The 57,671-nt window shown below is 47.5% G+C and carries 46 protein-coding genes (1 of these 46 only partly in view); 26 read left to right on the plus strand and 20 right to left on the minus strand.

From position 1 onward, the window contains the following. Positions 1-165, minus strand: the 5' portion of a protein-coding gene (gene tssA / locus OEZ43_06675; protein ID MDH5545258.1) for a type VI secretion system protein TssA. 999 nt of this gene lie to the left of the window's left edge; the window shows 165 of its 1,164 coding nt (coding positions 1-165); its start codon is at positions 163-165; its stop codon lies beyond the left edge, outside the window. A 370-nt stretch (positions 166-535) separates the two neighbouring features. Between tssA and tagH the strand changes: the two genes are divergently transcribed. From tagH to OEZ43_06750, 15 genes are all read left to right on the plus strand, one after another. Next, complete coding sequence (gene tagH / locus OEZ43_06680; protein MDH5545259.1) at positions 536-2,032, plus strand: type VI secretion system-associated FHA domain protein TagH; 1,497 nt, start codon at positions 536-538, stop codon at positions 2,030-2,032. An 88-nt stretch (positions 2,033-2,120) separates the two neighbouring features. Further along, a complete protein-coding gene (gene tssJ, locus OEZ43_06685) occupies positions 2,121-2,597 on the plus strand; it encodes a type VI secretion system lipoprotein TssJ (protein ID MDH5545260.1) in 477 nt (158 codons plus the stop codon). A 15-nt stretch (positions 2,598-2,612) separates the two neighbouring features. Then, positions 2,613-3,944 carry a type VI secretion system baseplate subunit TssK gene (gene tssK / locus OEZ43_06690; protein MDH5545261.1) on the plus strand — a complete coding sequence of 444 codons (1,332 nt, stop codon included), beginning with the start codon at positions 2,613-2,615 and terminating at the stop codon, positions 3,942-3,944. A 3-nt stretch (positions 3,945-3,947) separates the two neighbouring features. Further along, a complete protein-coding gene (gene icmH / locus OEZ43_06695) occupies positions 3,948-4,829 on the plus strand; it encodes a type IVB secretion system protein IcmH/DotU (protein ID MDH5545262.1) in 882 nt (293 codons plus the stop codon). Further along, a complete protein-coding gene (gene tssM, locus OEZ43_06700) occupies positions 4,826-8,368 on the plus strand; it encodes a type VI secretion system membrane subunit TssM (protein MDH5545263.1) in 3,543 nt (1,180 codons plus the stop codon). Before icmH ends, tssM begins: the two co-directional genes overlap by 4 nt. A gap of 30 nt (positions 8,369-8,398) precedes the next feature. Next, entirely contained in the window at positions 8,399-9,076 is a 678-nt protein-coding gene (gene tagF, locus OEZ43_06705) for a type VI secretion system-associated protein TagF (protein ID MDH5545264.1), read from the plus strand. Between the two features lie 4 nt (positions 9,077-9,080). Then, positions 9,081-9,836 (plus strand): protein phosphatase 2C domain-containing protein, encoded by a 756-nt coding sequence (locus tag OEZ43_06710; protein MDH5545265.1) that lies wholly within the window; start codon positions 9,081-9,083, stop codon positions 9,834-9,836. A 20-nt stretch (positions 9,837-9,856) separates the two neighbouring features. After that, on the plus strand, positions 9,857-10,177 hold the full coding sequence (locus OEZ43_06715; protein MDH5545266.1) for a hypothetical protein: 321 nt from the start codon (positions 9,857-9,859) through the stop codon (positions 10,175-10,177). A gap of 9 nt (positions 10,178-10,186) precedes the next feature. After that, positions 10,187-11,116 (plus strand): caspase family protein, encoded by a 930-nt coding sequence (locus OEZ43_06720; GenBank protein ID MDH5545267.1) that lies wholly within the window; start codon positions 10,187-10,189, stop codon positions 11,114-11,116. Position 11,117: 1 nt separating this feature from the next. Continuing rightward, on the plus strand, positions 11,118-11,801 hold the full coding sequence (locus OEZ43_06725) for a porin family protein (protein ID MDH5545268.1): 684 nt from the start codon (positions 11,118-11,120) through the stop codon (positions 11,799-11,801). 24 nt (positions 11,802-11,825) lie between these two features. After that, on the plus strand, positions 11,826-13,490 hold the full coding sequence (locus OEZ43_06730; GenBank protein MDH5545269.1) for a serine/threonine protein kinase: 1,665 nt from the start codon (positions 11,826-11,828) through the stop codon (positions 13,488-13,490). 75 nt (positions 13,491-13,565) lie between these two features. Beyond that, a complete protein-coding gene (locus OEZ43_06735) occupies positions 13,566-15,593 on the plus strand; it encodes a caspase family protein (GenBank protein MDH5545270.1) in 2,028 nt (675 codons plus the stop codon). 71 nt (positions 15,594-15,664) lie between these two features. Then, positions 15,665-16,981, plus strand: coding sequence for an autotransporter outer membrane beta-barrel domain-containing protein (locus OEZ43_06740; GenBank protein ID MDH5545271.1), 1,317 nt, complete (start codon positions 15,665-15,667; stop codon positions 16,979-16,981). A 1-nt stretch (position 16,982) separates the two neighbouring features. Continuing rightward, on the plus strand, positions 16,983-21,614 hold the full coding sequence (locus OEZ43_06745) for an Ig-like domain-containing protein (GenBank protein ID MDH5545272.1): 4,632 nt from the start codon (positions 16,983-16,985) through the stop codon (positions 21,612-21,614). Between the two features lie 160 nt (positions 21,615-21,774). Continuing rightward, positions 21,775-23,250 carry a carbohydrate porin gene (locus OEZ43_06750; GenBank protein ID MDH5545273.1) on the plus strand — a complete coding sequence of 492 codons (1,476 nt, stop codon included), beginning with the start codon at positions 21,775-21,777 and terminating at the stop codon, positions 23,248-23,250. Positions 23,251-23,361: 111 nt separating this feature from the next. On the opposite strand, the gene OEZ43_06755 is transcribed toward OEZ43_06750, so the two are convergent. Next, entirely contained in the window at positions 23,362-23,619 is a 258-nt protein-coding gene (locus OEZ43_06755) for a DUF2892 domain-containing protein (GenBank protein ID MDH5545274.1), read from the minus strand. 213 nt (positions 23,620-23,832) lie between these two features. Beyond that, positions 23,833-25,134 (minus strand): MATE family efflux transporter, encoded by a 1,302-nt coding sequence (locus tag OEZ43_06760; GenBank protein ID MDH5545275.1) that lies wholly within the window; start codon positions 25,132-25,134, stop codon positions 23,833-23,835. Between the two features lie 97 nt (positions 25,135-25,231). On the opposite strand from OEZ43_06760, the gene OEZ43_06765 reads away from it, so the two are divergent. After that, positions 25,232-26,713 carry a M20 family peptidase gene (locus OEZ43_06765; protein MDH5545276.1) on the plus strand — a complete coding sequence of 494 codons (1,482 nt, stop codon included), beginning with the start codon at positions 25,232-25,234 and terminating at the stop codon, positions 26,711-26,713. A gap of 65 nt (positions 26,714-26,778) precedes the next feature. Here OEZ43_06765 and OEZ43_06770 read toward each other — a convergent pair whose 3' ends face one another. The 5 genes from OEZ43_06770 to OEZ43_06790 form a co-directional block, all read right to left on the minus strand. Then, on the minus strand, positions 26,779-27,984 hold the full coding sequence (locus OEZ43_06770; GenBank protein ID MDH5545277.1) for an MFS transporter: 1,206 nt from the start codon (positions 27,982-27,984) through the stop codon (positions 26,779-26,781). After that, positions 27,977-28,585, minus strand: a complete 609-nt coding sequence (locus tag OEZ43_06775; GenBank protein MDH5545278.1) for a GNAT family N-acetyltransferase — start codon at positions 28,583-28,585, stop codon at positions 27,977-27,979. Before OEZ43_06775 ends, OEZ43_06770 begins: the two co-directional genes overlap by 8 nt. Next, the gene (locus OEZ43_06780; GenBank protein MDH5545279.1) at positions 28,582-29,421 is read right to left on the minus strand and encodes a hypothetical protein; all 840 of its coding nucleotides are present in this window, start codon (positions 29,419-29,421) and stop codon (positions 28,582-28,584) included. The genes OEZ43_06775 and OEZ43_06780 overlap by 4 nt, the downstream gene beginning before the upstream one ends. Before the next feature lie 69 nt (positions 29,422-29,490). Beyond that, on the minus strand, positions 29,491-30,240 hold the full coding sequence (locus tag OEZ43_06785) for an iron-containing redox enzyme family protein (protein MDH5545280.1): 750 nt from the start codon (positions 30,238-30,240) through the stop codon (positions 29,491-29,493). 420 nt (positions 30,241-30,660) lie between these two features. Next, on the minus strand, positions 30,661-31,794 hold the full coding sequence (locus OEZ43_06790; GenBank protein ID MDH5545281.1) for a FecR family protein: 1,134 nt from the start codon (positions 31,792-31,794) through the stop codon (positions 30,661-30,663). Between the two features lie 126 nt (positions 31,795-31,920). Between OEZ43_06790 and OEZ43_06795 the strand changes: the two genes are divergently transcribed. From OEZ43_06795 to OEZ43_06815, 5 genes are all read left to right on the plus strand, one after another. Next, positions 31,921-32,478, plus strand: a complete 558-nt coding sequence (locus OEZ43_06795) for a DUF1415 domain-containing protein (GenBank protein ID MDH5545282.1) — start codon at positions 31,921-31,923, stop codon at positions 32,476-32,478. Then, positions 32,478-32,933 (plus strand): MOSC domain-containing protein, encoded by a 456-nt coding sequence (locus OEZ43_06800; protein ID MDH5545283.1) that lies wholly within the window; start codon positions 32,478-32,480, stop codon positions 32,931-32,933. The genes OEZ43_06795 and OEZ43_06800 overlap by 1 nt, the downstream gene beginning before the upstream one ends. Before the next feature lie 200 nt (positions 32,934-33,133). Beyond that, a complete protein-coding gene (locus OEZ43_06805) occupies positions 33,134-33,439 on the plus strand; it encodes a TRL-like family protein (protein MDH5545284.1) in 306 nt (101 codons plus the stop codon). Between the two features lie 12 nt (positions 33,440-33,451). Next, positions 33,452-33,745 carry a TRL-like family protein gene (locus tag OEZ43_06810; GenBank protein MDH5545285.1) on the plus strand — a complete coding sequence of 98 codons (294 nt, stop codon included), beginning with the start codon at positions 33,452-33,454 and terminating at the stop codon, positions 33,743-33,745. Between the two features lie 15 nt (positions 33,746-33,760). Next, positions 33,761-34,039, plus strand: coding sequence for a TRL-like family protein (locus OEZ43_06815; GenBank protein MDH5545286.1), 279 nt, complete (start codon positions 33,761-33,763; stop codon positions 34,037-34,039). Between the two features lie 45 nt (positions 34,040-34,084). Here the strand turns inward: OEZ43_06815 and OEZ43_06820 are convergent, their stop codons facing one another. From OEZ43_06820 to OEZ43_06840, 5 genes are all read right to left on the minus strand, one after another. Next, complete coding sequence (locus tag OEZ43_06820) at positions 34,085-34,924, minus strand: DUF3014 domain-containing protein (protein ID MDH5545287.1); 840 nt, start codon at positions 34,922-34,924, stop codon at positions 34,085-34,087. A 103-nt stretch (positions 34,925-35,027) separates the two neighbouring features. Further along, positions 35,028-36,692, minus strand: a complete 1,665-nt coding sequence (locus OEZ43_06825) for a cytochrome c (GenBank protein MDH5545288.1) — start codon at positions 36,690-36,692, stop codon at positions 35,028-35,030. 220 nt (positions 36,693-36,912) lie between these two features. Further along, complete coding sequence (locus tag OEZ43_06830) at positions 36,913-38,028, minus strand: response regulator (GenBank protein MDH5545289.1); 1,116 nt, start codon at positions 38,026-38,028, stop codon at positions 36,913-36,915. 80 nt (positions 38,029-38,108) lie between these two features. Next, positions 38,109-41,300 carry a response regulator gene (locus OEZ43_06835; protein ID MDH5545290.1) on the minus strand — a complete coding sequence of 1,064 codons (3,192 nt, stop codon included), beginning with the start codon at positions 41,298-41,300 and terminating at the stop codon, positions 38,109-38,111. Between the two features lie 662 nt (positions 41,301-41,962). Further along, positions 41,963-42,373 (minus strand): response regulator, encoded by a 411-nt coding sequence (locus OEZ43_06840; GenBank protein ID MDH5545291.1) that lies wholly within the window; start codon positions 42,371-42,373, stop codon positions 41,963-41,965. 373 nt (positions 42,374-42,746) lie between these two features. Here OEZ43_06840 and OEZ43_06845 point away from each other — a divergent pair, with 373 nt between their 5' ends. The 4 genes from OEZ43_06845 (at position 42,747) to OEZ43_06860 (ending at position 47,752) form a co-directional block, all read left to right on the plus strand. Beyond that, positions 42,747-43,241, plus strand: coding sequence for a DUF4402 domain-containing protein (locus OEZ43_06845; GenBank protein ID MDH5545292.1), 495 nt, complete (start codon positions 42,747-42,749; stop codon positions 43,239-43,241). A 311-nt stretch (positions 43,242-43,552) separates the two neighbouring features. Further along, on the plus strand, positions 43,553-44,056 hold the full coding sequence (locus OEZ43_06850) for a DUF4402 domain-containing protein (GenBank protein ID MDH5545293.1): 504 nt from the start codon (positions 43,553-43,555) through the stop codon (positions 44,054-44,056). Positions 44,057-44,229: 173 nt separating this feature from the next. Continuing rightward, positions 44,230-45,120, plus strand: a complete 891-nt coding sequence (locus tag OEZ43_06855) for a fimbria/pilus periplasmic chaperone (protein MDH5545294.1) — start codon at positions 44,230-44,232, stop codon at positions 45,118-45,120. Beyond that, positions 45,080-47,752: a hypothetical protein gene (locus OEZ43_06860; GenBank protein MDH5545295.1), complete on the plus strand. Its 2,673-nt coding sequence runs from the start codon at positions 45,080-45,082 to the stop codon at positions 47,750-47,752. The genes OEZ43_06855 and OEZ43_06860 overlap by 41 nt, the downstream gene beginning before the upstream one ends. Before the next feature lie 78 nt (positions 47,753-47,830). Here the strand turns inward: OEZ43_06860 and OEZ43_06865 are convergent, their stop codons facing one another. From OEZ43_06865 to OEZ43_06890, 6 genes are all read right to left on the minus strand, one after another. Beyond that, complete coding sequence (locus tag OEZ43_06865) at positions 47,831-48,517, minus strand: copper resistance protein B (GenBank protein ID MDH5545296.1); 687 nt, start codon at positions 48,515-48,517, stop codon at positions 47,831-47,833. Between the two features lie 11 nt (positions 48,518-48,528). After that, positions 48,529-50,571, minus strand: coding sequence for a copper resistance system multicopper oxidase (locus OEZ43_06870; GenBank protein ID MDH5545297.1), 2,043 nt, complete (start codon positions 50,569-50,571; stop codon positions 48,529-48,531). 83 nt (positions 50,572-50,654) lie between these two features. After that, positions 50,655-50,993: a hypothetical protein gene (locus tag OEZ43_06875; GenBank protein ID MDH5545298.1), complete on the minus strand. Its 339-nt coding sequence runs from the start codon at positions 50,991-50,993 to the stop codon at positions 50,655-50,657. Between the two features lie 158 nt (positions 50,994-51,151). Next, the gene (locus OEZ43_06880; GenBank protein MDH5545299.1) at positions 51,152-51,559 is read right to left on the minus strand and encodes a hypothetical protein; all 408 of its coding nucleotides are present in this window, start codon (positions 51,557-51,559) and stop codon (positions 51,152-51,154) included. Positions 51,560-51,889: 330 nt separating this feature from the next. Continuing rightward, complete coding sequence (locus tag OEZ43_06885; GenBank protein MDH5545300.1) at positions 51,890-52,192, minus strand: Dabb family protein; 303 nt, start codon at positions 52,190-52,192, stop codon at positions 51,890-51,892. Between the two features lie 211 nt (positions 52,193-52,403). Next, on the minus strand, positions 52,404-52,604 hold the full coding sequence (locus OEZ43_06890) for a hypothetical protein (protein MDH5545301.1): 201 nt from the start codon (positions 52,602-52,604) through the stop codon (positions 52,404-52,406). Between the two features lie 553 nt (positions 52,605-53,157). Here OEZ43_06890 and OEZ43_06895 point away from each other — a divergent pair. Next, the gene (locus OEZ43_06895) at positions 53,158-56,373 is read left to right on the plus strand and encodes a DUF1566 domain-containing protein (protein MDH5545302.1); all 3,216 of its coding nucleotides are present in this window, start codon (positions 53,158-53,160) and stop codon (positions 56,371-56,373) included. 161 nt (positions 56,374-56,534) lie between these two features. On the opposite strand, the gene OEZ43_06900 is transcribed toward OEZ43_06895, so the two are convergent. Continuing rightward, positions 56,535-57,416, minus strand: coding sequence for an AraC family transcriptional regulator (locus OEZ43_06900; protein ID MDH5545303.1), 882 nt, complete (start codon positions 57,414-57,416; stop codon positions 56,535-56,537). Between the last annotated feature and the right edge of the window lie 255 nt (positions 57,417-57,671).

Raw genomic sequence — 57,671 nt, forward strand, 5'->3', positions numbered from 1 at the left:
ACCGATGGCGGCCCGCTCATTAGCCCGCGCGGCATTGCGCGCATCTTTTACTTTGTAATAAATGGAATTCGGTGATGGATCAAGACGCAGGTCAACGCCTGTCGGCGCTTCATCGCTGATGGGTGCAGTAAGTGTATCAAGCTCTATTCTGTCTGCTACTGTCATGTTTCAATCCATCGATCATTATTTTGTATATTGCCGGAACAAATCCCCGGTGAATCAGTCGTTGTGCTGCCTATTATGCTCATTGAGCCCGAGCTTGCATGTGAACTATTTCACAAGGACTGAGTGTGCATTCCGCTATAGTGACACTCATCTTTTGACTACATAAGGAAGTTCGAGAAAAGACAGGAAACATGCGTCCCTGTTTGATTGAGCTAATAGAACCCTTACACTTCCTTTTTGAGGATAATAATGCATAATGAGAAAATTGCAAACAAACACAAAATATTAACTTACTACTCTTTTGTAAGAAAATACTTCAAGCATTTGGCCTGATTTGGAATTTATTGTATATGGGCGGCGCAATAAGGACATGAAACTCACTTTAACGGTTAAAAACCCAGAATTATTGTCAAAAAATCAGTCCACTCAATTTTCTTTCTCAGAAAAAGGTGGATCAATCGGACGTAACCCGTTAAATGATTGGATTATTTGCGATGTAAATCGCTTCATTTCTGGCAAGCACGCATTAATTCGCTGCCAAAATGGTGAATTCACCATCACCGACACTAGCACTAACGGCGTATTCATCAATCAAGGCACTCAGGCGTTGGGAAATGGAAACTCCACCATCATCAACAACAACGACCAGATACAACTGGGCGAATTGAATATCGTAGCCCAGGTTGAACACGGCGAAAGACCACAGACGGCCGAAACACCTTTACTTCAACAGACTGACGATCATGACATATTGGCCAATTTATTCGGTGATTTGGGCGCGCCCGATTCACAACAAGTGCTGGAGCCAATCACTTCTGATGCCAATATCGAGGAATTAATTGGTGCGTCGAGCCTGGATGACCTCCATCTGGATGAGGGTGGCGTTATTGATCCACTTGCCATCTTGGACGGCCCAGCGGACGATGACGCTTTTGGCATTCTGAATTCGAAACCTCATGAGAGACAAAGCCATAGCAGTTTTATTGACAATGCAACGCCCCTGGACATGCCGTTTACGCCGCCGAAAACGCTGGATGCGCCAGGTAGTGCCAACAAAGCAGAGGAAGCCGACGAACTGGCCTTATTACTTAAAGAGCTGGAAGCCCCCGCAAGTCCGATGATTCAAGGCCCTGCAGCGCTCGACGAAGAAGACGACATTCTTTCCTTGCTCGGCATAGCGCCGGCAAAACCAGTACAAGCGGCGAAAGTACAGGCTACTCCTCCGGTTCAAAGCCAGGCCCCAAAACCTGTAGTACCCCAAAAGACTGCCGACGCGAGCACAATACAGAGCGCAGATGCCATTCTGAAAGCGGCTGGACTCGAACCGAGCGTCTATACTACCAGCCAAAAACAAGAGATACTTCCGCTGCTCGGAACTATGTTGCGTAGTTGCATGGATGGATTAGTCACGGCTTTAATGGCCCGCAATCAGGTAAAATCCGGACTGCGTATGGAAGTTACCACCATCGCGCCAGTCGAAAACAATCCACTGAAATTTTCGGTCAGTGGTGATGAGGCCTTGCGTAACCTGCTTAGCTCTCGACAGGGCTACCTAGGTCCTAGCGATGCGATTAGAGAAGGTTTTCAGGATTTGCAAATACATCAACTGGCGATGATGGCCGCTACGCAGAAGACTTTGCAGTCATTGGTGCAGCGTTTCAATCCAAACATACTGGAACGGCAGTTTGACCAACACAAGTCTAACGGCATCAAGCTTGGTTCGAAAAAATCTCAGTACTGGGATCAGTACGAGCAGTTCTACCAACAAATGGAAAATGCCATTGGTGATGATTTCATGCATCTTCTGGGAGAAGTCTTTGCTAACGCCTACGAAGAACAAACGCACCGGGCAAAGATGAAGCGTTAGGGTGTAGAATTCACATTTCGCTTCAAACTAAACAAATTCAGAACAACAAATAATAATTGAAATAATACAAGGAGAGGATATAGCGTCCATGGAATTCAAGAGACTTTCGTTTCGCTTTTTTGTTTTCCTGTTACTCATCTCGACCAGCGCTTGCTCTAGCAAGTTACTGGTGCCCTTTGCCACCTGGGCACAAATCGATTTTAAAATTGCTACTGACGTCAATCCCGACAGCGGTGACCGTCCATCGCCGATAGTGGTGAGGTTATACGAGCTGTCAGAAATAGGCGAGTTTCAGGGAAAGGAGTTTTTCGACATCTACGACAATGATGGCGAAGCCCTGAAGGCCACGCTATTGGCGAAAGAGGAATTCAACTTCAGACCGGGCGAGAGTTCTTTTATCGAACGCAAACTGAAGGAAGATACTCAGTACATCGGGATACTTGCCGCCTTCCGTAGCATTGACGACGCCCGTTGGCGAGGTTTTGTCAAACTAAACAAGAATCGCACTAACCGAATGTCGGTCACCCTGAAAGGGGTCAACGCCGATGTTCGACTCACACGTTAAATCTGGAATCGAGTCATGTCATATAAAAACAAGGTTGTCTGGTCCCAAGGATTATTTGTACAACCACAACATTTTCAGCAGCACTCCCGGTATTTCGAAGATCTGATCAATGCCCGCAGCAAAGACAGCGCCCCTTACGACTGGGGTATCAGCGAATTAAAGATTGATGAGGAACTGCTTTCTCAAGGCAAGATTGCCATTAGTCATTGTAGTGGTCGATTTCCCGATGGCACGCCGTTCGTAATCAACGAGGACAGCATACGCCCGAAACTTATTGACGTTCCCGAATGTCAGGACGTTGAAGTTTTTCTCGCCTTGCCTGTACGTCGTTACGGCAGTGTCGAAATCGATTTTGAAAATCGTGATGAAGGTTTAGCAAGAGAAATCACGCAAAACGTCAACATTAGCGATACAACCAGCGGCGCCTCGGCGGTAACTGAAATGCAAACCGCCCAATTAAACATGCGTCTGATGTTGGAACATGAAAAGCGTACGGATTTCACCGTTGTCGGAATTGCGCGCATCACCGAGCGACGTCCTGATGGCCAGATTCTGCTCGATGGCAAATATCTACCGTCGTGTCTTAACATAAATGCCGTTCCGCGTTTACGACGCTACCTGGATGATATATGCTCCCTGGTCAATCATCGTGGCGATGCGCTGGCGAATCGCGTTTCTGATGGCAGAACGAGTACGTCCGAAATCGCTGACTTTCTCTTCCTTCAGGCAGTAAACCGCTACCAGGCACTATTGCAACATTTACAGACGCTACCTGTTTTACATCCGGAACACTTGTACAGCGTGTTTCGCCAAATGAGCGCAGAATTTTCTACATTTACGCGTAATCAACGCCGACCTATGCCGCTTGATGGCTATGAGCATTCCCAAATGGATCAGTGTTTTGAACATCTCATGGGTGACTTGCGTCATTCGCTGAGCGTAATAATCGAGCAAAACGTGGTCCAGCTGGCAGTGCAGAGCCACAGTCGCGGTGTTTTTTCCGCGCCGATTCAGGACCACAGTCTGTTGAAAAACGCGACATTTATTCTGGCCGCCAAAGCATCGGTCGGTGATGACGCAATACGCAAACAATTCCCTGCGCAAATTAAAATAGGACCAGTGGAACGTATTCGTGAACTGGTAAATCTTTCTATTTCCGGTATCGCGATCAAACCCATGCCGGCGGCGCCAAAACAGGTTCCCTATCATACCGGGTACACCTATTTTGAAATGGATCAGTCGAGCCAGCTTTGGCCGCTACTTAGCAGCTCGGGCGGTTTCGCATTCCACGTCAGCGGGGATTTCCCCAATCTTGAACTTGAACTTTGGGCTATCAAGGGAAAATAAGCTATGGACAAGGATGATATCTTCGCCACACTTGATGATAAGACTATTATCACGCCTATGCCGTCCAAGGCGTCAAATTTCGCCAAACCCAGACCCGGTACGCGACCGACGGAAACGCCCATGGCCGCGGACCCCTATCTCGCTGGAAACGCGATCGATACGATTAACGCCATACGCGAAGCTGGCATAAACAGCGTGGTTGCCTGTGCTGCGCCCTTGTTGTCCAGCCTGCATCGGCTGCGCACTACCTTACGCATGGACGATATCAATGCCTTTCGTCGCCGCATCGTCAGCGAAATACAACAGTTTGAACGTAGCGCCGAACAAAAGCTGGTATCAAAACAGAACGTTCTGGTGGCGCGCTACATTTTGTGTGCGGCGTTGGATGAAGCGGTTCTCAATACGCCGTGGGGAAGTAGTGGAACATGGGCGCAACAAACCTTGCTCAACTTTTTCCACAAAGAGGCCTCAGGCGGCGAAAAGTTTTTCATTATCATTGATCGACTATTGCCTGACGCAGCGGCCAATATTGAACTCATAGAATTGGCTGCCGTTTGTCTCGGACTTGGTTATAAAGGCAAATTCCGTATCGATCCAATGGGAGACAGCAAGATAGAAAACTTGCGTAATAATTTGCTCGCGCGCATACAGACCGTGCGCGGCCCATTAGAACAATCGCTCTCACCAAACTGGGCTGGTGAAAACGCCCCTGATCGCAATATGCAACGCCGTGTTCCCATGTGGTTGGTCGGCGCAATCACCGCCGCACTACTGATTACGGTTTACTCGGGTTTTAAATTCAGCCTCAATAGTCTTGCCACGCCAGTCTTGAGTGACCTGGAGCGTATTGGCAAACCGTCTATCGAACAGGAGCGCGGAAAATGAAAGCAGTCATTCAAATTCTGACTAATCGAACCGTTATCTCGGTACTGGCGCTTATCGCCTTTTCCGTCATCATCTGGTTAGGCGGCCCGATGTTGGCTGTCGGCGAAACCAAGATTCTTGACAGCGAGCTGGCACGATTCGCCACTATAGCTGTGTTGATTCTGATATGGGGTATCAACAATCTACGCAAACAGAAAGAAGATGAGAAAAAAACCGAAGGCCTGTTAGCTGGCGGCCTGCTGGACAAACTCACCGGTGGTGGAAAAAAAGGTCTAAGTGACGCGGCGGCGGCCGAACAGGAACAGATCAACAAACGCTTTCGTGAAGCACTGGCGATTCTGCGCAAGGCTAAGCTCAACAAGAAGGCGGGTGGTCTGCGATTGCACGAACTACCCTGGTATATCGTCATAGGTCCTCCTGGCTCAGGAAAGACCACGGCAATTATCAATTCTGGTTTAAAGTTTCCCCTCGCCGACCATCTCGGCACGCAAGCTGTGCGCGGAGTCGGTGGAACGCGGGACTGTGATTGGTGGTTTACGGATGAAGCAGTCCTGATTGACACCGCTGGACGCTATACCACGCAGGATAGCAATCGCGAAGCCGATAGCGCCGGTTGGGACAGTTTTCTGCAACAACTACGCACCTATCGCAAAGCCAAGCCTATAAATGGCGCGATAGTCACTATCAGTTACGCCGATCTGGTCAACAACAATGACCGCGAACGCATAGAACATGCGCAACGTATACGCGAACGTATCAAAGAACTTCGCGAAAAACTGGGGATAGATTTTCCGGTGTATTTCTTTATCACCAAGTGTGATCTCATCTCTGGCTTTAACGAATTTTTTAATCCCTACTCGAAGAAGGAACGCGAACAGGTTTGGGGCGTGACCTTCCCGTTCGAAGGAGACAAGGCAGAACGCAAGGCCTATACCGCGTTTGCGTCAGAATTTGACCAGCTATTGCATCGTATTAACAGTCATGTTCTTAGTCGCATGCAGAACGAAAAAGACATCACCACGCGTTCACGGGTTCTTGCATTTCCTCAGGAGATGTTGGCGCTCAAACCCATTGCCACAGATTTTATTCGCAATGTATTCCAACCCACTCGTCTGGATACTTCAGCCATGCTGCGTGGCATTTATTTCACCAGCGGCACGCAGGAAGGTACGCCAATTGACCGCGTAATGGGTTCACTGGCTTCCACGTTTGGTCTGGATCAGCAATCCGTACCGAGTTTTAGCGGTCAAGGTCGTAGCTATTTTCTACATGACGTCCTCGCCCGCGTCGTCTTTCAGGAAGCGGGACTTGGCGACACCAAGCGATCCTATCAGGTCCAGATGGACTTGCTCGCCAAGGGAGCGTATGCCGCGTCCGCTTTCGTTCTCGTAGGCGCAACGCTGGGCTGGGCATCCAGTTTTTCCGACAGCGAACAACGTGTAGTGGAGGTCAAACAATTCGTTGATCGATACATCGAACAGTATCGCGAAATTAATACGAGTGTATCTCAGCCTGTCGATATCTTACCCGCAGTGAATTCTCTGAGTAATGCGCTCGCATTGCTTGAAGAAGATAGGGAAAAATGGTTTGTACACGGCGGCCTTGATCCCAGTGGCAAGCTGGGCGATGCCCTGGAGCAAGCCTATCACCGCGTGCTCAAAACGTTATATCAGCCGGGTTTGGGGCGTTTTCTCGAACAACAACTGGTGAGCAATACCATTGATTCAGAAGTGCTGTTTGATGTCCTCAAAACTTACTTGATGCTTTCAGATCTGGAAAGACTCGATAGTAAGACAGTCAATGAATGGCTGACCAGTATCTGGCCTTCCTATATGCCTGGCGAACCGGAAAGCCAGCAACGCCTGGCTCTGCATACCAGTAATCTGCTCAAGCACGATTATGAGCCGATGCTGTTAAAGCCCAGTTATGTTGAACGCGCGCGTGAACGTCTAAATCAAGTCCCCCTGTCGGAACGCGTTTATGCACGCCTGAAACAAACCGTCGATGCAGGAAAGTATGATCTCAAAACCGCCGACTGGTGGCGAGTTGGCAATATCAATGTATTTCGTTTTCGTGACCAGGCAGAACCAATCGGCGTGATCCCAGGTTTCTATACACATCAGGGATTCCACAAGATATTTCTGTCTGAAAATGCGGTAGTCTCTCAAAACACCGCCGAGGAAAGTTGGGTACTGGGTGCGCGCGATGATGCCGCGTTGAGTGAATCACAACAGAAAGAATTACGCGACAGCGTGCAAAAACTGTATTTGCGCGATTACGAAGCCACATGGCGTGATCTGATTAACAGTATCGAAGTGGTACGCTTCGAGAGCCTCGATCATGGCGTCGATGTTTTGAATGCGCTGGCATCTCCGGCATCGCCGCTGAAGAGTCTACTTACCGTCGTCGAGACCAACGTAACGCTCACTCGCTTGCCAACAGTGGAGACTAAAGTGGCAGCAGTCGGAAAACTTGTGGACGCAGCACAAAGCGCAGTACAAGCCGCAGCGAAACGCAATCCTAATGCACCGTGGCGCACGGTTGAAGTGAACTTCAAACCGGTAGCCAGCCTGGCAGATGGTGGTGCAGCAGGTGTTCCGCCAATTGATGATACGCTGGTAAAAATTTCCAAAGTGGTGGAAACGCTGCAGAAGGTAAACGCCGCACCAAATCTCAACGAGGCTGGGCACAAGATGGCTGCGCAACGAGTCAGTAGTCGCGGCAACGATGCTATCGGCCGCCTGCGCAAACACGCGCAATCCATGCCATCCCCTGTTCGCAATTGGGTTACCTCACTCTCGTCTGAGAGCTGGCGCATGTTGCTCAATCTGTCCAAGGAACAGATTCGTGAAAACTGGAACAACGATGTATGGCCAGAATATGAGCGCACGGTTTCCCGTCGCTATCCGTTTAGTCAAACATCGGAAACCGATGTTTCACTCGATGACTTCGCGCGTTTCTTCGGCCCCAACGGCACGCTCGATTTCTTCTTCAAGAACAATCTCGAGCCATTTATTGCTACACGTGGAAGAAGTTGGCGCGAAGAACCCATTGAGGATCTGGGCCTGGACGTAAACCGAACACTTATCATCAACCTGCAACGTGCCGCGCAAATACGCGATGCCTTTTTCCGCAAAAGTCCCGATACGCCATCTTTGGAGCTTATCATGACGCCAACCAAACTGGATAATAAGGTGAGCAAAGTCTCACTGGAAGTGGAAGGGACACGAATGAATTACAGCCATGGCCCGACTCGGGCGCAGACGGTGAACTGGCCAGGAAATGCCGCTAGTGGTCGTGCCCGCGTCAATTTTGAAACTACGACTGGACGAGAATATCATCTCGACAAAGAGGGGAGCTGGTCGCTGTTTCGCTTAATGGATGAGGCTGATGTCAAATCAGCTGGACAATATGATAAAGTCAAAGCGACGTTTCGTGCCAAGAATCACTCAGCCGAATACGAAGTACGAACTAAAGGCGTTTCCAATCCATTGGCAACTGACATTTTGCACTCATTCAGCCTGCCTCGCGAAATATAGTGAGTCTTCAAAGACAGGGAAGCTTACATTGTGACAACAACACGGATATGTCCAGGCTATTACGGAAAATTACCTCAACGCGGTGATTTCATTCGCCACGGATTGAGTAACGACTTCGTCACTGCCTGGGACGATTGGCTAAGCAACGGCCTTCGCCATGTCCGGGAGAAGCTTGGTGACAACTGGCTCAGTCATTATTTACACACGCCGGTGTGGCGCTATTACATCGGTCGCAACGTAATCGACGCAAAGGTTCACACCGGCATCTGGTTTCCGAGTATGGATAAAGTCGGTCGCTACTTTCCCTTCACTATCGACTGCGCCCTCAATCATTCATTACCCAACTGGTTCGGCAATGCCGATCACGAAGGATATCTCGCGCAATTGGAAAAAATTGGATTGATTACGCTGGATGAGGCTTGTGAAATTGAAGATATGGAAGAGGCATTGGACAGCTCATGCTGGCCGCTTGAACCAGAACACGCCGCAAAAAAACAAGGTCTCAAATATTGGCAAGGCCCAAAACAACTCTCCAGCGTCAATTTGTGCAAACACCTGATTGACGAGTACGAAAGCAAACAAGGCCAATTCAGCTATTGGTGGTGTGATACTGACGAGGAGCATGCGCAGTTTCTGTTCTGTCACGGTATGCCATCTCATAGTGATTTTGCACAATTCATGCGGCTCGCCGCCAACATACGGCAATAACATCATGGATGAAACTTTATTAAAACCGACATATCAGTGGCGCAGCGCGGCTATCAGCGACGCGGGAAAAGTCCGCAGCCTCAATGAAGACAGTTTAATCGAACGTCCCGACCTTGCCTTGTGGGCAGTCGCCGACGGCATGGGTGGTCATCATGGCGGCGAAGTGGCAAGTCGCATGGTGGTGGAAGGACTTTCGCAAATTCAAAGCCCCTCTAAAAATCTCAATAACTATATCAATGCAGTGGAAGACTCGCTGCAATCGACCAATGCAGTTTTGAGAAAAATGAGTGAAGAAAAGTACTCCTCACGCACCATTGGAAGCACTGTGATCTGTTTAATCGCCGATCACACACATATTGCCTATTTGTGGGCAGGTGACAGCCGTCTTTATCGACTACGCCGAGGACAACTTACACAATTGTCGACGGATCACAGTGAAGTGCAGCGTCTGGTGGATGAAGGTTTAATACGTCCGGAAGATGCTGAGAAACATCCCTCAGCCAATGTGGTAACAAGAGCTGTCGGCGGGCACGACGTACTCGCCTTACAACTTGGGCTTGATACAGTAAAGGACAACGATGTTTTTTTACTTTGCAGTGATGGGTTGTATCGTGACCTCAGTCATGAAGAAATAGAAAATGTGCTTAATCAGCACCAGGGGGTTCAGGATAAATGCGATGCACTTCTTGGTCTCGCGCTAAGTCGACGCGGCGCAGATAACATCAGTCTTATCGTAACACGCGTCGAAAAAAACAATTGATGGTTCGGGGGGGAGTCACAGTGACCAATAGCGTTAATCACCGTCTGAAAGAATTAATGTTGCTGTACGAGGCTGGTGCAATCGACCAGGCACAATATCGTGAGCGCAGAGAAGCACTGGTTCAAGTGTTCATTAAGGACGACGACACGACTGAGCGGGTAGCGCCTGAACATTTCGAGCTGAGTTCCACATATAACGCATCAAATACCGAACATCGTTTTCCATTGGTTACGATTTTGGCATTATTGGCTGCCGCCGCGATTCTCGCCTTTCTGAGTTTTTCTGATAACGATAATAGTCAAGCCTCGGACAAAAGACCGACGACATCGATCTCAAGATAACGGTATACCATGTATTTCTATCGCCATTTGTTAACTCCTGTTTTTTTATTCACCTTGCTGTGCGGCGGAAGTGCTATTGCCACAGCAAGCGAACTCGCCCTCGGCAAATTTCACGCGCTTATTATTGGCAATAATGATTACAAAGATCCGCGAGGAAATTGGGGCAAGTTGATGACCCCAGGAGAAAACGCTGAAAGTCTAGCCGAAACTCTGCGCGAACGATTTGACTTTGAAAACATTGTTCTCCTACGCAATGCCACTCGGAGAGAAATCGACATTGCCTTTGATCAGCTGTCTCGTACTGTGCAACAGCAAGATAGCGTTCTGGTTTACTATGCAGGTCATGGGAAAATTGCGTCAAAAGATCTTGCGTACTGGATACCTATTGATGCAAATGGTCAACGCACGCGTGATTTCATCAGCACACGCGACATCATGGAAAAGTTGATGACGCTATCCGAACGGGCTCGCCATGTCTTACTTATCAGTGAAGCCCCGTTTCATGCGGACGCAGTTCAGGCGACCGATCATAATGGCATGAGTATCAGCATCAATCCTCGTTTTTTCGGAAAACTGTCGGCCACTCGAAGTGTCCAGGCACTGATACGTGTCGACGATAGTTATGTCGATCGTGAATCCGGCAACAGTGGTAAAACGGCGCTCAGCGAAACCATCTTAAACGTAATGAATAACAATCAGGCGCCTGTACTCACGCTTCAGGAATTGATTAATCACCTTTATCGCCAACTATCCAAAACAGACAAACGCTCGCTGCGTTTCGGTGTAATCAACAATAGCGGTGACGAGGGCGGTGAATACCTGTTCACGCGCCGACGAGCCACTACCAACATCCAGCCGAAGAACACTAGCCCGGAGCCGGCTTCCAAACCGGCTGTTTCGCCAAACAAAACCGTGATACTTCCTATGGTGGGATTCTAAGATGCAGAGTTTGCTGAAATATTTGGTCGTTGTTCTATTTATTGGCTTACCCCACATCTGCCAGGCAAACGCGGCGGTTCAATTTTCCGTACATCATCACAACTGGAATAGCGGCGTGCTTCCGACGCAATCAGCCCCAGCCTATGGTCTCGGAGTTGGTTATTTTGGTGATCGGCTGTATACGTCTCTTGCGTTTGCCTATGCCGATCACCGACGCCCCAGTAGCAATTCTTTCATCCCCGGCGAGCATACCCTGCCCTATTCTGAATATGACTTGGCTACTGGCTATCACTTTTTAACCAATGTATCCGCGTACTTAGGCTTGCGTTACCAACGAATTCATTTTGATAACGTGGAAGATAACGCCCTTAGTTTTCGCGAAACTGCCTGGGGACTCGGCGTCGGTATACGCCTGAACCAGAATATTGCGCAAAAATGGTCCTTGTTTGAGCGCCTCGGTATGAGTAATCTGTGGTACGACAACCAGCATAACCAGCACGGCAATTCGAGTTATAGCGGATTCGGGCTGAACGCGGGAATTGGATTACTTTATCGATTTTCCGGGCAATCCAGCATTTCCGCAGATGTTGCCTATAAGATCGAATATCCGGAGCACGACATTGCGGATATGGCAAAACAGCGCTCCTATATAAAGAGCGGCATCAATCTGATCTTTGTCATGTAAGGCTTAAACAGGGAGAAAATAAACATGCGTCCAGTGACGCAACTACTTGATGAGTACAGGGAAAATAAAATTGCATTTCCCGAATTAGTACAAGAGTTACGTACTCAGGACCCCGAGTCGCTGCGCGCCGTGCTGGACGAATATCACGCCCGCAACCCACTGCCGCAACACACTTATATCAATCTACTTCGCTATCTCGAAAGCGCGCCAACCGTGCTTGATAACGAAAAAACACGTGTTGTCGCCAAAGAAACACCTGAGCTAACAAAAGTCGTGGACGCCACCAGAGTTATCACCATTGGAACCCCACGCGACGAATCTATCGTTACCGAGCAAACCACGGTCGCATCCACCACCCCGAGCAAGTTTTCGTTAACAGAATCCGACACCAGCCGCACCCTCGCGGAACGTCTGAAAACCGACACTGCACCCCATGCCTCTCTGGGATTGATCAAGGACCGTTTTGTACTCGAAGAAATCATCGGTCACGGTGGGATGGGCGTGGTTTATAAGGCACGCGATCTACGTAAGGAAGAAGCGGAAGATCGTAACCCCTATGTGGCGCTAAAGATTATGAACGACGATTTTCGTCGCCACCCCGATGCCTTCAAGGCCATGCAGCGGGAAACACAGAAATCCCAGAAGCTGGCGCACCCGAATATTATCGGCGTCTATGACTTCGACAGAGACAATGATGTGGTGTACATGACCATGGAATTGCTGGTGGGTCTGACGCTTAAAGAGGTCATCCGCCGCCACCCTATGGGCATGGAACGGGAAAAGGCGAAACCGATTATCGACGGCATCAGCCAGGCACTGGCCTACGCCCATCGCAATGGTATCGTACACTCCGACCTGAAGCCCGGTAATGTATTTATCACCGAGGACGATAGGGTAAAAGTTCTGGACTTCGGCATTGCCCGCGCCATTCCCAAACATCACCAGGAAGAAAACGAAGATTTTGATGCCGGCACCCTGGGCGCCCTCACCCCGAGTTACGCCAGCCTGGAAATGATAGAGCGTAAGTCCCCGCACCCGAGTGACGACATTTTTGCACTTGGCATCATGAGTTATGAATTGCTGTGTGGCCACCACCCCTTTCAGCGCATGTCTGCTGACAGGGCCTTGATCCAGGGTCTAAAGCCGGCACCATTGCCGATGCTTAAACGCCGTGAATGGCGGGCCCTGGAAAATGCGCTGGCAATTACCCGGGACAAGCGCACGCGCGATGCCGATGCCTTTATCAATAATTTCATAAGCCAGAAATCACTGAAGACGGCGCTGATACTAGGCCTGTTGGTTTTTGCGCTAATCGGCACCACCACTGCCTTTATATTTAAGCCTTCCAGTGACTTGCCCGATCCGATACAGGAACTCAGTATCGAACAGCAGGATAATATTTCTCGCCTGAGTGAAACAGCGGATCTTTATATGAGTATGGGGCAATTGGCAACGCCCCCTGGTGACAGCGCTCTGGATCTCTACAATAAGATTTTGGCCATCGATCCGTTGAATCGTCAGGCAATTGAGGGCAAGCGAACAATCGCAGACGAGTATCTGCAACTGTCCGAGAATGCCTACGTCAATGGCAATCTGGACAATGCCCGCGCCTTCGCCGACACCGGCCTGTTGGCCCTGCCTACACACGAAGGCCTGAAAGATTTCGTCGCAAACAAACTCAACCGGTGAGCTATGAAGTGCTTCACAGGGAATACAGGCATGCTCGAGATATGATAAACGCTGGTGAATGGGAGTATCGGCTCAATGATTAACAACACAAAACTTTTCCTCACCACCACGCTATTGTTGGTGGGCCTGGGGTGTTCCAGTAACGGTGGTGACCGCAAACTTATAGAACAGGCCAATGACATCAATCGACAGAATGTCGATAAAGTATTCATCGTTGACTGCCTGCTTCCTGGTCAGGTACGTCGCATAGGTTCCTCTGTGAACTACATCAGCGCGCGTCGCCCTATCCGAACCTCGGCTATCAATTGTGAAATCCGTGGCGGCGAATACGTCGCGTTTGATCGCGCCGACTATGCTACGGCGCTAAAAATCTGGATGCCGCAAGCGCAACAGGGAGACGCGGAAGCGCAAACCAATGTCGGCGAAATCTATGAAAAGGGATTAGGCATAACGCCTGACTACGAGATGGCTGCTATCTGGTATAAGAAAGCCGCTGAGCAAGGATTTTCTCGCGCCCAAATCAATCTCGGTTACCTCTATGAAAAAGGTCTGGGAGTTCCACAGGATCTCGCTGCCGCCATGAACTGGTATCGCAAGGCGTCCGGGTTACCAGAGGAAATCGAGTATATCTCTTCTGTGGAACTGGCGGCCAAGAACGAAACTATCACCTCGTTGGAAACGCAAGTCGCGGATTTGCAAAAAGAAGCCGATGCGCTGAAACAACAATTGGAAAAGGCACAGCATCGCATCAAGGAAACGCGTGAGATGAGACGCGCCACCGAACTCGAAATCGCCCAGTTAAATGAAAAAATCAAGGCGATGGAATCGCGCGCGGAAGTCACGCTCGAATCCACTTCGCGACAGGACAAGCCCTTTCCTGAAGCCCTGGAAGAACTGCACAAGCAATTGCAGGCGCGCCAAAATCAATTACAACAACAAGGCCTGCTCATTGCTTCGTTGAAAGCAGAAAGCCAACAATACAGACAGAAAATTGTGAGCATACAAGCCGAGCAACAAGTTGCCATGGCTTCGCCAACAATCGAAATCATCGAACCACCGCTTTCCCTAACGCGCGGCATCCCAGGTATTTTGTTGCGTTCACCGGTTGCCCAGAAAGAAATCTTTGGCAAGGTTGAGGCGCCCGCGGGCATCCAGAAAGTGTTGTTTAATAACCAACGCGTTGGCCTTAGCGCAAGCAATACCTTTCGCATCCCGGTAGTTATCAAAGACACCAGCACCATGGTTGAACTGGTGGCAATAGACAAACATAACCGCGAGGCGCGGCTGAATTTTTCCATTATTCGCCCTTCCACTCAGGTCGATACCAAGTTCACCGGCAAGGAAACCGTACTCAAAGCTGGTGATGCGGACATCGGTAAGTTCTACGCCTTGATTATCGGCAACAATAATTATTCCAACCTGCCACAACTGAAAAGTGCGGTGAACGACGCCCAGGCAGTCGACAAAGTGTTGCGCGAAAAATACGGATTCAAAACCCGTTTGCTAACTAATGCTACACGCTACGATATTTTAAAGGCGCTGGACGAAACACGACGCACCCTGGATAAAGACGACAACTTTCTGATTTACTACGCCGGACACGGTGATCTGGATCAATCGTCTGATCGTGGCTACTGGTTACCCATCGACGCCGAACTCGATAGCACCGCCAACTGGATCTCCAATATCGCCGTCACCGATATGTTGAACACCATGCCAGCGAAACACGTTATGGTCATTGCCGACTCCTGTTATTCCGGCACCATGACACGTACTGCTGTGCCACGTATGGAAAGCGACATTGCGCCGAATGTGCAAAAGAAATGGTTAAAACTGATGGCACAGAGTCGTTCACGTACCGCATTAACATCCGGCGGCGTTCAGCCCGTACTCGACAATGGAACCAATAGCGATCACTCGGTGTTTGCCGAGGTTTTACTGGAAACACTAAACAAGAATGACGGTTTGCTTCAGGGTTATTCGCTGTATCGTAGAATCACCCAGGGTGTAAGCGCGCGTACCGGACGTTTTCAAACGCCTGAATATGCGCCTATCAAACACTCCGGACATGAAACAGGACAGTTTTTCTTTGTAGCAGGATAAACAACATACACAACACGGACGGATAATAATAAGACTTCTTCGGGTCCCACCTGAAATTTGGAGATGAGAAATTGAAAATAGTTAAAACAACTGCCGCCGCAGGATTGCTGGCGGCAAGTACACTAACACATGCAGAACCTATACAGCTCGGTTTTGGGGTTGAAGTTGAATCGGGTTCACCGCAAGCTGCGGTTGGACAAACGGTTGCGAATATTGTCAACTCACTTGCTTTACAGGTCGATCCCACTGCCAACAACACAGAACTACTCGATGTTCTCACACTCGTTATAGACAATCCATCAACTGCCGAAGCCGCTCTGCAAGCCTTGTCGCCAAAAATTAACTCCAGTAATACATCATTTATCAAGAAGGCACCCGGATTTGATCATTTGCAGGGGATGGGCAGACGACTGGCAGCGATGCGTCGTGGTGTTAGTTTCGCCTATCGCGATGGCAAAACAAGACGCAGTCGAAACACATCAAGCACGGTTTTGAGTAATAACGGCATAGAAGCCGGAGGCCTGCTAGACAATCGCCTCAGCACTTTCATCACCGGGGATTTTCTATATTCGAGTCAAAATGAAACCGAAACTGAAGCGGGATTCTCCGGCAATATTGGCCGTCTGACCGCAGGAGCGGACTACCGTCTTACAAACAATTTTTTTGCTGGCGGCTACGCCAGCATAATGTACGGCTCACTGGCGCTAGACAATAATGGTGGTGCGTTAACGGCTGACGAAGAACGCATCTCCGTTTTCGCCAGCTATTACCCTGCGCAAAATATTTACTTAAATGTCGCTCTGGGTAGCGCATTGCGTCATTTCGATCTAGAAAGAAAGATTCAGTTTTCCATTGCCGGCTCTGATTATGTTCGTACCGCAAACAGTTCGCCAGACGGAAACAACATGGAGGTTCAGGCTGAGTTGGGATCCGACCTCGACCTCGGTGGTGGTGCATTAATAAATATTCATACGCGTGCGCGATATGGCCAGAGTGTAATCAGTTCATTTACCGAATCCGATGGCGGCGGTTTCAGTCTGAGCGTCGACGAACAACAGGTACAAAATATCAGTGTCGGTGCCGGCGTACAACTAGGCATGACGATCAGTACCAGTTGGTCAGTTCTTTCACCCTATTTACGCGGCAATTATATGCACGAATTTGCCAGTAATGGAGACGAAATAAGAGCAAAATTCGTTTACGACCCAGGCAATAATTACTTTTCCTATAAAGTGCAGGACACCGATGCAGACTATATTGACATCGCGGCAGGCACGACTGTGATTATGGCTGGAGGCATATCCGCATTTGTTCAGGCTTCCACTCTCCTTTTATTCGACAACTATAGTCGCGTTGCCGTCGTCGCCGGTGCCAGAAGTGAGTTTTAGTATGAACCATAAATCCCCCAAGCCGCTTATTCTTTCTATTTTTTTTCTTATATCTCTATTTTCTCTGAGCGCCTGCGATATTAGTAACACCGGTTCCAAACAGGCAGAGATTACTTTTCAACTCGCCCAATTCCAAAAGCTTACGACTACTCCTGCGGTGCATGGGAGAACCTTGTCTGGCCCAATAGATGGAATTAATTCCGTGGAAATTCGCATTACACGGGATGCCGAAACTGAGCAGGAAAAAACTGTCGCCAGCACCCTGCTCAATAACGCTCAGAGGACGATTTCACTGTCGATTCCACCGAGTATCGAGGTTAAAGTTTACGCCGCTGCTTTTGCCGGTCCGAATAAAACGTTCGAGGGTAGCACTTTTGCTGGCCCGTTCTTTCCGGGACAGAAGGCCAGCGTTAACCTGCTAATGAATCCTGTAGAAAACGACAACCAGCCAATACAGGTTGATTTGACGCTCGCCAAAGTCGCCGGCAACAAACCAAGTTTCGGTACTGCCTTCTCGTTCGGTAACAATTATATTTTGTTCCGGTCCGAAGCCGACAATCTCACCGAAAATGATACCAATGGTGTTGGTGATATCTTTTTGAAAAATACAGTGACCGGCGCTATTACAAACCTGCACAGCGACAATGAAGGAAAGGTCGTGGAAGCGGAGACGGGGCCTGAGTCGGCCGATATATCTGCCGACGGCCGTTATGTGGTTTTTGCCACCAGTGCGGCAGGATTAGTCAGCGGCGACAATAACAAACTTACTGATGTGTTTATCAAGGATACACACACCGGCATCAATAAACTGATATCGCGTTACACAAATGGTAATCCATCGGACAAACCCAGCACGCAACCCAGCATCTCAGACGATGGACGTTTTATTGTGTTTACTTCTGCCGCGGCGTTGGCTGGCGAAGATAAACCCGGCGTGTTTTTGTACGACCGTATTGCGCAACAGCTCACCCATCTGATTGAGGATGCTACGCTGGCGGTATTAAGCGGTGATGGTTCTCATGCCGCGTTTAAACAATTGAGCACAGGCAATCTGGTTGTTATGGAGATCAGCAGTGGAAAGCTGACCGCTATCGTTCAAGCGAAAAATCTCGCTGCAAAATATTCCTATATGTTCGACCTTACTGGTAAGCGGCTTGTGTTTGAATCTTCCATTGCAACCGATAAAATCAAGCCGTACCAGATATATTTGTACGACGGTGAAATTCGTCAAATGAGCGTCGACGCTGACGGGGTCTCTTTAAGCGCGAATACGAATAGCAGTCGTTCACCATCGATTAGTGCCGATGGCCGTTATGTGAGTTTTGAATTTAACGGCATAGTCTACGCCAAAGCGGTCTCTGGTGGACTTGCCCCCGTAGCCCAGGGCAAGCAACCCTTCATCAGCCTCGATGGTCGTGAAGTGGGTTTCTCCGATCGGCAAGGTCATTTGTTTGTATTAGCTAACCCACTATTTGAAATCCTCGCCGACGCCCAAAATAGTATTGCGAAACCAACAAATATTCGAATGACCCGCGGTGTACTTGATATTCAACTGGCATGGGATCCCGTAGAAAAAGCACGCTACTATCGTGTCTACTCTTCCGATAAAAAGGAATTTGCAGTTGAAGATAAAAATGTCGCGTTTTTGGAGACGACGGTCAATTCTGCGATCATCGGCGCCTCTGCCTTTACTGGCGATAAGTTGTATGTAAAAGTCACCGGCGTCAGCAGTTTTGGTGAAAGCACCGCTGATGTTTATGAGATTAATCTTCCATTTCTAATACGTCGTATAAACCCGGCTGCAGGCGCAACCGGCGTTGCCTCGCGTCCCACTATCGATGTTGAATTTACTCAGGCTCTAGATCAAAACTCAATTTTAAGTAATTCAATCTATTTATCCCTAAACGGTATTCCAGTCGTCACAAAAAGTAGCTTCCCGGACAACAAAACAGTCCGTCTGCAGCCGGAAGGATCGCTGCTGGAATTTACCACTTACACGCTACACATTGCAGGCGACATCAAAAACATTCTCGGCATCTCACTAAGTAGCGCACACAGTCAGACGTTCACTACGGGGGGATTACCTCCCGGGCTGACGAGTGTGATTCCTGGTTCGGTCAACACCGCAGATAAAATCCAGTTGAGTTTCAACAAAGCTATTGATATTAACTCTCTCAACAATGGCGGTATCGTACTCACCCAGGGCGAACAGGTCATTGCACTGAGTTTTACTACTTCGCAAAACAACGTCATCATCACGCCCAAAGCGCAGCTTGACGCGATGAGTGACTATACACTGACGATAAACAGCACACTTCGCGATACAGAAGGAAAGAATTTCGTGGGTGTGGTGACAGGTAGTTTTTCGACTTCATATCATCAAAGTAAGATTTCCAGCGGATCAGGACATGCTTGTGCAATCCGCAGTGATCGAACTTTGTGGTGTTGGGGGAGAAATTTCCAGGGGCAGTTAGGTGATAATTCTAATACCAATGTCACTTCGCCTGTGCAAGAGGACAGCAAATCAAGCTGGCTAGGCGTGAGTGTCAGTAGTAACCACACCTGCGCGATTCGCAACGATCATACGCTATGGTGTTGGGGTGACAACAGTTACGGTCAAATCGGTCTAAATCCTGAAGGCGTTTTTGAATCGCTCGTCCCGGTACAGGTCGGAGCATCCGAAAACTGGGAAATCGTCAGCACTGGAAGTAAGCACAGTTGTGCAATAAATTCTGACAGTGAACTCCACTGTTGGGGAGACAATTTTAATGGCCAATTAGGAGACACAAGCAATAGCCCGCATTACACGCCCGCAAGCGTAATGGAAATGGATGCTAGTGAGTCGGTAATACCTATGATCGGCTGGATCGATGTCTCTGCCGGTCTCAATCATACCTGCGCTATACGTTTGAATCGTAGTCTTTATTGTTGGGGAAGCAACAACAATAATCAACTCGGCATATCCAACGGAGGGCTTTATTTCGAACCCCAGTTGGTTGATCAATCATCCTGGAGTTCCGTCGTAGTTGGTAGCGACACTAGCTGTGGTACCAAAACCAATCACCAGTTGTTATGTTGGGGTGCGAACTCAAACGGACAGTCTGGTACCGGGGATATGATCACACCTGTTTTAACACCGACACAAGAAATCTCACTGGGCAGCGATTGGGCATATGTCTCAACATCCAACAACCTCCAAACTTGTGCAAACAAGCTCGATGGCAGTGCATGGTGCTGGGGACGCATATATGTAGAGGGAGCAGGCAATGCTACCCAACCTATTCTAACGCCAACGCAGGAACCTACGCTCTCCAGCAACTGGCGTGAAATTGCCGTGGGATACAATTTTGGTTGTGCAAACAACACGCTCGACGATGTATATTGCTGGGGCGAAAACTATTCAGGACAAATCGGCGTAGGTGTTTCTGAAGCTGGGGCCGCTGCACCGATTGAAATCGCGAATTCCATCGCGCCGTTATCTATGGCCTCCACATCAAAAAGCTATACATATTACTCGACGCATACTTGCGTAGTAGCGACTGGCAGACTGTGGTGTTGGGGAGCTAATGGATTTGGTCAAGTAGTTAGTACCGCCGACGAAGTTTCAATCATTGATAAACCCACTGAGCGTATGCCATCGAAAACTGATTGGGTAAAGGTAAGCAATGGTAGTTTGCACACCTGTGCGATCGATAGTAACGGTTTTGTATGGTGCTGGGGAGCTAATTACAGTGGGCAACTGGGCATAGGCACCACTGGGGTCGAATACTCACCTGTGATGATCGAATCAGACATTGTCTTTAATAGCGTCTCCGCAGGAAACAATCACACCTGTGCACTTAGTAACAATGGATTACTGTACTGCTGGGGAGGCAATACGAGTGGACAACTTGGTTTTCTTACCGACCAGGGAGCCGACTCACTCATTCCTGGTGAAGTTAGCGCCGGTGAAGGACTCGCATGGACATCAGTCGAAGCCGGTCTATATCACACATGTGCAATCAAGTCAGACGATACACTGTGGTGTTGGGGAGACAACGATTCACAACAAATAAACGATGGATATACCGGCGTAGATTCAACTCCCCTATACCAATACGAAACGCCAGTTATCATTGAAACCGTTAGCGGAGATAACATCGCCTCCAAATGGCAATCTGTCAGTCCTGGTGAACACCATACCTGCGCGATCGACAATCTAAACCGCCTGTGGTGTTGGGGTAGAAATTACAATGGCGAACTCGGTTTTGACCCATTAAGTGAAACTCCGCAACCGTATTTATTTAGCTCAACCGAAACTTGGGCCAGCATCAGCGCTGGCGCTGACACCAGTTGTGGCATACAGAGTAATAACACCTTATGGTGTTGGGGTTCTGGCGATTTTGGCCAAATTGGAAATAACACGGCTTCCTATCGCCAGACAGAACCCGCACAGGAATATCTGGGACGCGCTGACTGGGAAAGCGTCGATGTGGGAGGTGATTCCGTATGCGCCATGACTCAGACAGGCAGCTTGTATTGCTGGGGCGGCAACGACGACTCGCAGCTAGGCAATACAACAATCTTTCCCAGACCGCAAAAGGTGAAATTCGACTTCCCGGGTTTGATTTTTGTCGAATTTGTCGGTGACTAATACTATAAACAGAACAAATTTCCTTATAAAACAGTGACGTCAAGCAATGAATTGACGTCACTGTCAAGGATACTTAATATAGCGGGACTAAATTCAGGCTGGTTCAGCCAAATACAAGAATATGAAGTCGCCGCCGTATCTTTTACTCTTAGCTTTATCGATGTCTCTGATGTTCTGTATCAGTTCGGCTGTCGTGGCCAATGATACCAAGTCAGATTTCAATTTTGCGCTCGACCCTTTCGAACGTAACGCAGAACAGAAGCGGGTTCAAAGTCGCAAACCAGACCAACATGACAGCGCATTCCCTGTTGCAGAAGAACAAACACCGGCGGCTCCCAAACCTGTCGAAGCTGCGCCAGAACTCAACAATCCTCCAGTACAAGCAGTCAAACCAGAACCGACTGCGACTCCCGCACAAAACCTCGTAGTCACCGCTCCGCCGTCGGATAGTCCACCTTACTTCTATACCTTGTTTGTCGATGTGGACGGCGTGTACAAACTCCAGGGCGGTGCGAGCCAGACAGGGCATGGCATGGCGGAAGAAGGCGTGGAACCGACGGTACCTTCGCCGTCAGCTATCGTCGGCATGGCCCATTTCTACGGCGAATACGATACGGAAAAGGCCGATCTATGGAAGAACGGCACCTTTACGCTGCACGCGATTTTTCCTTTTGGCAAAACCCCGATGAACACCGTCGGTGATTTGCGCAGCGTCAGCAGCGTCGATGCAACCTATCTCAATGCCGACATGGAGATGGTCATGCCCCAACTGCAGTTGCTTGAGGCCTGGTATGAACATCGATTTCCATACAGCCGCTCCAGCATACGATTTGGCGTTGGCTATATGGGTACGGATTTTTACCGATCCAAATATTCCGGTCTGTTTTTAACCAGCGGTGTCAGCAGTATCGGTACCGAAATACTGTGGAACACTATGGCATCGACGCCACCAAACACGACGCTGGGCCTTTGGTACAAAACCGAACCCATGGAAGACTACTATCTACAAGGCGTGATCTTTGATGGCCTCCCAGATCATTCCAACCAGGTTTTTGCTCTGAAACTTTCCAATGATGAAGGGGCATTTTTGGCGATGGAAGGTGGATTAAATCGCGGCAAAGCAAAAGAGCCTGGCTATATGAAACTCGGTCTCGGCGCCTGGTATTTACACCAGAATATGGAAAAAAATGACATGGTAGGATTCTCAGGCGCGGCCATCGCAGGCAAGTTAGGAACAAGCGGCCTGTATTTCGTTGGCGAACACACCTACAACGACCAAATCGGTTTTTTCCTCAAGGCGGGAAAAGCGGCCGGGGACATCAACAAGTACCGTCAGTATTTCACGGGGGGCGTGGTATACAAAGGCTTGTTGGAGTCCCGGCCTGGTGACACAGCTGGAGTAGCAGTTGTCCAGTCGAAACTATCGCAGGCATTTCTCAATGCCAATCAGTTCGACGAAAATGATGAAGCTGTTTACTACTCCCATGAAACAATCTGGGAATTAACGTATAGCACCCAGTACAATAAATGGCTGATGTTGCAACCAGATCTTCAATACGTTATTCAACCTTCTATGCGCACGGCAAACAAAAACGCCTGGGTCGCACTATTGCGCGCGGAAATTACCATCTTCTGAAGGGTGGGTTAGCAACAGACCAACCCACCACTCTCCCATCCGGTTTGTTCTTGTATCTATAGTAATGCTATCTCTATATCTGTTGTTTTGTCGTGTAGTACAACAGCCCTATCAGGCTTGAAAGCCAAGTGAGTTTGAAACGCGAAAGGATTCTGGCTTAAACAAAGCGAGTATCGCATTCATCAAACCATACAAGGGATCCCAGCCCGTTAACGATGTCAGCAAAGTGTAAAGCGAGCCAACGACGACTGCAGTGAAAAGCACGGGTTCTATCGGTGAAACAAAAAAATAGAACAACACACCCGCGCCCAAAACCAATCGTATACTACGTTCAGCCAGCGTTACATTACCTTGCAGTCTTTCTTCCATGAGTATCTCCTTTAATAGTTGGAAATTTGCAAACCATCCTGTTTGCAGTGTGAACAAGAGCAACTCATGTACCATTTGACTTGAACATAAAATAAGCAGTTGTTTTGACGAATAAACCTGGTTTCTTATCCTTTGTTCGAAAAACGTCAGGTGTTCAAAACTGTCGTTGTTTGCACTGAAACAACTCATATGAGGTGGCGCCAGACATGGATTTCAAACTGCCTGTGCTTCAAGTTGCACAATACCTTTACGCCATAAAGCACTCGCAATAAACGCCTGAATCACACTAATGAGTACTTTTATCACCCAAACAAGATAGAACGGATAACCCAGGAGCACGCAAAAATAATAGACGCTGGGAAACAACACCAGCCACTGCAAGGCAATAATCGTAAACACCCATTTCTTTCCCTGCCCGACGATAAACAAACTTTGATTACAGATTAAAACAATCGCATCAATCGCCAATGCCAGACCGGTGATGACTAAAGGAATAACTGCCAGCGACAATGTCTCAGCATCGTCGATAAACATGCCCAGCAACATCTCTGGCATTAACCACATTGGCAGTCCTGCCAACATAAACAGTACGACTGCGAGTTTCACAACCTGATTCATGTTTGCCGCAACATTATCAAAACGATTCTGACGAATCTCGCGCCCGGAAATAGTGACCGCCGCGATTCCGATTCCAATACCGGGCATTACCACAAACAAGGATATATTCGTAACGACGGTAGCCGCGGCTAACTGCGCAGTGCCAATCAAACCGATCATGGCAAATAACACCACCATCCCCATACCAACAGACAGCTGCTGCATGCCATAGGGAATTGCAATAGTTAACAACGGCTTTATTGCCAGCGGTGAACGTTTGAGTGGTCTCGGTAAGCGTGCAAAAAGAAACACGACATAAACCATGCAACCGATGAAGGCGGATATCGCAGACGCAAAGCCCGCGCCCGACACGCCCATAGCCGGCATCCCAAAATTGCCATGGATAAACACATAGTTTAAGGCAATATTGCAGGCGTGCATGACCAGCACGGTAATCAGAAAAATTCTCGCCTGTCCCAATGCGGTCCAGTAACCACGAAACGAAAAACTCATGGCCACAAACGCGATGCCCAGGAATCGCATCTGCAAATAATTTGTCGTTTCGTCGACGACATGTGCATCGCCATCATAAAACGTCAACAACCACGGCATTGCAAAATATAAGAATAAGGTCGCAAAAGGCATGGTGACGACAAGGAAAAGCAGCGCTGAAAACAAGGGTCCGGTATCCATATCAGGCGAACGCTTGACGGTTTCACTTTGCACGGCAGTAGAAAAACCAATCGTCACGGCAAAACACAGATAAAAAATAAATGCTCCCAGTCCAAGTGCAGCGAGCGCATGTTTTCCCAGTGGCCCCACCATATAGGTATCCACCAGACTCATCAGGTTTTGCGACAACATACCGGCAGAAACCGGTAATGCAATGGCGAATATATCTTTGTGAATTTGTTTCATATCTTGTTTATTTTGCGTAAGAACTTCTTCCCGAACCAGGATTAATTGCTGCTATAATTTGCGCCATAAAGAAAAACAAACATTCAGGGGAGTCACCATGCGTTCTGTGCCTATATGGAAAAAATTTCTCAAACTTGTTGCCAGTTTAATCGGTCTGTTGCTGGCTCTCATCATTTTCAACACCTTGCAGTATCCTAGCCGACAACTGGAAACCGCACCGGCAAACACCGAAATTGACAAGATAGGCCAGTTACCACAAATGCTGAGCAAGGTGATACGCTTCGAAACGTATTCCAAACGTGCCCCTGAGCCATACGATGCCCATCCCTTCGATCAATTGCACACTTTTTTGAAGGAAGTGTTTCCACTGGTATATGAAAAACTTCAGGTCGAAGTCATTAATCAACACGGTCTGCTTTTCACATGGAAAGGCAAAAACCCTGATCTCACACCTGTGTTGTTTGTCGCTCATCAAGACGTTGTCAGTGTAGAAGAACCTCAGACCTGGGAACATCCACCTTTCTCCGGCAAGATACACGACGGCTATGTATGGGGACGCGGTGCGCTTGACGACAAGCCCGCCATCATTACACAGATGTACAACATACAGGAACTGCTGAAACAGTCGTGGCAACCCGAACGCACTTTGGTGTTTGCCTACGGACAGGACGAGGAAGTAGGAGGTGAATACGGCGCGACACAACTCGCAGCTGAACTGAAAAAGCGCGGCTACCATTTTGATGCAATTTATGATGAAGGCATGCCGATTACACAAGGCATACTCGCGGGAATCGATTCACCTGTGGCACTGGTTGGTATTGCGGAAAAAGGCTATATGACGCTGACACTAAGCGTAAATGGTGAAGGTGGTCATTCCTCCAGCCCTCCGCCCAATACAGCCGTAGGTGTACTGGCTCACGCGATAGCAAAACTTGAAGACCATCCCATGTCAGCCAGCCTCGACGGCCCTGTCGGACACATGTTTAGTACGCTTGCACCGGAAATGGGTACGGTGAAACATGCCGTCCTCAGCAATCTGTGGTTGCTAGGTGGCGTATTGGAAAAGCAATTGGCAGGCAAACCATCCACCAATGCATTAATACGCACGACTGTCGCTGCAACAATGTTTCAAGGCAGTCAGCAGGCGAACGTATTGCCACAACTGGCAGAGGCAAAAGTCAATTTCCGTCTTATACCGGAAAACTCAATCGAGCAGGTTATCCAGCACGTCAAGGACACGATAAAAGACGAGCGCGTCAATATTGAAATATTTGGCGATGCATCGGAGCCTTCAGCCGTTTCCTCTATCGAGAGCAATGCCTATATGGCGTTGAATCGTTCCATACGTGAGAGCTTCCCCGACGCCATGGTTGCGCCGACGCTTATGATTGGCGCTACCGACTCACGACGCTATAAAGATCTGGCGGACAACATTTATCGCTTCCGACCTTTGTTGCTGAATGCTCAGGATATCAAACGTTTTCATGGGAGTAATGAGCGCATCAGCATTGCCAATCTACGTCAGATGGCGGTGTTTTATCGCCAGTTATTTCAACACATAGGTGGCAAATCGGAATAAACAAAGTCACAAGTGTTAGCTCGCAGGAAACAAGCATGTTCTTGCGAGCGTCTCGCACACGAAACCTACGCTGGCTCAGGGTTCGGTTTGAGAAATAGCAAGGACACCAGCGCAGAGATCAAGGCGATTGACGCGGTAATTAAAATTGTCCACTCATAGTTGCCATACCAGTCGTGGATATTTGCGCCGATTTGTGTACTGAGAAAAGCGCCAATCTGATGCGCTAGCCAGATAAAACCAAAGGCAAACCCCTTAACTTCTTTACCAAACAAATTGAGGGTATACATCGAGGTCCCAACAACCGTGCCGAGATAGCTCAATCCAAACATCGCGGCAAACAACAACACACCAAACATATTCGGGAACAACCACAATACTCCCAGCGACGCGGCACGCAATAAATAGAAACCGGTAATTACATAACTCTTGGGAAGACGGTCACACATCCAGCCCGCGAGAAAACCACCTACTAGTTCAAGAGCGCCTAACACAACCAGCGCCGTACTCACTTGCGCCTTACTTAATCCGATGTCCTGGAAATGCGCTACCATGTGTACGTCGATAAAGGCCATGGTGACCCCGCAACCGGTAAAACCAAACATCAAAACATACAACGGTCGTACACGAAATATCTGGCGCGTGCGCTGGCCAAAAGACGTTTGTTTTGCGACGTCAACAGACGCCGGAGCATCGGCAGGCATGTAGTTTTTGACCATCAAATACAGCGGCCACAAAAAGATAATGCCTAACGCAAAATAAATTTGCTGCCAGTTATACACACCCTGGGTAAACACCCATAGCGGCGACATCACCATAAAGCCAATCGCCGCGCCATTAGTCAGAACCGCGTAAATCAAACCTTGATGTTTCTTGTCGAAGCTTTGGTCGACCAACAAGCCCATAGGAACATACGACATGGCCGTCAGACCAAAGGCCGCAACGACACCATAAAGAAAAACAAATACCCAAAAGTGATTAATCAACGCCGCGGCGACAAATGCAAAACCCGACAACGACAACCCCAGGAGTATGGTTCGCTTGGGTCCTATGCGATCGGAAAGACTGCCGACGATAGGTGAGGCAATACCAAAGGTGAGCATGAATATGGCCGCCGCCATGGCAAAGCCGCCACGGCTTTGCGCAAAGGCGTCGGCCATTTCAACAAAATAGACCTGGTAGCTGGTCTTGATACCCGAAGAGAGAAAAACTACGGCAAAGCCAATCAGTACTATCAGCAATGCATTTTTACGACTTAAAACATCTTTAGACAATCGGCTCAACCCTTAACTTCTCGCACATTACCTCTACCCTTTGATAAAGATAACAGCCAGAAAAGGATTGTCCATTGACTCTTGCGTAATCCGGATAACGGCCTATGGTTTCAAACCCAAGGCTTTCCCACAAACGATGTATACGTGTATCGGCGCGTACATCCAGGGTTAGCACATCTATCCCGACACGCTTACACTCGCGCAAAACTTCGCGCATTCCCTGTGTGATGATTTGTGGCGCCCGTACCCGCGGGTGTACAAACACCCGGGATATCTCGGCCACATGGCGACAATTCGGTAAGTGACTAGGGGTCAAAATAAGCTGACCAACAATAGCCTCTGTTCCTTTGTCGCGCACTAACATTAAACGCTTTTTACCTGCAACCAGCGCATCGGAGAGTTCTCGCATCATTTGCATACCCTCACTCTTAGGAATGGGTTCTGCAAAACCGATAGTCGTTTCTCTCTCGATAATCGTATTGGTTAAAGCCAATAATTCACGTTGCTCAGAAAAGACCAAGCAGTCTGGCCATTCAAAATAGATTTCGCGGCTTCGACTGCTTGGCAGCCGTGTAAACATTTCACTGGTTACAGCACTCACGATGACAAAGCCCTCTTGAGCAAGACCGACGATATGGTGTCATCCACCCCTGCTTTTGCGTGTTCCACTGCATAAAAAGAATCGGGAATCGCATCCGCCACTGTCGGCTCATAAAAGACTTGTCGCGAACCATCTGACGTACGACAAACTACTCTAATATCCTTACTACATGTTTTCGCAATGCTTTCCAAAATCTTGCGTTTCGGTTTGGCAAGCAAGGCAACCACAATGACATCATAAAGCGATGCATTTACTTCCTGGCCTTGTCCATGTATGACATGAATCGCATCGGACATGCCCAGTTTTTCAATGACTACACGTGACTCTTCCACTGCGTTGAGATTGTGTTCAAGACAGTCGATTCTGACGCCAAGGTGATGGTGCATACACAAGGCGGTTACAGGCATCGGGCCACTGCCGATAAACAATACACGCTCTGGTTTGCGATCTCGCAATAGATAAACTTCACGACTGATCAAACGCTCAAAACGCGCATACAGCGGATAGTCGAGATAATGTTTCACAACGCCGAGATCGAGAAAATTCACGAAACGGCGTTCCAGACGTGTTTCCCACTCACAGTACAGATCGTTGAGCATCTGTAAATCATCCTGCGTAAAGTGCAGCATGACGTGTTTTAACAATTCATCCTTATCTTCGCTCTTGAGTAGCGTTCGCTCCAACTCGCGCATATTCAGATGAAACTGTAGAAATTCCTCCTTAGACTGGAGCAGTTTCCCGGTGATAGTACGAATACTATCAACGATTCCCTGTTCTCCCTTTCTTGCGTCATCAGCATATCCCTGTACAACATCCGTTGTCACTTCCACATGCATAACAACTCCCCCTTCCCGCTTTCACGGGCAGTCTTACACGGCTCACAGGTTTAGATATAACAGGTGCAACTAGCCTCGATAGGCTTCCTGTATACCATCATAGAAACGCCAGAAGCGCGCACAAGTTTCGTGTATCGCTTCTAAGGCTTCATCTTTCTTTTTTCTGGAATCACAAATCTCGGACACAAGATCAAGGCCTTCGCGTACATGAAAAATGTCTTCATGTGCGTGTACGGAAAAGAAGGAAAGATCTTCCGGTTTGAATCCATATAATTGTGGCAATAGTTCATGACGGGCTTTACCCGCTTCTTCTTCCAGATTTTGACCTTCACTGGCAATCATTACAGCGGAAGCACCCATATGAAAGGTTTCGGGCTTCTCCACCAGATTCCAGCGGTAGTCAATCAAATCGGTCGTCGTTGCAAGTGCAGGCGCGGAATCACGTTCTTCATCACTAATACCGAGCGCGCGTAAAAAACGCTGCATCAATACTTCGTGATTGGCCGTACGTGACAACATACCGGTTTCTTCTTCATAGAGATTTATCGCGAGACGCTTGCGGTAGTAACCGACTTCGCAATTGTTATACAGCCCGCCTATGTAGCGAGCGAAATTACGTGTCAGGTGATAACCCTGCAATGCGATAAACCGCATAAGTTCAAGATTTTTAACCGGTCTTGCCAGTTCCTGGACTATTGGATGTGAAATGGTTCTGTGACTAAAGAGAGCGTCTTCGAGCTCTTTTCTAAACGCATGATCAATGTATTGATCACGGAGCTCGTTCGTTTTTTGCACGGCTATTTGCAATTGCGCGGCCATTATTTGTCCCCCACGAGAATATTGTTATAGTTTCTCAACCCCCACGTTTACTTCCTGATTATTATTTTTATTTCGCATTTAAAGTACTACCCATTCGTAAAAAACGTCAAGCCATTTAGCCCCCGTTCAGGCAATATTCAGTATTGAATCTTTTTATGGCCCACCAAAAAACTCATCAATAATAGAAAAAGAATCCTCAACTCTCTGTTTTTACATTACTTTAATTTCGAGACAGAGATAGATGACAAAGCCATTAAAAATCATCAGTTACGGAACTTTATTCAACTATCTTAAGAAATACAGATAACCTAATCCTTAAGTAGGGACATTCATTCGCGGCTCCGAAATTCGGTTACAGGGAATCTACTTCAGCCTTTGTACGGTTGTCACAAATTGGATGCCTGGATAGACTTCAAGCTGTCATGACGGACTGGCGGGTTCTCCACCCCCGGTACCACCTTGCGGGATGAGCTCAACAGGCGGTTTAGGCGTGGAAGCAGGTCTAGCATCGGGCGTTTTTTCTTTGGAAGGTTTTCCTTCTTCCTTCTCTGGTGGCGGAGCCAGCATCTTCCCCAGGGCAACCGCATTGCGCGAAACTTCAGCGTCTACACCAGCCTTGCTTGCGGCCTTTTGCGCATCCTGAGGCGAGACTCGGTTGGTGGCGACACTCATCATAAGGATATCGCCTGCCCGATCTGGCACCAGTTTGACCGTGGCTTCCAAAAGTGCGGTTTTGTCAGTGGCGAGGTCGAGCATGGGCTCCAACACAGCAACCGGTGATATTCCTGCCATAACCGCCCCCCTGATCAGCTTCTCGCTAGAGATACCGGCGGCAAGTAAATCGGCTATCGCGTTACCAGCGCCACTTCTCATGGCAATAGCGATAATCTCTTCCTCAGAGTCCATGCTGTTCAGATCTCGCATGTTTTCACTTGCTGCCAACGCTGGATGTAAACGGTCAACCATCTGCATTGCAACTTTGCCCGACGAGGCAAACCCTATCTGTCCACGTATAACGCGAGTCTGACCTGCGCGGTTTTTCAAATCAATACCACCTGACCTGACCATAAGGTACAAACCTGGTTTATCTGAGCAGACATCCGTACAGTAACTGGCAGAAAAGTCCGTTCCGTTGACACCGATATCGCCGGCCGGCGTCTTGGCCTTAAAGCTGCCTTTGTCGCGCTTGCCCATTTTGCCAGTAATCGCGCGAAAGCCGCCCTTGATCAAATCGTATTCGCTCTTATCCTCGGTTACGTTACCCAAATAACGGTACTGGCTGATCACAAAACGGCTATTGGGGCGTATGGAAAGACGCGTTTCATCCTGCATCAAAATCATGACCTGCCCACCGGGGCCAGAGACGATAATGTCTCCACCTTCCACCGCGTCACCCTTACGAACTGAAACCTTCTTGCCCGCTTCGGTGATACGTTCTACATCGCCTAATACCAGCAACACTGTGCCGGCCGCGGCGAAGACCTGGCCTGGCAGCCACATAGCCAGCGACATCAACACAAACAAGATTGTTTTTAGGGAGATAGATCCGCTCATCCGGCCTTGGATTCCATTTATGAGTACTCTCCTTATATTTCGGCTGGAATAGCAAAATTATTAATCCCATTCCAGATTGATGCATCCCCCTGTTGCCCTGGAATTGAATCCAGTATTATCACGTCCATGTCTGAGCACTCCCGTATCGTTGAATGTACCCGAAACTGGGTCGAAGAGACCGTTATTGGCCTCAATCTGTGTCCGTTTGCACGCGTGCCTCAGCAGTCGGGACGTGTTCGCTATGTGGTTAGTGAAGCACGGGACGTCGTCGAACTTATCAGTGATCTTTTACGGGAATTAGTCGCCCTACGCGAAAACAGCGTCGAGACACTGGAAACCACCTTACTCATCCACCCCTGGGTGTTGCAAGATTTTCACGAATACAATGATTTCCTTTACGATGCAGACGAGTTGCTGGAACGCAATGAATTCAGCGGTGAGTTTCAAATCGCCAGTCTCCATCCGCATTACCAGTTTGCCGACACTCACTACGATGACGCCGAAAACTATACCAATCGCTCGCCTTATCCCATGTTGCATTTGTTACGCGAGGACAGCATTACAAAAGCGCTGGAGAGCTATCAGGATCCTCAACGCATACCGGAACGCAATATTCGCCTGATGGAAAAATATGGCGCGGCAGAAATGAAAAAGCGTCTATTACGACTAATGGAAGAAAGTTAGTGCTGCACGAATCCGCATTGATTGGCATAGCGATACGTCCACCGGGAAAAAGAGACATGCTTGAGTTGCAACATGTCCGCATTACCCGTGAAATGGGAGTTGAAGGCGACAAACGAAGTCGTCCAGGAAAACGGCAAGTCACTCTCATGAGTCTTAGTTCGTGGCAGCAAGCCTGTGCAGAATTGGGAGTTGAGCTTCATTGGACGACACGACGGGCAAATCTGCTGGTTGATCAACTGCCACTCCAGGAGCAAGTTGGCGCACACATTCGAATTGGTGATTTAGTACTGGAAGTTACCGGCGAAACCGACCCGTGCAAACGTATGGAAGAGGCTTCTCCTGGCTTGCTTGAGGCACTCAAACCCGATTGGCGAGGGGGCGTCACCTGTCGCGTAATTGAAAGCGGTGACATCAATATCGGACAGACAGTCATCATGTCAAACAACGGTAGTTAATCCTTACTCGCATTATTCAATAATATTTTATCTTTACATTTAACATCCAAAAATCCCGGTCTTTTTCTTGCAACAAATTGGCGTTTTGATTCGCGATACTTATTCGTGGACGAATGACTCAAATCGATACGCATTGAAAGTTGCTCAGTTGTTTCTATACTCAGTTCGGGATTCAGCTCTGGGTTAAATATGGAGGTTATATGAAAAAATCAGTAATACTACTGTTTTCAGCATTGCTTGTGCTTGGTCTTGCAAGCGGCTGTAGTACGCAAATGACACGATACACGCAGACGGTTGATATCAGTTCTACGGACTTCTCGAAGCTCGACGGCATGAAAAAGGGTGAGGCATGTATCTCTAGGGCCTTCATCATGGTCAGCTATGACAACACCATAGAAACCGCAGCCAAGAAAGCTGGTATCACCAAGGTGATGCACGTGGAAAAGAAATACGGAAATCCGTTTTCCCCTTTCTTTCAGAACTGCACCATCGTATATGGTAAATAGGAGAATCAAACGATGAGAAAACTTGTTCTGCTAATCGCAGCAATTGCCCTGGTTTCAGGTTGTGCTATAAAAAGTTCGCATATAACTGTCATCGTTGACGGATCGAAAACAGACTATACCAAGCTGGACAAACTAAAGTCTGGCGAAGCCTGCGCTACCATGGTGCTAGGTATTCCCACATCTATGGACAAGTCAGTTTCTACCGCGGCAAAAAATGGCGGAGTTTCCACTATCAAACATATTGATGAGAAAACGTCCGACCAATTTTTTGTTAGAAAAAGCTGCACTGTCGTATACGGAAGCTAGGAGAAGATGATGACTATGAATGCACTAAGCAAAACACTGTTTCTAGGCGCAATCCTTTCCCTAAGCGGCTGTGCGCTAAAAGTGACCGATTACCGCATGGTATATGACAGCACTGGCGCTGAACTCTCTTCCATGAAGTCAGGCAAGGCCTGTTTGGAAAAAGGCTCATTTACTGGCTGGACTGGTAACGCTTCAATTGCAGAAGCAGCAAAGAACGGCGGAATCAGAACCGTAAAATTAGTGTCACACGAACTAACCAGCAAGACCGATTGCGTGATCGTCCACGGTAATTAGACTCATGTCAGAAACAAAGGGACGCTCGCTACTGGCGTCCCTTTTTTAATGCATGCGTTTTTTGATTTCCTTCTTCAAACGACGTAACAACTCTTTTTCACGCAGCACATTATCATAGCCGGTACGCAGCATCAGACGCTGGCCGGCAGACAATGCCTCTAATTCCGGATCGGCATAAATACAAAGTACCTGCGGGCAGGCGAGTTTCAAGGGTTGATTGATTTCAGGTGCATCGAGTAGATGATCGATTACCTGGATAAATCGTGTATTAAAACTACGATCCGGGTATCCCAGATTCTCATATGCCTGTTGAAATAAAGGGTAGAAATGTACATATACGGTAACCAGCTTATCAAGTGGCACTTCTTCAGCGAAGCGCAACATCGTTTCGTATCGGCGAGCATTGCGCGGCGAAATGATCAAACCTTCCTTGCCGTCCTGAAGTGGCAAGAATTGTCCCAGCGGTGGCTTCATAAACATGGTTTTCTGGGCGAGATGGCTGCGCGTCATATTATCAATACTGGCAACAAATCGATTTACCATATTGTCACGAAAAAATCGTAGTGCGAGGCTACGCTCATCAAGAAATTGTTTCAGAATTTTCAGGATACTTTTGTCGCTATTGGCCAGCGGCGGTACAGGGATGTTTATACTGAATGCAGCACTGCTTTCGGTTTGCACCGGTTTCGATTCGACCGGTGTTGACAACATGCTATCCGTATCATGTTTTTCACCATCGGCCGTTTCTTCGCTCGATTCACTTTCAAACGGCGAAGCAAAATTCGCCAACGTCCCCTCTTTCTGCTGAGTTAAATTCAAATAACTCAGCACCACAATCGCCGCAGCGATCAGCACTATGAGTGGCAGAACTAACTTCTTTTTCATGGTTTATACAAATGCCTTGGGGCAAGTCTTAGAAATAATTGCCTATTTAAGCATTATATATACCGGTAAGTGAAGCCCTGACTTTAAAAGCCGACAAGACCTGTTACGGTAGACTTAGTTGTTGCAGAAAGCGTTGGACGTCAACTGCGTCGTGATTACCCATAAACTGATTATTCGAATCCAGCAATTCGAGCACACCAGGCATAAAGGGGACGTCGGCAGCAGAATTTGGGTCTCTGGGCATGCCAAAACGTATACGATGTAAACTTCGCCATGGTGTATCCCAGGACTGTAATGCGATATCCACTCCGGCGACCGTCCCGGCAACAGGATCGTGACAGCCTTTACAGTCAAAAGGCGTTCCTTGGTAGTTCACCGATATCGTGCCTTCATACACCGACTGCCCATGTGCTGCATCCGCCGGCCTGAATGCATCGCCCGTAGCTGTACCCAAGTCTGGATGCAGGTAACGAGTGGTATCAACAACGCCTTCAACAGCGAAAGCCGCCAGTTCCCACAAATCCGGTTCTGTTAAGTGCGCGCCGAAGTTATGCACGATTTGCACGCTGCCGTCAGGCATCAAGGCTGGGAAACCATCGCGTAACTGTCGAAAGACATACTCGTTATTCCAGTTGCGCATCGACTTGAGAAATACCAGATCGCTATACCAAAACGCGATTTCTCCCTCATAGTCATATCCGTGACAATTTACGCAACGCCAGGCCTCGGCACCCGTCGGCACGACTCCACCAGTCAACACCGGATCGGCAAGATCCCATAGCGGATTGGCAACACCGACATCCGGCGTACCGCTCTCTACCGGCCAGTTATCAAACAATCGCCCGCCGCGAACGTAATTTGGTGCGAGGGCGATTTGCGCAAAGGTTAGAATATCCGCCCCCTGTGCAATACCCATATCGGGATTTCCCAGGGCCTGGATACCCACCATAAATGAACCGGCAACACCAAAACGTATCTTATGCAGAAACTCCCACGGATTTGTTTTGGCAAGAAAGTCGATAGAGCGTAGCAAAGGAAAGTTTCGACCACTGGAACCATGGCAATTAAAACTAGCGCAACCTGCACCATTCAATCCCGGCAATGCCGGGGTGCGGAACAAATACGAGCCGTTCATAACATCACCAGAAGCATTTTTGTCTGCGCTGATAAAATTGGACGGGCTTTTTTGCACTGCAAATTCGTCGCGCATCGTCATGATAAATAGCGTTAGAGAATAGATATCGTGGTCGGCCAGCTCATTGCCAAATGCGTGCTCAGCGAGATTATTGGCTGCGTCCCCATCATGAAGAAATGTCCAGATCTCGGCATCGGTGGTGTATTTGTAGGTCTTGGCGCCGTTAACAACGCCAGGTATCCCGGTGTAAAAAGGATCTGTCGTGCTTGAGAATACGCCTTCGTTACCAAGATAGTCCCAGCCATGGCAGGAGGAGCAACGAAACGTTTCCTGCCCAAGCATAGGATTGGTCGACGGCCACAAGGGGTGTGATGCGTCAAATGGCGGCGCAGTGGGGCCAGCAAACGACGCCTTCCACCAGCTCTCATATAGCAAGCCACCCATAACCATATTGGCATCGGCCAATTGTGCAGGATCGAAAACGGCTGCGGGATCGCCTGGTGGTGTTGCCATGTTCACTCTGGCCAAAACACCGTTATCGTAACCTTTCCCACTATTTCTTTCCGGTAAGGACTCACCACACGCCCATAACAAGCCAAACAGAACGACCAACACCGAACTGTATTTTGTCATCACAGTGCCTATAAACAGGTTAATCTAAAACGAAATCGACGGGAGGACTTCAGACATGTTGTTATGATGAGATGAGTTCTCTCTCCCCACAAATACTCTGTGTTTTGCTGCACGTTGTTTTTATGCAGCTAAGCTTAGCAGAAAAGAAGAATTTCACCACCATTTGGCGCAACGGTGACTCATATTAAACCAAGCTCAGGTACAGCACTGCTGTACCTGTCTATCTATGGAAGGTAGCCGCCGATGTTAACCGATGTACGATCTGCCGAAATTTGTCATCTACCTTGAAGCCCTCTTCAAGGTGGTCTAGTGACTGATCGATTCCCTCCTGGACGAGAGAAATCAGGTTCTTTTCCTGAGCTTCTGATAGCCCCCAGCTTATAAACGTAGATTCCAAACCCAGAAGCATTCCATCCATTATTCGCTGACTTTTTTCCTTGTGGAGAATTTGCTCTGCTTCAATTTCTCGCAAGGCCCGGTTGGACTCGACTATGACACGGGCCAGTATGTCGCTCAATTGTATGGCCTTCATCTTCGACTCCGCCCCTTCCACCAACATCGCCAGATGATCTCGATAACGTCCACGCTTATCATCGTCTTCCGGCATATCCTTGAGTAATAGCGAGACGCTACCATACGTAATGATACAGCGCTGACCTTTTTCTATTATGCGTTTGTCATCTTTAAGACGATACAACAGCTCTGCCTCGAGAGGCGGAACGGTTTCACCACTGGAAAGATTGACCATCCCGCCTTCGGTACGAATCTGTACGGTACACTCCACGGAAAAACCTTTTACTGCTGCAATGATCGTCCGAGCGAGATCCTTAGCCGTTTTACACGAGAAAGAATTGCGCAAGAAATCTATTAACAAGCCCTGCTCGCCCCAGCTAGTCATCGCTGTCATTGCCGTTTGCATCGCATTGGCAGAGTCTTTACTGGTATTCTCAATCAAATCCTTGCTTGAAATGGCGTGCTTAACCTTGTGTAATAACTCCTCAGGTTTGACTGGTTTCACCAGATAGTCACTGCCACCTGCCTCATACCCTGCAATAATCTCCTCGGTACTGTCGTGCGCCGAAACAAATATGACATTGGTATTTTTATGCTCACTATCGTCCTTGAGCTTTTTGCACGTCTCGTAGCCGTTCATCACTGGCATTTCAACGTCCATCAATATTACGTCTGGACGAGGCTCACGCTTTGCCATCTCCACGCCCTTCTGCCCATCAGTAGCAACCAGAATGGCATATTCCTCTTTTAGATTCTCGACCAGTACCTGTATATCCTCGGGCGAATCATCAATGATCAATACTTGTTTCTTCAGTGCACTCATAAATTTTTCCTCCAAAATTCTTTCGCCACGTTGCTGAAACATGCGCCATGCCGAATCTGTTTCGCTGTGTAATACCTGTACTACTTTCCAATTCTGACTACTCGCGCCTCTCCAACTGTTTGCGATTGCTGCTTAAGTGAACCGATGCAGCGCCTGGTTTCATCTATGTCATACTTCATCAATGATGCGTAGATATTTTCCACACCGCTGACCCACTGGCTGCTGGCGACACGCTTTAATAAGGCATCCACGCAGGTTTGCGCCATTCCAATATCGCTATCCAATAGGCCGTGAATTTCATCCAGTGTCCTGTTAAGTTGATCGCCGTCTATACTTTCTGATTTTTCCCGAGATTCCGGTTTCTTTTCCTGGCTAATCGCATCGATCGCAGCAATAACCTCTTTCAGCGCGGCTTTCAAATTGTCCATTTCGCTATAAACCGCTTCGCTGTTTTTTCTGCGACAGGACTGTTCGACGCTCGCCGACACTTGATGCAAGCGATGCGCGCCGATATTGCCACCACTACCTTTCAAACTATGGGCAACTCTAGCGGCGTCTTCCCATGCACCGTTTTCCACTAATTGCATGAGTTTCTCATCGCTACGCGCTTGCTTCTCTTTGAAGCCTTTAACAATGCGCAGATAGGCCTCGTAATTCCCCCGCAGACGACTAACACCGTCTTCAATATCTAAACCCTCTACAACAGGTAACGATGTTACTTCTTGGCTTTGTGATACTTCTTGCGTCTTGGATGTGTTAGTCACGGGCTTCACGTATTTTGAAATCTCCTGTATGACGACCTCTGGTCTGATGGGCTTGGTCACATGTGCATTCATACCCGCCTCCAAACTCCTCTCCGCATCGCCTGAAAGGGCATTTGCAGTCATCGCTAAAATCGGCAGATCTGTATATTCACCACCCAAAGAACGTATCTGTCTGGCTGCCTCAAGCCCATCCATGACTGGCATCTGTATATCCATGAGAACAATCGCATACTTCTTTCTTTGTACCTGTTCGAGTGCCTCTTTTCCGTTATCGCAAATGTCTATATCAAACCCATAGGTGAGTAATAATTCATTAGCCACCTCTTGATTGACGGTATTATCATCAACAAGTAACAAGGGGACTGAGCTGAAATCGGGATCATCCTGGTTCTTTTCGCTATGCGGGCTGTTTATACTCGCTTGCGCATTACCATACGATCCGGTAATCACATTTAGCAAATCCATATGGCGAATTGGCTTGGTCAGCCATTCATATTTGTCTGAAGCCTCATTCATCAAATGCGGATATGTCAGGATCACTAGTTTGGTATTTCGGTTTCTTTGATCGTCTTCAATTTCTTTTGCCAACAGAACACCATTGATTTTCGGCATCAATAAATCGATAAAAATCAGATCAAACGGCGTACCGGCTTTATGCTGTTTATCGATCAAGGAAAGTGCAATATCCCCGTCCTCTGCATCCATTACGCTCCTGATTCCCCTGGCCTCAAGCAAGGACATCAACACTTTCCGATAAGTCTGATTGTCATCTATTATCAATATGCGCCGACTTCTTATTTCCTCTGACAGTATATTTGCGTCTTCTCCGCCGGTAATCACTTCCATCGGAATTTCAAAACTAAAATCTGACCCTGTCCCAGGAGCGCTTACGACTTTTAACTCTCCACTCATGGCCTCGACAAGGCGTTTACATATCACCAGGCCGAGTCCTGTACCGCCATATTTTCGGGTATGAGAACTGTCCGCCTGATTAAAGGCCTGAAACAGTTTTTTCTGTTGCTCTGGTGGAATCCCAATTCCGGTATCTTGCACGCCAAACCACATGTGCCCGTTGAGCATATAGACATAAACCGCGACATGACCATCTTCGGTAAACTTAATCGCATTATTCATCAAATTGGTAATGACTTGTCTCAGACGGGTCGGATCACCACTCACCAACTGCGGCACTTTCGGATCGATAGAGCAAATTAGCTCCATACCCTTTTCATGCGCTGCTTTTGCTAGCAGAGCCGCCGTTTCCTCGACAACAGTGACAGGAGAAAAGGGAATAAATTCAAACTCCAGTTTTCCAGCCTCAAGCTTGGAAAAGTCCAGGATGTCGTTTATAACGGTTAACAACATTTCACTAGAGCCTTGCGCTGTATCGAGATAACGTTGTTGCTTGTCGCTAAGCTCTGTGCGTTCCAGTAGCTGCAACATGCCCAGAATTCCATTCATGGGCGTGCGTATTTCGTGACTCATCGTCGCGAGAAACTGGCTTTTCGCTACTGTCGCCTGCTCCGCTTCCTCTTTGGCTGAGATCAGCGCCTTATTCAGTCGTTCCTGCTCGGTCTGACGCCTGGCAGCGTAAATCAATTCTGCGCACGTTCTTAATATCGGACCGACATTTTCTGCGACACTCTGATCGAACCCACTATCGCGATTGGCGAGACCTATGACACCGAGTATTTCCTCTCCCCTGAGCAAAGGAACCCCAAGAAAATTTTTTATCTCTAAATGTGAGTCCGGAAGTATGAATTTTCTTTCGTCTCCGGCTACGTCATGGCAAATAACGTATTCCTTAGTCTCCAGTATCTCGCCAAACATCATGTCCAAATTATGTATTTCTTTTCCCACGACCCTGGTAAGATCAAAGGCATTGCGTTCTTCCTCTGATTCTCCCTGGCCGACTACCGCGTACAACTTCATGTATGGCTTTTGCGATGAGTCAAAAAGCACCTCGCCGATGAAACCGTAACGACTACCGGTAAGATTAACCATATCGGGTAACAGCCCATTGAATACTGCAGTGGGATTACCGCTACTGATAAACCATGACTGTGCCCGGTTAATCGCTTCGATTTGTTGTTCCTGTACCGAAATTCGCTCTTCTTTATTTAGTGGACGCAAGGATTCTTTTGAAAAATATTTTGATTCTGATCTACTTCTATCAGCCAATTCTTTTGTGGCATGAGTCCTATCCTGCCAAACCACTCCTGCATAAAATACCAGTGCAAGTGAAATACTGAACCCATAAAACAACATACTAACCGACTTCGCATCAGTAGTGACTTTTTCTTCGCCGCTACTAACGACAAGTAAGCGACCTGCGAGTTTGTTGTCAAGAACCAGGAGTTCCTCCAGGGCATATTGATAGATTTCCAGTTTTCTATTCGGCACGCCATCCACGGCATAGAGAATACTATCGCTACTGTCATAAACGACGATTTTTCGCCAATGGTTGTGATGCGCCAACTGTCTATCCAACAACTTTTTCAATTCCACATGATCTTCCATCCTGGTCGCGAGAATCGAAGCAAGAGTCGTAAGGATCGACTTTTCTCCGTTCACAAAGTCATTCTCAATTGAATTGACGTAGGATGGGATAAGGTAAAATTTCGATAGTAAAACGCATACCATGAAAATGGTCATGAGAGATAACGCCAATTTATACCGTTCTTTCATACGTTTTTACTTTGATTATCGGACACAGACATCGGTGATGTTGAAAAATAGTTCACTTGCAAGCTGGCGCAATGTCTAAGTTCTATTCAATAAGATCTAAACATTCAGAGTAGCCGACTAAACCAGATTTTATTTGTCGAAAATATCTCAATATCCGACTCACTACGCGATAACACACGTCACCAAAACAATATTGCTATCGGTAAATATCAAGACGATGCTAACCAGCTACAATCTTTTTTTACATTTTCCGAATGCATCATTCGTCGACTATTCAACATCGCATAACTGGATATGGAGTTATTTTACTGTGGCATATACATGAATGGGAAACTCGTGACAAACTAATACCCGGTGACATCAATGTCTGTCACCATGCACTAGTAACATCACTTATTTCATGAAGAATGGAAACCACTATAATTTAAATGAATGGATCGCCCGTTGTTATAGATATATTTCTACAGGCGACGTAAATACCTCTAAACCGCAATTTTTTTATTCATTCGTTCAAGCACGTTGACGATCTTTTGTTCGAGAACAGCGGCTTGTATTGGCTTGCACACATACTCATCTACGCGATACTGTTGCGCCAATTTAATAAAACCCTGACCACTATTTGACGTCAACATTATAAAGTGTATTGAATACGAGTCTGCGCTACGCCTCGCCACTTTTAGAACGTCTATACCGCACAGCTGTGGCATATCCCAGTCGCATATTACCAAATCGATTGGCGACTGTTTTATCTTTGCCAGTGCTTCAACACCATTCTTAGCCTCTACTATCTGGGTAATCCCGATAGAATTCAGAATGGCCGTTACAATACTTCTCATGGTCTTCATATCATCAGCCACGAGTACTGTCAGATGTTCATAGCGGGACGTATTCATTGTTGTCTATCTCCTTGCATTCATTTTTCTTATCGGCCTGTGAGATACAATAAAAACTGATGTTTTCTCGAAAAGATAACCAGTACCGGGATGCGTCCTATGATTGTGAGTCGCATCACATGCGACAAGTGATGTAGGCACAAATTATTGAACATCGACTTATTTTGCAGATTACCATCTGGGATCTCACATCGTAGGGCTAAAAGAAAGTACATGGAATCTGTACGTCTATGCCATTGGAATCGAACTAAACAATCACAGGCCAACCAGGAATGGAATAGTTCCGAAATACAACTACTTTAGTATTAACCAATATCATAAATTTTTAGATTTTTCTCGACTATACGATATAGGCTGTAGAGGCCAGGCTTTTATGTCTATCAAAGTATTGAATAGAAAATTACTCATCTCCCTGATGCTGTTTGCAGCGGCAGGACCACTCTATGCGGCTGCACCTTGCAACAACTCAAACCGCAAGGTAGTTACACTGCAGGATATTTCTTTTGGCATCGCGGGTTCATTTGCGGTCGGCGGAACAGTTGATGTCTCGCCGACCGGATTTCGCGCCGCGACAGGTGATGTTGTGCTGTTAGGTGGAACGTGGAGCGCGGCAATATTTCAAATACAAGGTTGCGCCAATGATCTAGTGACGATTAGTCTGCCTGTCGCGGCTCAGGCATTACGCGCCGGGGGCGGCGGAAAAATCGATGTCATGAACTTCGTTACCCAACCTACCCATACGACCCCTTATATTCTCGATGCAACTGGCGCCATGCAGTTTAGAGCCGGCGCATCGCTTATTCTGAGGCCATTTCACCCTGCCGGTGTATATACCGGACAAGTTGCCATCGACATCTTGTACAACTAATACAACCGCTAGTAAGTTATTTGAACACAATTATCTACTTCCGGTTTTAGAATTATTCTTTCTTCCTTATTCTTTTGAACTAATTCACACATTTATTCTTTTATTTTTTTCGAACTCCATCACTGTTTCTATGTAACGCATTGTAAAAAAGGGTATCGCGGACGTTACATTGTGTACTTGTTACAGGGAAAGTGTACGACACAAATTCTTGTAATTTTTGGAAGTAAGCGAAGGGAGTTGCTGAACGTGGTCAATCCGTGACCCTGCCGAAAAAGTGTAAATGGCAGGTCCTTTTTAAGGGGTGTTTAGTTATGAAATTAGGCAAACTAGCAATTGCAGTTGGTTTAGCGGTTACCGCTACAATGTCATCTAGCGTAATGGCTGCAACAGCGACTTCAAACGCAACAGCGAATATCGTTACTCCGATCGCCATTACCAATACAGCGGCCTTGGACTTCGGTTCGTTCTCTCACGGTGGCGCTGCTGGTACAGTAGTTGTTGACACCGCTGGTGTGCGTACCTTTACAGGTGCCATCACTTTGATGGGTGTCACTTCAGCTGCTGCGGCTTTCGACGTAGCCGGTACACCAAGCTCACTGTTCTCCATTACCTTGCCTGCCAGTACCATACTGAGCAATGGTGTGGATAACATCACGATAGATACATTCTTGAGTAATCCGGCCGTTGCAGTAGGCGGTGCGCTCGACGCGACTGGTGCTGCGGTAGTTAATGTCGGTGCGACGCTGAATATCGTTGGTACAGAGTCTACTGGCGCATATACAGGTTCATTCGACGTGACTGTTGATTATCAATAAACAAAAGAATATTTCTTAACTAAAGGCGGGTATCTTTACCCGCCTTTTTCTTTACAGGATCTGCACACTTTCTACCCTAAGTGTCTTAAAGGATTAAACCTCTTCTACCGATAACACACTAGTCAGGTTTAACTCCCCGTATAGCAAGCGGAATTCTAAGTCTATTGAGGTTGATGATGTTTGCAAAAAAGCACTCCTTTAGATCGCTGTTCTACCACCAGGTATATGTACTACTTCTATTAATCACGTTTCTCGCATTGGGGAGCGGCCAGGCATTCGCCCAACTTTTGGTCGCGCCTACCCGAGTGGTTTTCGAGGGAAATGAGCGATCGGCTGCAGTCAATCTGGTGAATACCGGCAATGAAGCCGCATCTTACCGTATTCGCTTTGAGCGCAAACGTATGTTATCCGGTGGTGGTATGGAGGCAGTCGAAAAACCTGTTGACGGAGAATTGTTCTCGGACAATTTTGTCCGCTTTGCACCGCGCCAGGTTACCCTCCAACCTGGACAATCTCAGACGGTGCGACTGATGTTGCGACGCCGTCCTAATATGGAAGATGGCGAGTATCGTTCCCATTTGTTGTTTCAAACCATCCCGAACAAAGATGTATCCGGTGGAATCGAAGCCTTCAAACGCGATAGTGGCAACGAATTGAGTATTAGTCTCACTCCAGTATTTGGCGTATCGATACCAGTTATCGTAAGACAAGGCCGCACCAGCGCCGAGGTCGGTCTAACTGAACTCAAAGTGTTAACACCCGACGACAAACAACAGCCTCCAACCTTATCCATGCGTATGGAACGTAAGGGTAATGCGTCGGCATTTGGAGATATTGCCGTGTACTACCGCAAACCTGGGGCGAAAGAGAAAGACAAAGGCATCGTCGTAGGGAGAGTAAACAATGTCGCCGTCTATACTCCCAATGCCTTTCGCAGCGTTGAGTTTCCATTAAACCAGGCACCTGACGTTAAATTGAAAAAAGGTGAGTTACATGCGGTCTTCAGGGAAAAAGAGGATCAGGGTGGAAAAGTACTCGCAGAAGCCCGACTCGGCTTACCTTAAATCGGCACGACTACTCTTATTACTCCTCTGCATGCTGGCATTGAGTCCGCAGCTTTACGCTGCGGAATTAATGCCTACGAAAGCGCCTTGGATCACACCAAACGACGACGACCTGCGTCTGGTTGAAGTGCGCTTTAAACAATACATACTCGCCAAAACAATCATTATTTACGAAAGCACGGGGGGCGCGCTATTACCGATAAGAGAGATAAGCGCGATACTGGATATTGCATTAGAAGTTGATATCGTCCACGGCACCGTGCAGGGCTTTGTATTTGATGAGTCGCGCACCTTCTTTCTAGATGTCAAGAGAAGCCAGGTAACTCTCTCAGGTATAGAGCAGCCATACAACAGAAATCGTGTCGGCTACTACGAAGACGATATTTACGTTGACAGCAAACTTTTAGGACAGTGGCTCGATATCGTCTTTGACGTAGATTTCTTTGCTGGAATGCTATTTGTTCGAACCAGCCAGATTCTCCCTTTCGAAGCCAAGATGGAAAGGGAAGCGAATATAAAAAAAATGAAATCGAGATACCGGAAAAGAGAGTTCGACTACAACGTCTCCCCCCCAGTCTTTAGAGCGTTCGGAATACCCAGTATTGACCAGACGTTGAGACTGAGCCTTACACGGAATCACTCGCAAGCGTTCAACAAGCTCGCCTACTATACCGGTTACTTATCATCTGAAATTTATGGTATGCAAGGCACGGTCTATGTTGACGCCAACAACACCGAAGGTATGGGGGACATGCGCTGGCAACTGCGCCGGGTACATCCGGACAATATTTTGCTAGGCGGACTGCGTGCAAACGAGTTTCGTTACGGGATGGTGAGCACTATTAGCCTACCTATGATCATGTCGCCAGGCAATTACGCTCATGGCTTCTACGTCAGCAACTTTCCCAACGACCGACAACTGGAATTCGACAGACAGACTTTTTCCGGTGATTTGCTTCCTGGCTGGGAAGTCGAACTTTATCAGAACAATACCCTGGTCGGCTATCAGGAAGCGCGTTCTGATGGTCTTTACGAATTCAATGACATTCCACTTTTATTTGGCAACAATTTTTTCAAATTGAAATTTTACGGCCCACAGGGACAAGTTAGAGAAGAAAACAAACAATATTATCTCAGCAATTTACTCACGCGACCGGGTCAACGCTATTACCGCACCATGTATAGTTATGATTCGGCGCTAGACCTGCACCGAGTTGGCTGGAATTATGAGATAGGCATGAACAAGCAGGTATCAACTGTATTCAGGGCAGCGTATCTGCCGGTTAACGATAAAGAGTTAGGTTTCTTCTCTACCGGCGTACGCGCCTTTGCCGGACCATTCTATTTTCAGGCCGATGCAAGCATCAATTCCGAAAAAGGCATTGCGGGTGAAATGGGACTTCAAACACGCTGGCGCGACATAACTCTTAGCTATCGTCACGGTGAGTTCAAAGATTACCAAAGTGACACCAATATCATTTACGCCGATCCCATTCTACGCACTGACCAGGCTAGCCTGAGTCTTGCTATCCCGGCGACGCCATGGACGTATCGCATGCCACTCCTGTTTGAAGGTCAACTCTCTCAACATGCATCCGGGTATTATCGCTACGAACTGCGCAACAAAATCTCTTCCGTTATCGCCGGGGCCTATATTTCACATGATGCAAAACTGACTGCTACCCGTGATGGCATCAGCGAACAATCTGCCCACGTTCTGATGAGTAAACGGATTGGTATTTTCAACTTCAGGACAGAAACAAACTACGAATTGACCGACAAGATACACCCGCGTGATATCTCCGCAGGACTTGACGGCAGCATAATTGGTCGGATTCGTTACATGCTCAACGTCAAGAAAGAATCGCTTAGCGATAACTATTTGTACTCCGCCGGACTCAACGGCATTTTTCAAAAGACTTCCCTGCGACTGGACATGGGATACTCAACAAACGATACCATTAGCGTTAATTTCTCTATGGGGACGGGAGCGGCATTTGATCCACGCACTCGCGGCTGGAAACGCGATGCTTCGCCTGTTGCAGATACCGGCATGTTATCCTTGCGCGTGTTTCTGGACAAAAATAGAAACGGCACTTTTGACGAAGAAGATGATCCTATTAGTGGCGTCGGATTTCACATTAATGGGTATCCCAAATTTGAATTTACTGACGAAAATGGCATAGCCTTTCTTACGCGACTTCCGGTAAGTGAATATGTCTCGATAGGCGTACGTGAGGAGACTATCGCTGATCCACTTTGGATACCTGAGATACCGGGTATCAAAACCGTGATCAATCCTGGTCGAGTGGCAATATATGATTTTCCGGTCAAGATGACCGGAGAAATAGACGGCGTCACATTTATCAGTCGTGGCGGTGTTACTAAGGAGATCGGTGAAGTCATGCTGGAGCTGGTTGACAATACCGGCACCGTGATCCAACAAACCACTAGCGCATACGACGGATTTTATGTGTTTACACGCGTCCCCATGGGACAATACACAATACGTGTTGCTGAAGATCAAATTCAACGACTGAATTTGATTCCTGCGACTGAAGTGCCTGTCGAAATTACTACCGATGAAATATTTAAGAATGCGGTGGACTTTACCCTGAGGTTCAGAGGTTAGTTCTCCAGCCATTTTGGCATTTCAAAAAATACCGGCTGTGCGTACAGCCGGTATATTGAAAACAATAGGCATCGAAGTTTAAAACCAGGTGCGTACGCCCACGAGCATTTGCAAATCGCGACGACTGTGTCCATGTGCGACGGCATGGTCCGCGGTGCCACCAAACAGCAACGAAGCATTCACTCCGATATACGGCGCAAATTCCCGCAATAGCTCATAGCGCAGCCGCAGTCCTAGATTGGCATCTGACAAACCGCCACCGGTCTCCCCGCCTGATTTACTATAGACGTTTGCTTCCAGCTCAGGAACCAGTGCCATACGTCGAGTCAACATAATCTCATACTCGGTATCTACGCGTAGATTGACGCGTGCATCGGTATCGACGAACAAACTGATATCCGATTCAAACATCAATGGCGCAACGCCGTATAAGGATACTGCAAACCAATCCTTTGCTACAGGTTCAAAGTCTCCACGCCAGCCGATCTGGATATCCCAGAACGCTGAAATTGCGCGGCTATACAAAAATTGTATCTCAGCCTCTTCTACTGTTGACTCGGCGTATTCCAATTCACCCTTGATCCATAGCTTGTTGTAATCCTTACCCAGCCACAGATCACCGTCCATTAACAATGGAAAGCCATCGGAAGCTTTGCGCGCCTCCAGCTTGTCCAGTGTCAATTTGTACAAAAATGGATCGGCGCCACCCATACCCATGGCGGAGGAACTCACTGCGATTAACACCAATGCAAATAGTTTTTTCATGACTCGCCCCCTTAGCTCACTACCACGGTACGGAACATACCCGCCATGTGATAAATCAAATGACAGTGAAATGCCCACGCCCCTTCTGCGTCTGCAGTTACGCGATAGCTAATCCGTGATCCCGGCTGAACGATGATAGTGTGCTTGCGCGGCAGGTAATTATTGTCGCCGGTTTCGAGATCACTCCACATACCGTGCAAGTGCATGGGATGGTTCATCATGGTGTCATTGACATAGGTAAAACGGACTCGTTCACCAAGGCGCAGGCGAATTGGTTCTGCGTCTGCACTATCGACCCCGTTAATTGACCACATATAGCGACCCATATTCCCGGTGAGATGCAACTCGATCTCTCTCTCTGGCTCTGCGTCCCTGTGTGTCGGGTTGATATTACGTAGATCTGCGTAGGTTAAAACACGACGACCATTATTGCGCAAACCGATGCCTGGATCATCGAGACGATATTGTGGATTATCTGCACGCATGTCCACGTGTGGACCATACTCGGTCTTGGCGTGTTTGACAGGCTTATTGCTAAAGTCAGACGGCGATGAGCCGATATCGCCCGGCATTTTATCGTGACTACTGTGATCCATGCCGTGCTTGGCATGGGTGACGTTCTGCACGAACTTTTCTATTTTGTTCATGCCATGTTCCGAACGACCCAAGCCATGTGCCATAGCATCACCCATATCGTGTCCCGCATGTTCATCGTGTGATGAGGAATGGGAGTCATGGTTCATGTTATTTCCCATATCACTCATATTGTGCTGAGAGTGATCCATTTCGGCGGGAGCGTCGTGCTGCATAGTGTGACCACTGTGATCCATATTATGGCTACTATGGTCCATTTGTTGTTCACCGTGATTCATATTGTGATCACCGTGCGACATACCACTATGCCCACCGTGGCTCATGCCCATATCGGCGTGAGTCAGATCAGCGATCTTATCCATCGCCGGCACTTCTGCGCGCATATTCATGTCAGGCGTCAGCGTTCCACGCGCATAACCTGAGCGATCGATAGACTGTGCGAAAATGGTATAGGCCTTATTGTCTTGCGGCTCTACGATAACGTCATACGTCTCCGCTACACCGATGCGAAATTCATCGACAGGCACAGGCTGCACGTTTTGTCCATCGGCGGCAACCACTGTCATTTTCATGCCAGGGATACGCACATCGAAAAACGTCATCGCCGATCCATTAATAAAACGCAGGCGTATCTTCTCACCTTTGTTAAACATGCCCACCCAACCATCTGCTGGCGTTACACCGTTCATCAGATACGTATAGGTATATCCAGTTACGTCGGCCAGGTCGCGCTGACTCATACGCATATTGCCCCACATCAGACTATTGCTGATGGCGCTGCCCAAACCTTGCTTACTGACATCGCGAAAGAAATCACCGACAGTGCGTTCCTGAAAATTATAGTAGTGGCTCATTTTTTTGAGCTTGGCATAGACTGCGGTGGGATCTTCATCGGTCCAGTCCGACAGCATCACGACATATTCTCTATCGTATTTAAATGGCTCAGGCTCACGCGGATCAATAATAATCGGCCCGTATAAACCGGTCTGTTCCTGGAAACCCGAGTGGCTGTGATACCAATAGGTGCCAGACTGTTTTACTGGAAACTGATAGGTAAAGGTTTCGCCCGGTGCAATACCATTGAAGTTTGTTGATATTCTGGGCACACCATCCATAGAGGCCGGTAGTATCAAACCATGCCAATGAATCGAAGTCGTTTCACGCAAGGTATTGGTCACCTTGAGCGTTACAGTCTCCCCTTCCTTCCAACGCAACAAGGGCGCTGGTAGTGAACCGTTTACCGTCGTCGCAACACCAGGAGAGCCAGTGAAATTAACCGCCTGTTCACCAATCGTGAGATCAAACGTCGTCCCTTTGAGGACAGGCATCATATGGTGTTGATGACGCATTTCCGCCAACAGGCGATAAGGCGTCATCCCCAGCGCCAGACCCGCGCCACCCAAAGCGAGACCCTGCACAAAACGTCGGCGTGATGAATCAATCGAGAAATTATTCTTCATAAGTCGTTCGTCCAAAATAATTGATAGAACACCCGTCATAGAACGGTTCTTTGACAGATGATAAGGCTAACTACAGATCTGGACTAAACGCGAGGCGGTCGGAAGTGCTCGAAGACAGATAGATAGATAAATTGGTGATGTTCGGGTTGGAAGGCAATCTCAGCGAAATGAGCGTCTGTCTGAGGCAGCAGAAGCAGACCGATAAACGTACAGTCGTCACATGGATTAACAAAGCAGTTCTCGTCCACATGTGAGCTATGATCGCCTGTCATCGCGTGTTCACCATGTCCAGCGGTCTGGTGCATCATGTGGCTTTGTTCCGACTCTGCCGGCATGGTATGCACGGCGCTCGCCACAACCGACTGTAACGGGGCGAAAGCGACGATCAATACCAGCAGATAGGCTAACAAGCTGTTTTTCATATAAAACTGCGATAAAAACCCTGGACAGAAAGATACTACCAGAGACTTGGAACAAAATTAAGCTGAAAAGTTACAAAAAGCTTCGCACTTTTTATGTGTTGATAAAAAACCGGGTCGGCAGTAGTAATTCCCTGCATCGACCCGGTTTATTCATCAGCTTAGTTCGCTGCCCAGGCTGGAAGGTCTCCGAGCTGAACCCAGATGATTTGCAGATTGTTTTTACCAACGTCAAGGCGATGTTGAAGCACGACAGGTCGATTATTCATGTAAGCAGAGCGTAGAGTTTCGACTATTTGTGCATTGGCTTCACTTTCACCATGTAGGCGCACGCCAAAGACTTTACCGGGTTGACTATCCAGAGTTACCAAGACTTCTGCATCCAGAAAATCACCATTTTTCCCGATTTCCAGGTTTTGTTGTTGCGATCGAAACATCGTGATCTTTCCCTTTACTTCCTGCCCATGGCCATGCGGTCCGGCCAAAGTTGGAGGCGTATCAGCAAACGACGCGCCTGATAAAAGTAAAAGAAAAGTAAAAGGGAGTAAAAGCGTAACATATTTCAACATGATCATTTCTCCTTGTCTCGAATGACAAATGTCTAGCGATAGAAATAATTACAAAACTTTTCATGGCCGACACAGTAAGAGTTTCCGATTTGTGAAAAAAAAAACGCCGAAAAATATTCTCACTGTAGTTGTTCTACGATCTCACTTACTCCATGAGAAGCCTGTCCTTACTAAGTTAATGCCCCACATAAATTCTTATTTTCATGGTGCCAGTATCGCGACAAAACATTAACAATCGTTGTCCAGGAGATTACTTTTTATTAACAAATCTTTTTACCGTATAAATTTCTTCTTTAGACTTGTGAGTTATTGCTTACTATTTTCGTAATGCTACATTTCATAATCCACCTCCCGCCTTTCACTTCGGCATTCAAAAACAAAAGGCTTTATTGCCTGATGATCGGCATGATTCTGATAGTCGTCCAGGGCTGGTTGGGATTCAAACTCGGAATACAAAACAACATCACTGGCGGCATCTGACTCGGTGATGTTGATACCTAACTCCATCGTGATCATGCCCGGGATTTTGCCATTGAGAGATTCCAGCTTTTCCTTGATTAATTTCGCATTAGTAGCTTTGTCATTTCCGAAAGCGCTTTCTTTTAGCTTCCACATCACAATGTGCTTAATCATCTCTATTCCTCTACGTTTTTGGTGCACCAAACCAGGCCGACAAAGCATCGGATAAACCCTGTTCGCTCAACATACCGTTAATTTCGCGCCGTGGCTCATCCATGTTCAACAACCGCGTTGTGACATCACAGAGAGTCGCATGACGCGTAGCAACCGGGTGGCGCTCTACATGGTAGGTGTCGAGTCGGTACCATAGACCGAAATCAAAACCTCACGCAACTCCTCCAAATCTGGCTCGCCATAGTGTTCGACGTCCTTTTTCAGTGAGCGCTGTGTTAACGAGTTCACAGGAAAAATGTCGATTAATTGCGTGTGTACCCACGCTGTCCTGCTTTAAACTGAATACGGGCACAGCAGCCAGCATCAAGCCGGTGGGACCGGCACCTGCAATAATGACGTCGGCATCATACATAACGAAGATCTGCTGCAATAGTCGGTGTCAAATTCCACTTGCTTCATACATAAAGAAACATACACATGAGATGCAGCCCTGTTATAAACTCCGAGCATAACAAAGGAAAGAGGGCTTCGCCTGCCACTTAGTTGCACAAAGTCAAATGTTTATTTGACAAAAATAGGCGCAACTTCCTGGCATCGTCAGTCTGGCATCGAACACGAGTTTCGCTCCTAATCCGCCAGAAACTTAGTACGTCACTCAGTTTTATCCTTCTCCTAATATTACGTTCACCCGGCTTTTTCACAATCTCAAATTGGAAAGAATCCGTGGAATTTAAGACAACTCATTTATTAAACACATGATTTGCGAAAAAATCGACAATCTTCGACCTATGAAACATGATACACTGGCGTTGATTCGAATGAGTTTGCAACGGTGATACGAGTTCCTGACCAGCCTTTAAGGAATCTTTTCTAAAAGCTAACGGTGACAACGCGTTCGAAGTTCTAATCCGTTCAAGTGCAGATGCTGCCCGTCTAATTCAGGCGCAGCAACGACAGGAATATCCATGAAACAGACTTCCGGTACTCAATTTTTTCTTTCCAAGTTGCTTATTATGTTGATATTGGCGGTTTATGGGTGTGGCGGCGGCTCACCGAATAGTCAATTTCATATCGGCACGGAAGACTTCAAAGTCGAATTTCCATCCGCGCTCGATGGATATCTGACGGAAGATATGCAATTGATAGCGAGGGTAAAAGTTGACGAAACTTCAACCTTTTCGTTGAGTGTGGATCCAAAAAACAAATTGGTATTTGGCTCTATCCCCGGACTCTCCAACGGTGAACATACGCTAGTAATTGAATATGCGATAAAGATCGATAACGACGAAGTTATTATTGCCCGAAACACGATACGCATTAATATCGGGGATTTCGAAATACTGGTGTTGGATAATCAGGTTTTAGTTTACATTGATAGCGATTCGGACGGAGTAACAAATATTGATGAATTAAAATCTGGAACCTATTTTACTGATGGAAACAAGTATTCGGTTGGCGGAACAGTAATCGGTCTTTCGGGTAGCGGACTGGTTTTACGAAATAATAATCAAGAAAATCTCACTATCGGCGCTAATGGAGATTTTGCATTCCCAACACAATTGGCAAGTGATAGCACATACGCGATAACAGTTCTTTCGCAACCAGGATCGCCTAGTCAGATTTGCAAAGTCGACAATGGCAGCGGCACAGTCAGCAATGCTGACATAAACAACATCGTCGTTTCATGTGTCAGGTCTTACACTGTTGAAGTCGCCGTTAACGGGCTCAGCGGAACTGGACTTGTATTGCAAAATAGCGGGGGAGATAATCTATCGGTGGTCAGTAACGGTACATTTAGCTTTGCGACGAAACTCATTGCGGGCAATACCTATGAGGTTACCATTTTTGCGCAACCTCTTTCACCTAAACAAATCTGCGAAGTTATAAATGGCAGCGGTACTATAAGTCAAACAGACATAACCAATATCAGTATTAATTGCGTTACAGATATTGATCATTCAATTGCTATTAATGTCAAAGGCCTGCATGGTAGCGGATTGGTGTTGCAGAACAACAACACCGATGATTTATCGGTTAACAGTGATGGTCCAGCGATTTTCACTACCCCTGTACGAGATGGCGACACATATCATGTCAGTATACTCACCCAACCAAATACGCCAGACCAGACATGCATGGTGAATAACGCCACTGGCACGGTGAATGGTAATGATGTCAACCTCGACGTATATTGTCATGCATTCAGTGCGACCACATGCGATGGGCCTGTTATCGATGGTGCATGTGCCTTATCGATGGTGAAGGTAGCGGATTTCAGTTCGGTACTCTGCGTAGATAATTTAGCCACCAACAATTGTCCATCAGCATCGGAACTCTATTATGGCCAGGATGGTAATAGTACGATTAATCCTGAGTCGTTCACAAATAACGGCACTGTGATTTCTGAAGCCGTAACTGGCCTCGTCTGGACGCCTACAGCATATGCAGCGGACACTTTAACTCTAGCAATCGATCAATGTAACAGCTTAGCATCATCTAACTTTGGCGACCGGAACGATTGGCGTGTACCAAGTATCCGTGAACTTTCCCGTATCGCGTCAAAAAATGCAAATACTGGTTCCTGGCCCACAGAATTCAATACGCCACAAAATTCTTACTGGTGGAGCACAACCGAAGCAAAAAACCTAGCTGGCTGGCAAATAGGCATGTCGGGAAACTGGCCGTGGACTGTTCTTGAGCAATCAGATGGCACAGGCGGTTTTGCCGGAGCACGGTACGTTTACTGTGTTGGTGGCTCACAAATGGCCGGTACCTGGGGAGTACATCCCGATAGTGTCACGGTTACTCATACGGTTACAAACCTGATGTGGCATCGCGCGTCCAGCTCCAATCTAACTGACTGGGATAACGGACTGCAGTATTGCCAAAATTCCAATGTTGGCGGCTATACGGATTGGCGTGTACCAACCTTACGTGAATACATGTCGGTACTGGATTATGTCAACAATACGGCAATATATATGGCGGATGTATTTACGGATGTGAAGGACGTACCAATGTTAACTTCCACACCGAATCGCATTGGCGTCGGATACATCGAAATTGCCGCCGTAAATGAGCACACTGGCGTGGTATCGCAGTACAATGTTAATTCGCTAAACGGCGGAGTACGATGCGTTCGCGGCCCCATTTTTGAAACGCCTAAATGTGAGCTCAACCCACCGCCCTCTGTTGTTACAGATTTCATAGTTTCCGCAACTCAAGGCGACGATTCATTACCAGATCCGGCATGTCCTGTTTATAAGACCTTAACTGCCGCAGTTTCTAATGCATTACCGAATTCAACGATTTGGGTAGCGCCAGGTGTGTACGATAGCGCAAATGGCGAGGTATTCCCGATTACGCCAACGAACAATATCGTAATTATCGGAGATGCTGCCACTCGCGGCCTAAGCAGCACGCCGACCCTCATTAGTGGAAGCGCACAAGTCGGTACAACTGGTTATTCGGCAGCTTTTTATGACAATATAGGCATTACAATTAAAGGGCTAAATATTGTTGGCGGCTCCGCTATACGCAATTTCGGCATCTTCAGTGAAGACGCAAATAGTATTATCCAACAAAACACTTTTGATGGTTCCTATGGCGGCGTACGACTGTATGGAACAGGAGCTCCCGATGTTTCGGCAAACGACTTCAATACCAGTTCATATGGTACTTACATTACTAAGACAGCCGATGTAGCAATCATCAATAACAATCTTTTTTCCTCCCCAGCACTACCGATAGACAATGTCAGCGGTAACGCAATGATACAAAACAACGAAATTATTGGTAGTGGCCAGGTTGGTATACAGGTTCAAAATGGATCACCTTTTATTGAATGGAATACCTTTACCAATGAGAGCTATACCTATGGCGCGATTACGCCTTCGTCCGACTCAACACCGCAAATTTACCGTAATACATTTAATGTAAATAGTGGTCACGTTATCTTCATAAGGGGCAATGCAGCACCCGAGTTAGGAACTACGCAAGTTGATGGCGGCAATACTTTCCTCGGAACCAGTGGTTTTGCGATTGAGTCTGAATCACCTGCAACAGTTAGTGCGATTGGAAATACCTGGTATTCAAATCCACCCAATTGCGTTTCTGAAATTGTAGTCACAGGCGGTGGCACAGTAATATGGGGTGCAGTCTCAGGGGAATCGTGTCCTTAAAATGGATTCTATATGGTGGTGATGCTGATCTCAGAAATAGAGAAAGCGTCACCACCATGCCATAGGAGACTTTTTCAATCTGCCCTATATCACGCCATGTATTCCGTTGGCTTCTTAGCTAACACTTTTGTCCGACTAACTCAAAATTAGCCACCTGGAAGTCAAGCTAAAGCCAGATAAATATCGGTAACCGCTTCATTCTCTGCCACATCCGGATAAAACTTTACTCGTTGCACAAACAACGGAAAATCTCTCGGCTCCTCGCCACTCTGTGGTAACCACTCCGCGTAGAGAAAGTGTATTGCCTCCCCAAGAGCATCATCTGAACCCACAAATCGTGATCGCGCACAACGCCCTGCAGGTATAATCTTTTCAACCAAGCCTGCGTCATTGCCTGTCAAATCCATATCTGTCTCCACCCCGATATCCAAGCTATAGTCACCAGGTGCGACTTCACAGGGATTGTTGTGGAGGATGTTGAATGTCGCGTTCTTTGACGGAGCCAGATCATTCTGCTTACGCCATTGAATAAACTTTCGAATACTGTCACCAATAGTTTGCGGATCACCGTGGTGTTCCAGTACCGCAAGGCGGGTTCTATTAAAATTGACTATTTCTATACTTTGGCTCATGTCTACCGCTGCCATGTTCTGTCTCCTAATTTCCGCCAGTTGTTGACGTGTGTCATTCCAGGGAGACCACTGCGGATTCTTGCGAAACTGACGGGGAGATTGCCCCGTCCCCTTGCGAAAGGCACGCGAAAAAGATTCCGCGGCCTCAAACCCACTCGCCAGCGCTACCTCAATTATCTGAGTGTCCTCGCGAAAGGCTAGTAGATAACTGGCTTTCTTTAAACGACACAACTGAATATAACGGTAGACTCCGATGCCATACATCTCCGAAAACAGACGATGGAAATGATATTTCGAAATTGCCGCAATTCGACTCATGTCCTCAACGTTTAAGGTTTCGTCCAGATGGCGATCTATATGCTCGAAAACTTTGAGGAAACGAGTATGAAACTTGCTCAGTCTATGGGTCATTTGCGTTCTCTCTGGTACCGGAAAGCATACTGCAGGCAGTTGCCCGTATCCTGACGTATCTTGCTAAATTTGACCATGCTAATCGGATCACTATTCGGTCTGTAGTGCAGGACATCGCCCCCTTGCCCGCTGCCGATCTCTTAGAAAAAGCGCACTTTGGCGCACCAAGAATTGCCGTCATAATTATCCGGGAGCCCTGTTTCCAGCATATCCATATCTTTGGCGCGATAATTGTATTGAGAATTCGATGTCGGA

The sequence above is a fragment of the Gammaproteobacteria bacterium genome (assembly GCA_029881255.1).
Lineage (GTDB): Bacteria > Pseudomonadota > Gammaproteobacteria > S012-40 > S012-40 > JAOUMY01.

What these genes read in the sequence shown, in the direction of transcription:
- OEZ43_06780 (MDH5545279.1), bottom strand. Translation starts at nt 29,421, where the DNA reads ATGCATGTGGAAGTGACAACGGATGTTGTACAGGGATATGCTGATGAC.
- OEZ43_06765 (MDH5545276.1), top strand. Translation starts at nt 25,232, where the DNA reads ATGCGTTCTGTGCCTATATGGAAAAAATTTCTCAAACTTGTTGCCAGT.
- OEZ43_06885 (MDH5545300.1), bottom strand. Translation starts at nt 52,192, where the DNA reads ATGATTAAGCACATTGTGATGTGGAAGCTAAAAGAAAGCGCTTTCGGA.
- OEZ43_06820 (MDH5545287.1), bottom strand. Translation starts at nt 34,924, where the DNA reads ATGAAAAAGAAGTTAGTTCTGCCACTCATAGTGCTGATCGCTGCGGCG.
- OEZ43_06795 (MDH5545282.1), top strand. Translation starts at nt 31,921, where the DNA reads ATGTCTGAGCACTCCCGTATCGTTGAATGTACCCGAAACTGGGTCGAA.
- OEZ43_06850 (MDH5545293.1), top strand. Translation starts at nt 43,553, where the DNA reads ATGAAATTAGGCAAACTAGCAATTGCAGTTGGTTTAGCGGTTACCGCT.
- OEZ43_06830 (MDH5545289.1), bottom strand. Translation starts at nt 38,028, where the DNA reads ATGAGTGCACTGAAGAAACAAGTATTGATCATTGATGATTCGCCCGAG.
- OEZ43_06755 (MDH5545274.1), bottom strand. Translation starts at nt 23,619, where the DNA reads ATGGAAGAAAGACTGCAAGGTAATGTAACGCTGGCTGAACGTAGTATA.
- icmH (MDH5545262.1), top strand. Translation starts at nt 3,948, where the DNA reads ATGGACAAGGATGATATCTTCGCCACACTTGATGATAAGACTATTATC.
- OEZ43_06725 (MDH5545268.1), top strand. Translation starts at nt 11,118, where the DNA reads ATGCAGAGTTTGCTGAAATATTTGGTCGTTGTTCTATTTATTGGCTTA.
- tssM (MDH5545263.1), top strand. Translation starts at nt 4,826, where the DNA reads ATGAAAGCAGTCATTCAAATTCTGACTAATCGAACCGTTATCTCGGTA.
- OEZ43_06730 (MDH5545269.1), top strand. Translation starts at nt 11,826, where the DNA reads ATGCGTCCAGTGACGCAACTACTTGATGAGTACAGGGAAAATAAAATT.
- tssJ (MDH5545260.1), top strand. Translation starts at nt 2,121, where the DNA reads ATGGAATTCAAGAGACTTTCGTTTCGCTTTTTTGTTTTCCTGTTACTC.
- OEZ43_06895 (MDH5545302.1), top strand. Translation starts at nt 53,158, where the DNA reads ATGAAACAGACTTCCGGTACTCAATTTTTTCTTTCCAAGTTGCTTATT.
- OEZ43_06710 (MDH5545265.1), top strand. Translation starts at nt 9,081, where the DNA reads ATGGATGAAACTTTATTAAAACCGACATATCAGTGGCGCAGCGCGGCT.
- OEZ43_06805 (MDH5545284.1), top strand. Translation starts at nt 33,134, where the DNA reads ATGAAAAAATCAGTAATACTACTGTTTTCAGCATTGCTTGTGCTTGGT.
- OEZ43_06785 (MDH5545280.1), bottom strand. Translation starts at nt 30,240, where the DNA reads ATGGCCGCGCAATTGCAAATAGCCGTGCAAAAAACGAACGAGCTCCGT.
- OEZ43_06880 (MDH5545299.1), bottom strand. Translation starts at nt 51,559, where the DNA reads ATGTTGAAATATGTTACGCTTTTACTCCCTTTTACTTTTCTTTTACTT.
- OEZ43_06870 (MDH5545297.1), bottom strand. Translation starts at nt 50,571, where the DNA reads ATGAAGAATAATTTCTCGATTGATTCATCACGCCGACGTTTTGTGCAG.
- OEZ43_06900 (MDH5545303.1), bottom strand. Translation starts at nt 57,416, where the DNA reads ATGACCCATAGACTGAGCAAGTTTCATACTCGTTTCCTCAAAGTTTTC.
- OEZ43_06865 (MDH5545296.1), bottom strand. Translation starts at nt 48,517, where the DNA reads ATGAAAAAACTATTTGCATTGGTGTTAATCGCAGTGAGTTCCTCCGCC.
- OEZ43_06845 (MDH5545292.1), top strand. Translation starts at nt 42,747, where the DNA reads ATGTCTATCAAAGTATTGAATAGAAAATTACTCATCTCCCTGATGCTG.
- OEZ43_06890 (MDH5545301.1), bottom strand. Translation starts at nt 52,604, where the DNA reads ATGTATGATGCCGACGTCATTATTGCAGGTGCCGGTCCCACCGGCTTG.
- OEZ43_06735 (MDH5545270.1), top strand. Translation starts at nt 13,566, where the DNA reads ATGATTAACAACACAAAACTTTTCCTCACCACCACGCTATTGTTGGTG.
- tagH (MDH5545259.1), top strand. Translation starts at nt 536, where the DNA reads ATGAAACTCACTTTAACGGTTAAAAACCCAGAATTATTGTCAAAAAAT.
- OEZ43_06875 (MDH5545298.1), bottom strand. Translation starts at nt 50,993, where the DNA reads ATGAAAAACAGCTTGTTAGCCTATCTGCTGGTATTGATCGTCGCTTTC.
- OEZ43_06815 (MDH5545286.1), top strand. Translation starts at nt 33,761, where the DNA reads ATGAATGCACTAAGCAAAACACTGTTTCTAGGCGCAATCCTTTCCCTA.
- OEZ43_06750 (MDH5545273.1), top strand. Translation starts at nt 21,775, where the DNA reads ATGTCTCTGATGTTCTGTATCAGTTCGGCTGTCGTGGCCAATGATACC.
- OEZ43_06855 (MDH5545294.1), top strand. Translation starts at nt 44,230, where the DNA reads ATGATGTTTGCAAAAAAGCACTCCTTTAGATCGCTGTTCTACCACCAG.
- tssK (MDH5545261.1), top strand. Translation starts at nt 2,613, where the DNA reads ATGTCATATAAAAACAAGGTTGTCTGGTCCCAAGGATTATTTGTACAA.
- OEZ43_06720 (MDH5545267.1), top strand. Translation starts at nt 10,187, where the DNA reads ATGTATTTCTATCGCCATTTGTTAACTCCTGTTTTTTTATTCACCTTG.
- OEZ43_06810 (MDH5545285.1), top strand. Translation starts at nt 33,452, where the DNA reads ATGAGAAAACTTGTTCTGCTAATCGCAGCAATTGCCCTGGTTTCAGGT.
- OEZ43_06745 (MDH5545272.1), top strand. Translation starts at nt 16,983, where the DNA reads ATGAACCATAAATCCCCCAAGCCGCTTATTCTTTCTATTTTTTTTCTT.
- OEZ43_06760 (MDH5545275.1), bottom strand. Translation starts at nt 25,134, where the DNA reads ATGAAACAAATTCACAAAGATATATTCGCCATTGCATTACCGGTTTCT.
- OEZ43_06840 (MDH5545291.1), bottom strand. Translation starts at nt 42,373, where the DNA reads ATGAATACGTCCCGCTATGAACATCTGACAGTACTCGTGGCTGATGAT.
- OEZ43_06825 (MDH5545288.1), bottom strand. Translation starts at nt 36,692, where the DNA reads ATGACAAAATACAGTTCGGTGTTGGTCGTTCTGTTTGGCTTGTTATGG.
- OEZ43_06790 (MDH5545281.1), bottom strand. Translation starts at nt 31,794, where the DNA reads ATGAGCGGATCTATCTCCCTAAAAACAATCTTGTTTGTGTTGATGTCG.